General features: G+C 35.4%; 63 protein-coding genes, 1 pseudogene and 1 riboswitch (2 of these 65 cut by a window edge). Of the genes and pseudogenes, 46 read left to right on the top strand and 18 right to left on the bottom strand.

The genetic code is table 11. The features are described from left to right. The 4 genes from motB to ACXYMZ_RS11050 form a co-directional block, all read left to right on the top strand. Positions 1 to 160 carry the 3' end of a flagellar motor protein MotB gene (motB, locus tag ACXYMZ_RS11065; RefSeq protein ID WP_458948466.1) on the top strand. Its footprint begins 620 nt before the window's first position, so only the last 160 of its 780 coding nucleotides appear in the window; the start codon falls outside the window, past its left edge; the stop codon is at positions 158 to 160. 160 nt (positions 161 to 320) lie between these two features. Then, positions 321 to 1,331: an ABC transporter substrate-binding protein gene (locus tag ACXYMZ_RS11060; protein WP_458948465.1), complete on the top strand. Its 1,011-nt coding sequence runs from the start codon at positions 321 to 323 to the stop codon at positions 1,329 to 1,331. Between the two features lie 42 nt (positions 1,332 to 1,373). After that, a complete protein-coding gene (locus tag ACXYMZ_RS11055; RefSeq protein ID WP_458948464.1) occupies positions 1,374 to 2,243 on the top strand; it encodes an ABC transporter permease in 870 nt (289 codons plus the stop codon). Beyond that, a complete protein-coding gene (locus ACXYMZ_RS11050) occupies positions 2,240 to 3,271 on the top strand; it encodes a quaternary amine ABC transporter ATP-binding protein (protein WP_458948463.1) in 1,032 nt (343 codons plus the stop codon). The genes ACXYMZ_RS11055 and ACXYMZ_RS11050 overlap by 4 nt, the downstream gene beginning before the upstream one ends. A gap of 109 nt (positions 3,272 to 3,380) precedes the next feature. Here the strand turns inward: ACXYMZ_RS11050 and ACXYMZ_RS11045 are convergent, their stop codons facing one another. The 3 genes from ACXYMZ_RS11045 to ACXYMZ_RS11035 form a co-directional block, all read right to left on the bottom strand. Next, positions 3,381 to 3,746, bottom strand: a complete 366-nt coding sequence (locus ACXYMZ_RS11045) for a hypothetical protein (RefSeq protein ID WP_458948462.1) — start codon at positions 3,744 to 3,746, stop codon at positions 3,381 to 3,383. An 83-nt stretch (positions 3,747 to 3,829) separates the two neighbouring features. Next, a complete protein-coding gene (locus ACXYMZ_RS11040; protein WP_458948461.1) occupies positions 3,830 to 4,198 on the bottom strand; it encodes a hypothetical protein in 369 nt (122 codons plus the stop codon). Positions 4,199 to 4,280: 82 nt separating this feature from the next. Next, positions 4,281 to 4,949 (bottom strand): hypothetical protein, encoded by a 669-nt coding sequence (locus ACXYMZ_RS11035; protein WP_458948460.1) that lies wholly within the window; start codon positions 4,947 to 4,949, stop codon positions 4,281 to 4,283. A 218-nt stretch (positions 4,950 to 5,167) separates the two neighbouring features. On the opposite strand from ACXYMZ_RS11035, the gene ACXYMZ_RS11030 reads away from it, so the two are divergent. The 5 genes from ACXYMZ_RS11030 to ACXYMZ_RS11010 all read left to right on the top strand — a co-directional run bounded on the left by ACXYMZ_RS11030 (position 5,168) and on the right by ACXYMZ_RS11010 (position 12,890). Next, the gene (locus ACXYMZ_RS11030) at positions 5,168 to 7,606 is read left to right on the top strand and encodes an EAL domain-containing protein (RefSeq protein ID WP_458948459.1); all 2,439 of its coding nucleotides are present in this window, start codon (positions 5,168 to 5,170) and stop codon (positions 7,604 to 7,606) included. Between the two features lie 47 nt (positions 7,607 to 7,653). Next, positions 7,654 to 9,681 carry an ATP-binding protein gene (locus ACXYMZ_RS11025; protein ID WP_458948458.1) on the top strand — a complete coding sequence of 676 codons (2,028 nt, stop codon included), beginning with the start codon at positions 7,654 to 7,656 and terminating at the stop codon, positions 9,679 to 9,681. A gap of 214 nt (positions 9,682 to 9,895) precedes the next feature. Beyond that, a complete protein-coding gene (locus ACXYMZ_RS11020; protein ID WP_458948457.1) occupies positions 9,896 to 10,282 on the top strand; it encodes a response regulator in 387 nt (128 codons plus the stop codon). Further along, positions 10,263 to 11,597 (top strand): EAL domain-containing protein, encoded by a 1,335-nt coding sequence (locus ACXYMZ_RS11015; RefSeq protein WP_458948456.1) that lies wholly within the window; start codon positions 10,263 to 10,265, stop codon positions 11,595 to 11,597. Before ACXYMZ_RS11020 ends, ACXYMZ_RS11015 begins: the two co-directional genes overlap by 20 nt. 153 nt (positions 11,598 to 11,750) lie before the next feature. After that, positions 11,751 to 12,890, top strand: coding sequence for a glycerate kinase (locus ACXYMZ_RS11010; protein ID WP_458948455.1), 1,140 nt, complete (start codon positions 11,751 to 11,753; stop codon positions 12,888 to 12,890). A 41-nt stretch (positions 12,891 to 12,931) separates the two neighbouring features. On the opposite strand, the gene ACXYMZ_RS11005 is transcribed toward ACXYMZ_RS11010, so the two are convergent. Continuing rightward, positions 12,932 to 13,354 carry an RDD family protein gene (locus ACXYMZ_RS11005; protein ID WP_458948494.1) on the bottom strand — a complete coding sequence of 141 codons (423 nt, stop codon included), beginning with the start codon at positions 13,352 to 13,354 and terminating at the stop codon, positions 12,932 to 12,934. A 129-nt stretch (positions 13,355 to 13,483) separates the two neighbouring features. Then, on the bottom strand, positions 13,484 to 14,569 hold the full coding sequence (gene ytvI, locus ACXYMZ_RS11000) for a sporulation integral membrane protein YtvI (protein ID WP_458948454.1): 1,086 nt from the start codon (positions 14,567 to 14,569) through the stop codon (positions 13,484 to 13,486). 297 nt (positions 14,570 to 14,866) lie between these two features. Between ytvI and ACXYMZ_RS10995 the strand changes: the two genes are divergently transcribed. Further along, positions 14,867 to 16,864: a bifunctional diguanylate cyclase/phosphodiesterase gene (locus ACXYMZ_RS10995; protein ID WP_458948453.1), complete on the top strand. Its 1,998-nt coding sequence runs from the start codon at positions 14,867 to 14,869 to the stop codon at positions 16,862 to 16,864. A 246-nt stretch (positions 16,865 to 17,110) separates the two neighbouring features. On the opposite strand, the gene ACXYMZ_RS10990 is transcribed toward ACXYMZ_RS10995, so the two are convergent. Continuing rightward, positions 17,111 to 17,578: a competence protein ComK gene (locus tag ACXYMZ_RS10990; RefSeq protein WP_458948452.1), complete on the bottom strand. Its 468-nt coding sequence runs from the start codon at positions 17,576 to 17,578 to the stop codon at positions 17,111 to 17,113. A 330-nt stretch (positions 17,579 to 17,908) separates the two neighbouring features. Here ACXYMZ_RS10990 and ACXYMZ_RS10985 point away from each other — a divergent pair, with 330 nt between their 5' ends. Together ACXYMZ_RS10985 and ACXYMZ_RS10980 are read left to right on the top strand one after the other, a co-directional pair. After that, the gene (locus ACXYMZ_RS10985; protein ID WP_458948451.1) at positions 17,909 to 18,463 is read left to right on the top strand and encodes a sigma-70 family RNA polymerase sigma factor; all 555 of its coding nucleotides are present in this window, start codon (positions 17,909 to 17,911) and stop codon (positions 18,461 to 18,463) included. A 404-nt stretch (positions 18,464 to 18,867) separates the two neighbouring features. After that, a complete protein-coding gene (locus ACXYMZ_RS10980) occupies positions 18,868 to 18,999 on the top strand; it encodes a putative holin-like toxin (RefSeq protein WP_458948450.1) in 132 nt (43 codons plus the stop codon). A 210-nt stretch (positions 19,000 to 19,209) separates the two neighbouring features. Here ACXYMZ_RS10980 and ACXYMZ_RS10975 read toward each other — a convergent pair whose 3' ends face one another. Beyond that, the gene (locus tag ACXYMZ_RS10975; RefSeq protein ID WP_458948449.1) at positions 19,210 to 20,061 is read right to left on the bottom strand and encodes a DegV family protein; all 852 of its coding nucleotides are present in this window, start codon (positions 20,059 to 20,061) and stop codon (positions 19,210 to 19,212) included. A gap of 144 nt (positions 20,062 to 20,205) precedes the next feature. Here ACXYMZ_RS10975 and ACXYMZ_RS10970 point away from each other — a divergent pair, with 144 nt between their 5' ends. The 4 genes from ACXYMZ_RS10970 (at position 20,206) to ACXYMZ_RS10955 (ending at position 22,386) form a co-directional block, all read left to right on the top strand. Continuing rightward, positions 20,206 to 21,018, top strand: coding sequence for a DUF1835 domain-containing protein (locus ACXYMZ_RS10970; RefSeq protein WP_458948447.1), 813 nt, complete (start codon positions 20,206 to 20,208; stop codon positions 21,016 to 21,018). Positions 21,019 to 21,347: 329 nt separating this feature from the next. Further along, positions 21,348 to 21,500, top strand: a complete 153-nt coding sequence (locus ACXYMZ_RS10965) for a small acid-soluble spore protein P (protein ID WP_458948446.1) — start codon at positions 21,348 to 21,350, stop codon at positions 21,498 to 21,500. A 97-nt stretch (positions 21,501 to 21,597) separates the two neighbouring features. Then, positions 21,598 to 22,254, top strand: a complete 657-nt coding sequence (locus ACXYMZ_RS10960) for a reverse transcriptase-like protein (RefSeq protein ID WP_458948445.1) — start codon at positions 21,598 to 21,600, stop codon at positions 22,252 to 22,254. After that, positions 22,255 to 22,386, top strand: a complete 132-nt coding sequence (locus ACXYMZ_RS10955; RefSeq protein WP_458948444.1) for a hypothetical protein — start codon at positions 22,255 to 22,257, stop codon at positions 22,384 to 22,386. 77 nt (positions 22,387 to 22,463) lie between these two features. Here the strand turns inward: ACXYMZ_RS10955 and ACXYMZ_RS10950 are convergent, their stop codons facing one another. Next, positions 22,464 to 22,709, bottom strand: coding sequence for a hexameric tyrosine-coordinated heme protein (locus tag ACXYMZ_RS10950; protein WP_458948443.1), 246 nt, complete (start codon positions 22,707 to 22,709; stop codon positions 22,464 to 22,466). 122 nt (positions 22,710 to 22,831) lie between these two features. After that, entirely contained in the window at positions 22,832 to 24,280 is a 1,449-nt protein-coding gene (locus ACXYMZ_RS10945; RefSeq protein WP_458948442.1) for a carbon starvation CstA family protein, read from the bottom strand. Between the two features lie 530 nt (positions 24,281 to 24,810). Here ACXYMZ_RS10945 and ACXYMZ_RS10940 point away from each other — a divergent pair. Beyond that, positions 24,811 to 25,476 carry a hypothetical protein gene (locus ACXYMZ_RS10940; RefSeq protein ID WP_458948441.1) on the top strand — a complete coding sequence of 222 codons (666 nt, stop codon included), beginning with the start codon at positions 24,811 to 24,813 and terminating at the stop codon, positions 25,474 to 25,476. Positions 25,477 to 25,496: 20 nt separating this feature from the next. Here the strand turns inward: ACXYMZ_RS10940 and ACXYMZ_RS10935 are convergent, their stop codons facing one another. Next, positions 25,497 to 25,709 carry a hypothetical protein gene (locus tag ACXYMZ_RS10935; RefSeq protein ID WP_458948440.1) on the bottom strand — a complete coding sequence of 71 codons (213 nt, stop codon included), beginning with the start codon at positions 25,707 to 25,709 and terminating at the stop codon, positions 25,497 to 25,499. Between the two features lie 140 nt (positions 25,710 to 25,849). After that, positions 25,850 to 25,990, bottom strand: a complete 141-nt coding sequence (gene sspL, locus ACXYMZ_RS10930) for a small, acid-soluble spore protein L (RefSeq protein ID WP_458948439.1) — start codon at positions 25,988 to 25,990, stop codon at positions 25,850 to 25,852. A gap of 141 nt (positions 25,991 to 26,131) precedes the next feature. Next, positions 26,132 to 26,315, top strand: a riboswitch (cobalamin riboswitch). A 530-nt stretch (positions 26,316 to 26,845) separates the two neighbouring features. On the opposite strand from sspL, the gene ACXYMZ_RS10925 reads away from it, so the two are divergent. From ACXYMZ_RS10925 to ACXYMZ_RS10825, 21 genes and pseudogenes are all read left to right on the top strand, one after another. Then, a complete protein-coding gene (locus ACXYMZ_RS10925) occupies positions 26,846 to 27,976 on the top strand; it encodes a 1-propanol dehydrogenase PduQ (protein WP_458948438.1) in 1,131 nt (376 codons plus the stop codon). A 283-nt stretch (positions 27,977 to 28,259) separates the two neighbouring features. Beyond that, positions 28,260 to 28,832: an ANTAR domain-containing response regulator gene (locus tag ACXYMZ_RS10920; protein ID WP_458948437.1), complete on the top strand. Its 573-nt coding sequence runs from the start codon at positions 28,260 to 28,262 to the stop codon at positions 28,830 to 28,832. Beyond that, complete coding sequence (locus ACXYMZ_RS10915; RefSeq protein WP_458948436.1) at positions 28,819 to 30,186, top strand: histidine kinase N-terminal domain-containing protein; 1,368 nt, start codon at positions 28,819 to 28,821, stop codon at positions 30,184 to 30,186. Before ACXYMZ_RS10920 ends, ACXYMZ_RS10915 begins: the two co-directional genes overlap by 14 nt. A 150-nt stretch (positions 30,187 to 30,336) precedes the next feature. Next, positions 30,337 to 31,764, top strand: a complete 1,428-nt coding sequence (gene eutA, locus ACXYMZ_RS10910) for an ethanolamine ammonia-lyase reactivating factor EutA (RefSeq protein ID WP_458948435.1) — start codon at positions 30,337 to 30,339, stop codon at positions 31,762 to 31,764. A 120-nt stretch (positions 31,765 to 31,884) separates the two neighbouring features. Continuing rightward, positions 31,885 to 33,252, top strand: coding sequence for an ethanolamine ammonia-lyase subunit EutB (locus ACXYMZ_RS10905; RefSeq protein WP_458948434.1), 1,368 nt, complete (start codon positions 31,885 to 31,887; stop codon positions 33,250 to 33,252). Positions 33,253 to 33,264: 12 nt separating this feature from the next. Then, positions 33,265 to 34,158, top strand: a complete 894-nt coding sequence (eutC, locus tag ACXYMZ_RS10900; RefSeq protein ID WP_458948433.1) for an ethanolamine ammonia-lyase subunit EutC — start codon at positions 33,265 to 33,267, stop codon at positions 34,156 to 34,158. A 27-nt stretch (positions 34,159 to 34,185) separates the two neighbouring features. After that, entirely contained in the window at positions 34,186 to 34,839 is a 654-nt protein-coding gene (eutL, locus tag ACXYMZ_RS10895; protein WP_458948432.1) for an ethanolamine utilization microcompartment protein EutL, read from the top strand. A gap of 9 nt (positions 34,840 to 34,848) precedes the next feature. Then, entirely contained in the window at positions 34,849 to 35,412 is a 564-nt protein-coding gene (locus ACXYMZ_RS10890; RefSeq protein WP_458948431.1) for a BMC domain-containing protein, read from the top strand. 42 nt (positions 35,413 to 35,454) lie between these two features. Beyond that, complete coding sequence (locus ACXYMZ_RS10885; RefSeq protein ID WP_458948430.1) at positions 35,455 to 35,748, top strand: BMC domain-containing protein; 294 nt, start codon at positions 35,455 to 35,457, stop codon at positions 35,746 to 35,748. Between the two features lie 93 nt (positions 35,749 to 35,841). Then, positions 35,842 to 36,693 carry a cobalamin adenosyltransferase gene (locus tag ACXYMZ_RS10880; protein ID WP_458948429.1) on the top strand — a complete coding sequence of 284 codons (852 nt, stop codon included), beginning with the start codon at positions 35,842 to 35,844 and terminating at the stop codon, positions 36,691 to 36,693. Next, a pseudogene (gene eutD / locus ACXYMZ_RS10875) lies at positions 36,638 to 37,267 on the top strand (ethanolamine utilization phosphate acetyltransferase EutD); the annotation flags it as partial. The gene ACXYMZ_RS10880 and the pseudogene eutD, both read left to right, overlap by 56 nt. A 245-nt stretch (positions 37,268 to 37,512) precedes the next feature. Next, on the top strand, positions 37,513 to 37,779 hold the full coding sequence (locus ACXYMZ_RS10870; protein ID WP_458948428.1) for a EutN/CcmL family microcompartment protein: 267 nt from the start codon (positions 37,513 to 37,515) through the stop codon (positions 37,777 to 37,779). Positions 37,780 to 37,813: 34 nt separating this feature from the next. Next, entirely contained in the window at positions 37,814 to 38,950 is a 1,137-nt protein-coding gene (eutH, locus tag ACXYMZ_RS10865) for an ethanolamine utilization protein EutH (protein ID WP_458948427.1), read from the top strand. Between the two features lie 79 nt (positions 38,951 to 39,029). Further along, on the top strand, positions 39,030 to 39,377 hold the full coding sequence (eutS, locus tag ACXYMZ_RS10860) for an ethanolamine utilization microcompartment protein EutS (RefSeq protein ID WP_458948426.1): 348 nt from the start codon (positions 39,030 to 39,032) through the stop codon (positions 39,375 to 39,377). Positions 39,378 to 39,394: 17 nt separating this feature from the next. Beyond that, positions 39,395 to 39,901, top strand: a complete 507-nt coding sequence (locus ACXYMZ_RS10855) for a EutP/PduV family microcompartment system protein (RefSeq protein WP_458948425.1) — start codon at positions 39,395 to 39,397, stop codon at positions 39,899 to 39,901. A gap of 40 nt (positions 39,902 to 39,941) precedes the next feature. Then, entirely contained in the window at positions 39,942 to 40,148 is a 207-nt protein-coding gene (locus ACXYMZ_RS10850) for a hypothetical protein (RefSeq protein WP_458948424.1), read from the top strand. 36 nt (positions 40,149 to 40,184) lie between these two features. Then, positions 40,185 to 41,699 carry an acetaldehyde dehydrogenase (acetylating) gene (locus tag ACXYMZ_RS10845; protein ID WP_458948423.1) on the top strand — a complete coding sequence of 505 codons (1,515 nt, stop codon included), beginning with the start codon at positions 40,185 to 40,187 and terminating at the stop codon, positions 41,697 to 41,699. Between the two features lie 16 nt (positions 41,700 to 41,715). Beyond that, complete coding sequence (locus ACXYMZ_RS10840; protein ID WP_458948422.1) at positions 41,716 to 41,991, top strand: BMC domain-containing protein; 276 nt, start codon at positions 41,716 to 41,718, stop codon at positions 41,989 to 41,991. Between the two features lie 73 nt (positions 41,992 to 42,064). Beyond that, positions 42,065 to 43,003, top strand: coding sequence for a malate dehydrogenase (mdh, locus tag ACXYMZ_RS10835; protein ID WP_458948421.1), 939 nt, complete (start codon positions 42,065 to 42,067; stop codon positions 43,001 to 43,003). Positions 43,004 to 43,134: 131 nt separating this feature from the next. Further along, a complete protein-coding gene (locus tag ACXYMZ_RS10830) occupies positions 43,135 to 43,908 on the top strand; it encodes a hypothetical protein (protein WP_458948420.1) in 774 nt (257 codons plus the stop codon). A gap of 60 nt (positions 43,909 to 43,968) precedes the next feature. Beyond that, the gene (locus tag ACXYMZ_RS10825) at positions 43,969 to 44,583 is read left to right on the top strand and encodes a hypothetical protein (RefSeq protein ID WP_458948419.1); all 615 of its coding nucleotides are present in this window, start codon (positions 43,969 to 43,971) and stop codon (positions 44,581 to 44,583) included. A gap of 74 nt (positions 44,584 to 44,657) precedes the next feature. Here ACXYMZ_RS10825 and ACXYMZ_RS10820 read toward each other — a convergent pair whose 3' ends face one another. Genes ACXYMZ_RS10820 through ACXYMZ_RS10805 form a run of 4 tightly spaced genes read right to left on the bottom strand, consistent with a single transcriptional unit; the run spans position 44,658 to position 47,279 of the window. After that, the gene (locus tag ACXYMZ_RS10820) at positions 44,658 to 45,200 is read right to left on the bottom strand and encodes an NADPH-dependent FMN reductase (RefSeq protein ID WP_458948418.1); all 543 of its coding nucleotides are present in this window, start codon (positions 45,198 to 45,200) and stop codon (positions 44,658 to 44,660) included. Positions 45,201 to 45,230: 30 nt separating this feature from the next. Continuing rightward, entirely contained in the window at positions 45,231 to 45,497 is a 267-nt protein-coding gene (locus ACXYMZ_RS10815) for a barstar family protein (protein WP_458948417.1), read from the bottom strand. Position 45,498: 1 nt separating this feature from the next. Then, the gene (locus ACXYMZ_RS10810) at positions 45,499 to 45,957 is read right to left on the bottom strand and encodes a ribonuclease domain-containing protein (RefSeq protein ID WP_458948416.1); all 459 of its coding nucleotides are present in this window, start codon (positions 45,955 to 45,957) and stop codon (positions 45,499 to 45,501) included. Positions 45,958 to 45,986: 29 nt separating this feature from the next. Next, complete coding sequence (locus tag ACXYMZ_RS10805; protein WP_458948415.1) at positions 45,987 to 47,279, bottom strand: NCS2 family permease; 1,293 nt, start codon at positions 47,277 to 47,279, stop codon at positions 45,987 to 45,989. Between the two features lie 547 nt (positions 47,280 to 47,826). Between ACXYMZ_RS10805 and ACXYMZ_RS10800 the strand changes: the two genes are divergently transcribed. After that, a complete protein-coding gene (locus ACXYMZ_RS10800; RefSeq protein WP_458948414.1) occupies positions 47,827 to 48,501 on the top strand; it encodes a response regulator transcription factor in 675 nt (224 codons plus the stop codon). A gap of 71 nt (positions 48,502 to 48,572) precedes the next feature. Here the strand turns inward: ACXYMZ_RS10800 and ACXYMZ_RS10795 are convergent, their stop codons facing one another. Beyond that, a complete protein-coding gene (locus tag ACXYMZ_RS10795) occupies positions 48,573 to 49,010 on the bottom strand; it encodes a cupredoxin domain-containing protein (protein WP_458948413.1) in 438 nt (145 codons plus the stop codon). A 225-nt stretch (positions 49,011 to 49,235) separates the two neighbouring features. Between ACXYMZ_RS10795 and ACXYMZ_RS10790 the strand changes: the two genes are divergently transcribed. The 3 genes from ACXYMZ_RS10790 to ACXYMZ_RS10780 are packed head-to-tail and all read left to right on the top strand — an operon-like array spanning position 49,236 to position 51,449. Continuing rightward, a complete protein-coding gene (locus tag ACXYMZ_RS10790; RefSeq protein WP_458948412.1) occupies positions 49,236 to 49,790 on the top strand; it encodes an RNA polymerase sigma factor in 555 nt (184 codons plus the stop codon). After that, positions 49,783 to 51,195, top strand: a complete 1,413-nt coding sequence (locus tag ACXYMZ_RS10785; protein WP_458948411.1) for a hypothetical protein — start codon at positions 49,783 to 49,785, stop codon at positions 51,193 to 51,195. Before ACXYMZ_RS10790 ends, ACXYMZ_RS10785 begins: the two co-directional genes overlap by 8 nt. A 56-nt stretch (positions 51,196 to 51,251) precedes the next feature. Further along, a complete protein-coding gene (locus tag ACXYMZ_RS10780; protein ID WP_458948410.1) occupies positions 51,252 to 51,449 on the top strand; it encodes a hypothetical protein in 198 nt (65 codons plus the stop codon). Between the two features lie 85 nt (positions 51,450 to 51,534). Here the strand turns inward: ACXYMZ_RS10780 and ACXYMZ_RS10775 are convergent, their stop codons facing one another. Next, positions 51,535 to 52,638: a M24 family metallopeptidase gene (locus tag ACXYMZ_RS10775; protein ID WP_458948409.1), complete on the bottom strand. Its 1,104-nt coding sequence runs from the start codon at positions 52,636 to 52,638 to the stop codon at positions 51,535 to 51,537. A gap of 175 nt (positions 52,639 to 52,813) precedes the next feature. Between ACXYMZ_RS10775 and ACXYMZ_RS10770 the strand changes: the two genes are divergently transcribed. The 3 genes from ACXYMZ_RS10770 to ACXYMZ_RS10760 all read left to right on the top strand — a co-directional run bounded on the left by ACXYMZ_RS10770 (position 52,814) and on the right by ACXYMZ_RS10760 (position 55,111). Further along, positions 52,814 to 53,104, top strand: coding sequence for a hypothetical protein (locus ACXYMZ_RS10770; RefSeq protein ID WP_458948408.1), 291 nt, complete (start codon positions 52,814 to 52,816; stop codon positions 53,102 to 53,104). Between the two features lie 89 nt (positions 53,105 to 53,193). Then, positions 53,194 to 54,066, top strand: a complete 873-nt coding sequence (locus ACXYMZ_RS10765; protein ID WP_458948407.1) for an SDR family oxidoreductase — start codon at positions 53,194 to 53,196, stop codon at positions 54,064 to 54,066. Positions 54,067 to 54,163: 97 nt separating this feature from the next. Further along, positions 54,164 to 55,111: a cation diffusion facilitator family transporter gene (locus tag ACXYMZ_RS10760; RefSeq protein WP_458948406.1), complete on the top strand. Its 948-nt coding sequence runs from the start codon at positions 54,164 to 54,166 to the stop codon at positions 55,109 to 55,111. Between the two features lie 42 nt (positions 55,112 to 55,153). Here ACXYMZ_RS10760 and ACXYMZ_RS10755 read toward each other — a convergent pair whose 3' ends face one another. Then, positions 55,154 to 56,533, bottom strand: coding sequence for a Glu/Leu/Phe/Val family dehydrogenase (locus ACXYMZ_RS10755; RefSeq protein ID WP_458948405.1), 1,380 nt, complete (start codon positions 56,531 to 56,533; stop codon positions 55,154 to 55,156). Between the two features lie 496 nt (positions 56,534 to 57,029). On the opposite strand from ACXYMZ_RS10755, the gene ACXYMZ_RS10750 reads away from it, so the two are divergent. Next, positions 57,030 to 57,671, top strand: partial view of an NEAT domain-containing protein gene (locus ACXYMZ_RS10750; RefSeq protein WP_458948404.1) — the 5' portion only. Its footprint extends 255 nt past the window's final position; only the first 642 of its 897 coding nucleotides appear in the window; its start codon is at positions 57,030 to 57,032; its stop codon lies beyond the right edge, outside the window.

Genomic DNA, 57,671 nt, shown 5'->3' with positions numbered 1-57,671 from the left:
AGTGCTTCAAAATGATGAATTAGACCCTACAATGTTCAGCGCAAGAGGATATGGGGAGTATCGTCCAAGAGTTCCGAATACAAGTGCTGAAAATAGAGCAAAAAATAGAAGGGTAGAGGTATTAATTTTACCGAACTACGAAATAAATGTGAATGAATAGTAAGTAATGTATGTTACTCATAAATTATTCAAGGCGTGGCGCAAGTAGTCTTCGCCTTTTTTTCTTGCAAAAATATATTTAGTGTAAAGATATTGATTAACCTGATTAAAGCGATATAATTGCTATGGTATAACTTTCTAGGGGGAAGGAGAATGAAATGGTGAAGAAATGGCGTTATACATGGACTTTCATGTTATTGTTACTGATTGGACTTGGTGTATATAGTAATGTGGCTAGTGATGAAGTAACGAATAGAGAAAAACGAGCGCTTTCCATTGCTGACGCTGGTTGGGATAGTATGCAAGTACATAATTTTATTGCAGCATTCATTATCGAACATGGCTATGATTATCCCGTTAATATGATTAATGGATCTTCTGCTGCAACGTTTACCGGTCTTGCAATGGGTGAGATCGATATTTATATGGAGCTTTGGTATAACAATTTAGAAGAACCATATGAAGAGGCACTAGCTGCAGAGGAAGTAGTAGAATTGGCACTTAACTTTACAACTGCAGACCAAGGTTTTTTTGTTCCAACTTATGTGATTGAAGGGGATCCAGAAAATGACATTGAGCCAATGGCACCTGATTTGAAAACTGTAGAGGATTTGAAGCGTTACCCGGAACTTTTCAAAGATCCTCAAGATCCAACAAAAGGGGTTATTATCGGAGGACATAGTGGGTCTGTAGCTCAAGAAATCATGCGTGAGAAGGTTAATACATATGGACTTAATGAGTATTATAATTATTTTTCACCGGGTTCTGCAGGAGCAACAGCAGCATCAATCGTAAGTGCATTTATGAATCATGAGCCTTGGCTTGGTTATCACTGGTCACCAACGTGGATATTAACAAAGTATGATATGACTCGTTTGGAAGAACCAGCTTATGACGAAGAAGTATGGAATGAAAATTACGGAACAGCATTTCCGGAGAATCAAATTTATATTGTTGTACATCATGAGTTACTAGAAGATGCACCAGATGTCACCGAATTCTTAAGAAACTATCAAACTTCTAATGAACTCACTGGAGAAGCGTTATTGTTTATGGAAGAGAATAATGCAAATACACAAGAAGCTGCTATATGGTTTTTACAAAATAATGAAGAATTATGGACAGAATGGCTTCCAGCCGATGTTGCAGAAAAAGTAAAAGCAGCATTATAGGGAAGAAAAAAGGGGTGAAGGGTTGCACTTGCAACTTATCATATGTTTGATTTTCCAGATACACTACATTTTAAATTAGGAAATTATATTGATAGTATTGTTGGTTGGTTAACCATTCATTGGGCAGGGTTTTTTGATGCAATAAAGTCAGCGCTTCTATGGGTGTTTGTAAATTTAAATGTGTTTCTTGCATGGCTACCATGGTGGTATTTTATATTAGTTGTATTTTTACTTGCATGGCAGTATAAATCATTTGGAACCGGAATTCTCTATAGTGTGTTCCTCTTCTTGATAGGAATGTTTGGATTATGGGATGCGACAATGTTTACACTAACAATTGTAATAGCAAGTGTTGTACTTACTGTAATTATCGGGATTCCTCTAGGGATCTTGATGGCCTCAAGCAATCGCTTTGAAACAATAATTAAACCTTTGCTTGATGCAATGCAAACAATGCCTACTTTTGTTTATTTGATTCCAGGAATCTTTTTCTTTGGATTAGGACTTGTGCCTGGAGTGCTTGCAACAATTATTTATGCACTACCACCGATTATTAGATTAACGAACCTAGCTATTCGTGGCGTTCCAAAAGAGGTTGTGGAAGCAGGTCTTACATTTGGACCGTCAAGAACTCAGTTATTAATGAAAGTCCAAATTCCACAAGCATTGCCGACAATCATGACTGGGGTAAACCAAACGACAATGATGGCATTAGCTATGGTTGTTGTCGCGTCAATGGTTGGAGTGGAAGGACTGGGATTAGAAGTACTAAATGCTTTAAACCAAATTGATGTCGCTAAAGGTTTTGAAGCAGGGATAAGTATTGTTTTTATTGCGATCATTATAGACCGCCTGACACTTGCTGTTTCTGATCGAACCCAGAGAAGAACGAGAAGGGGGCTAGCAAAATGACAACTAAAGTAAAAATTCAACATGTCACGAAAATTTTTGGCCCTCGCCCGAAAGAAACGCTTCAATTCCTTGAAGGAGACATATCAAGGGAAGCTTTTGCAGAGAAAACGGGACATTCTATTGGAATTCGTGATGTCTCCTTAGATGTTAAAGAGGGAGAAATCTTTGTAATTATGGGGCTGTCTGGAAGTGGTAAATCCACATTATTACGCTGTTTAAATCTATTAAATGAACCTACTGCTGGAAAAATTATAATAGATGGTGAAGAAATTACAGCTTATAATGATCAACAACTAAAGCACTTTAGACAAAATAAAATTGCGATGGTTTTCCAGAACTTTGGGCTTTTTAGTCATCGGACGGTTGCTGAGAATGTGGGCTATGGCTTGGAGATACGTAAAGTTCCAATCAAAGAGAGAGACAGACTGATTCAAGAAAGTATTGAAACAGTTGGTTTGAAGGGCACAGAAGATAAATATCCAGCGGAGCTTAGTGGCGGTATGCAACAAAGAGTTGGCTTGGCGCGAGCACTTGCAAACGATCCAGATATTCTATTAATGGACGAGCCATTCAGCGCATTAGACCCACTTATTCGTCGCCAAATGCAAGAAGAGCTTCTTGATTTACAAAAGAAATTAAAGAAAACAATTATTTTTATTACACATGATGTGAATGAGGCGTTTAAAATTGGTAACCGTGTTGCTGTCATGAAAAACGGCCAAATAGAACAAATTAATACTCCGCTTCATATCTTAAGAGAACCTGCGAACACATACATTGAGGAGTTCGTAAAGGATATTGACAGAGCGAAAGTACTTCAAGTGAAAGACATTATGGGTGAGCTAAAAATATTTTCAGAAGCAGAATTAAAACAATATCTTGCAAGAGAAAATAAAATAGACGCATCTTTATATCTTCAAGATGTACTTGAAGTAGCCTTAGCAAGTTCAACATCTTTAGTTGTTGTTGAAGATGATGAGTTTGTAGGATTACTCTCAAAAGAGGAAATATTGAAGAGTTTAATTTAATTTGTTCATAAATAGAACACACAATAAATAGGGGCTTGGATGATCAAGCTCCTTTTCTTATGAATTTCATAAACTTGTAGTCAAGAGTAATCTTCTAGTTCATTTTTATTTATCTGCTTTTTTCCCTTTTATACTTTATATAAGAAAAAAGTAGTCCGAATAAGTACAATCCCCATAGAACGAGACTATTAAAGCCTATTCCTACTTGAGAAACACCTCCGAGTATCTCTAGAATAAAAAGTAATGAGAAAATATAAATACCGAATAAAAAAGTAAATACGAACTCTTGCTTACTTGAAAGAAATACTGGTGCTTTTCTTTCATGGGTAATAACTGCTACCACTAGAAAGAGAACAACTCCGGTGGCTGCAATTGGTAAGCTTATCCCTATATCTGGAAAGAAATCGATCACAATCCCTAACGTAAAGAAAATCACTGCTAAAATTTGAGCTATAGTATTTATTTTCTTTTTCACTTTTTATCATCCTCTGGTTAAATCTTCTTGCATGAGTTCAATGTTTCTCAACATAAGGTTCATCATATTTAAATAACTTAGCTTTAGTATAAAATCCATTCATCTAATGCTTCTTCAATAATGTTCTCTGCTGTGGTAAACGGAAGTGTGTGATATTCCCAATCGAGGAAACCATTTTTAAAGCCTTTAGTTAGAAATATCATCTCAAATTCATTCCTAACATAAATCTGTGTCAAATATATATTGTTCCCTGCATATTTTGTGTAAATGTTGAGGTCACTTAATTCTATTAAACTTTGATCATTTCTACCTCTTTCAGCATTTACTTTACTAATATAGGAGTCTGCATCATTCCAATTATTTTCTTTTGACTTTAAATATATTGCATCAAAGTTCACCAAAATTAAAACCACTACTATTATTAGAGTACTAGAAAAAATGAATTTCTTCATAACATCTCTCCTTAATACACGAATTGATCTCCCTAGCACCATCAAACCAAGGGACGTAAAATTATCACCCTAAAATAAAAAGTTATTCAAATGCTGCTAACTTTTCACCGATACCTTCTTCATGCATTTTGTCTAGCCAATTCATATTAATAGGTCCGTCTAAAACTTCATAGTAGTTTCCATCATTCAAGAAATTAATTCGATGTTCATAGATAGAGGCAATTATTACATTGTCATTATCATAAACAGTAAAATTGAAGCCATTTTCTTTTGAAACATCAGGGTTCCAATCTCGGTCGGGCATTTTCTTTACCGTATATTGCTCAAGTAATGCTTCTAGACTTTCCCCAAATGCATAATGGGCCTCTTTATCTAATCTGAGGTCGTGTCCGAGAATAATGTATTCCCAATTATTCTTATTGAACTGGATGACTTCATTTAATCCTTTTTCCCGGTAATCGTTATAAGTTGTAATTGTAAGAACTGACGCTGTCAGAATAACAAGACTCGAAACAAATATTATAAAATTTTTCTTTTTCTTTAGCCCTATGCGCATGCTAAATTTAGTTGTCCATTCAGCTACGAAGGCTGTGGTTGGAATGACTACAATCACGAAAATAAAGACAAAGAAAATATTTGCAAAATTCGTTCCCCAGAATAAAAAGCGATCAGCTATAAAAAGAAAAATATAAAAATGAATGAAAAAGAGAATTGTAAAGAAAATCCAAAATAGTGCCTTACTTTTATTCACAACCTCACGCCCTTCATAAAATGGATAAATCTTCTATTAATATAGCATCAGTGGTAAATTGAGTAAAGAATACTCTGAATTAAAATTAAATACTAAACTGTGACTTAAATTGAAAAACTATGTATAATGTAGGTAAATTCAGAAAACAGATATTTAAAACTAGGTAATATGATATGCTTTAAAAGAGCGATGATTGAGAATTGAGGGGGTACTTGAAGATGACAATGAAAGAAAAAATAAATATTCTTATAGTAGATGACTTACCCGAAAATTTATTAGTCACAGAAGCTATTATTGAGAAGCCGGAATACCGACTTGTGAAAGCTAACTCAGGGGAAGAAGCGATTGAACATTTATTGAAAGAAGAGTTCGCGCTTATCTTATTAGATGTGCAAATGCCTGGGATGGATGGCTTTATGACAGCAAAAATAATTAAAGCTAGAGAAAAAACAAAACATATCCCAATTCTTTTTATTACAGCAAATAATATGGAATCGGAACATATATTTATGGGTTACTCTGTTGGTGCGATTGATTATATTTTAAAACCAGTAGATCCTTTAATTTTAAAAGCTAAAGTTGAGGGTTTTGTTGAAATATATAAAATGAAGCAGCGACTTATCATGAAGAAGAATAAATTAGAGAAAGCAAATCACGAATTAACTGAACTAACAAGGAAACTCACCATTTCAGAAACACTTGCTAATGTCATTAGTGAAACATCTAAAGATACTATGCTTGTTATAGATAATGAAGGAACCATTATTAAAACCAACCCCACAAGTATCACACAACTACAGAGTGCTGAAGAAGAACTTCTAGGATCAAATATTCGTCGATTGTTTTTGGAAGAAAAGTCAAAAGCGTTCATTGAAAATATTCTTAAGAAAGTGGAAAACAATGGATATCTAGCAGGGATGGAAAGTCGGAAAGAATTGATCATTACTAAATCTGACGGCTCGACTTTTATTTCAGATGTAAATATTGGAATCCAATTTATCCAAGGGAATATGATTATTGCCGTTACAATTAGAGATATAACACAAGAAAAAAACAGTGAAGCTCAAATTAAACATATGGCATATCATAACATTTTGACAGATTTACCAAACCGACGAGCGATAACAGAAAGATTACCTCATTATATTACAGAAGCAAAAAATACAAACCAAACATTTGGACTCTTATATTTGGACATCGACAGATTTAAATATATAAACGATTCATTGGGACAATCCACTGGAGACCGTATTCTTCAAGAGATTGCTAGTAAGCTATCGAGATATTTAAGACCAGATGATTTTCTTTCGCATCTTGGAAGCGATGAATTCGCAGTTGTTTTACCAGAAACGACAAGAGAAGCTGCGTTAGAGGTAGCGGAAACTATTATTCTTGCGTTTCAAGAACCACTTATTGTAAATAATTATGAATTACTTATTACTACAAGTATGGGACTAAGTATGTATCCGTATGATAGTGAAACAATTGATGAATTGATTCGTCACGCATACATTGCGCTCCATAAGGCAAAGGAAGCTGGGAAAAATAACTTCCATATTTATCATACTGGGATGAATATGCAAACGTACCGATCTTTTATGATGCAAAATGACTTTCATAAGGCAATTGAGAGAAATGAATTCGAGCTACACTACCAACCGCGAATTAATGTTGCAACAGGGAAAATAAGAAGTGCAGAAGCTTTATTACGCTGGAACCATCCAAACTGGGGGAATGTTTCTCCTATGGAATTTATCCCTTTAGCAGAGGATACTGGTCAAATAAATAAGATTGGTGAGTGGGTATTTCAAAGAGCTTGTGAACAAATCAAAGACTGGGATGAAAAAGGTCTCCCGCCAATTCGAATAGCCATTAATTTCTCAGCAAATGAATTCTTACAAAGAGATTTAGTTGATAGGCTGAAAGAAGTAATCACTGAAACTGGAATAGCTGCGGAAAGGCTAGAAATAGAAATTACAGAATCGATGCTTATGCAAAATGAAGAAAAAACAATAGAAAACCTAGAAAAAATTAGTGACTTAGGAATTATTATTAGCATGGATGACTTTGGTACAGGCTATTCTTCTTTACAATATTTGAACAGACTCCCGATAAATATAATTAAAATTGATAAGGTATTTATGAAGGATGTAGCGTCTGAAACGAGTGTCAATCACTCCATCACAAAAATGATTATCAACTTGGCAAAAGCTCTGGATATTTCCTTAGTGGCTGAAGGAGTCGAGACCGCAGAACAATATGAATTTCTAGGAAAATACGACTGTGAGGAAGTCCAAGGTTATTTATTTAGTCCGCCTGTTGAAGTTTTTGCTTTTGAAGAAATGGTTATAGAAGCAAGTTATAAAGCTTTTAAAACGGAAGATAACACGGTTGATTATGAAGAAAATGATAAAGGCCTTGATGAATTTATCTTTTCTGCACTTGAAGAAATAAAGAACTTACGTGGATTATCTCAAAGAGAGACTGAAGTTTTTCAAGAGATTATCGCAGGGCTTACTAATAGAGAGATTTCAGAGAAATTATATATAAGTGAACACACTGTTAAAAACCATATTTCACATATTTTTCAAAAGCTAAGTGTTACAGACCGATCACAAGCAATGGCAATGGTTTACCGCTATGTCGTCAAAAATTAGAGATTAACAGAATTAATAATAGACCTAGAAAGAAAGGAGAATGAGGAATGAAAATAAGGACAAAGTTACTTGCCGTTTTTAGTCCACTAGTTATTCTCCTTATCGCTGTTTTAATACTAGGCAGAAGCCAATCCATAAGTTTTCAGAACCTCGGTGAAACGCTAGAATCGAATTACAATTTAACCGTAATAGCAGATAGGATACAAGATGATATAAAAGATGAGGCGATTAGCTTACGAAATCTCCTCATCTACCAAGATGAAACATTAATTCAAAATGAAATTAACAAAATTGAATTATTAAATGATCAAGTGGCAGCTGACATTGAAGTGTTAAGCTCCTACGCTATAAAAAATGATAATGTTCAAATTATGAATGATTTAAGTGATCGTGTAAGCACATTGGATCAATATGAAAAACAAATTATTGATTTAGTACATACTGGAGATATAGAAAGAGCTACATTGATTATGAATCAACAGGGCAGTGAGATTCATGAAGAAATTCAAATGATTATTGGCGATTTGACAGATTTACTTGAAAGTAGAATGTATACTTCTATAGAGAATGAATCAGATTCATTTAATCGACAGGTTATATACGCTTCTATCTCTTTAGCGATAATCACTTGTGCATTTATGCTATTGTTACTCCGATTCATATGGTCATTTTCATCAAGACTTTTTCATGTAAGCCATGTCATGAGTAATATTGCCAGTGAAAATTTTGCTTTGTCTACGAAGGTTCAAGTGATAGGTGATGATGAAATAGATGATGTTGCTAAGTCGTTTAATCGGATGACAGATACACTTGAAGAAAATACGAATCGTCTGGAATTGCAAAACGAAAAATTAACAGAAGCAACTATCGCTCTTGAAGAAAAAGCCAAGGAGTTGGAGTTGGCTTCAAAATATAAGTCGGAGTTTTTAGCGAATATGTCACATGAGTTGCGGACACCATTAAATAGTATGTTAGTTTTGTCTAAGTTGTTAGCTGAAAACAAAGAAGGAACCTTGAATAGTAAGCAAATTGAATATGCCCAGACAATTCATTCATCTACAGGTGATTTACATGATATTATCAATGATATATTAGATCTATCTAAAATTGAATACGGGAATATGACAGTGGATGCAACAGAGTCGTCGGTAGAAGCGATTACTAAAGAAATGGAACTCCATTTTAAGCCAGTAGCTGAAGAGAAGGGCATTGTTTATGAAGTGATTTTACATGAAGACGTGCCAGCAATTATTTATACAGATGATAAGAAATTAAAGCAAGTACTAAGAAATTTAATTGCTAATGCAATTAAGTTCACCAATGAAGGTAAAGTTAAATTGGAAGTCTCTTTGGAAGAAAGTTCAAGTGAGTCTCCACTCTTTAAATTTTCTGTAAGTGATACAGGTATAGGGATCGCTGAGGAAAACAAAAGGCTCATCTTTCAAGCGTTTCAACAGGAGGATGGTTCAACAAGTCGCAAATACGGTGGAACAGGGCTTGGATTATCTATTAGTAAAGAAATCGTTACTTTACTTGGTGGAGAAATTATCCTTGAAAGTGAACAAGGAGTAGGCAGTGATTTTAAGGTATTTATTCGGAACTATGACAATGAAAAAAATAGCAGTATTGACCAAGCAATTAACCAAGCAAAACAGGTTTATGACGATATGAAAGTTAGATTAGGTGAGGAATACAGCAGCTTAGTTGGAAAGCATGTTTTACTTATAGATAATGATATTCAAAATATTTATAGGTTGTTAAGTATCTTTGAAGAACAAGGAGTAATGATTCAATTTGCTGCAGATGAGCAGGAAGCTTTAGATTTACTAAAAGTAAACGCGGAGATAGATTTGATATTAGTGTATGTAAAACTATTTGAAACGAATAATATGGAATTAATGAATAATATAAGAAAAATCGAAGCATACACGAACATTCCAATTGTTGTTATTGGAACAGTTGAAGAGGGTGCAAGGAGCGAAGAAATATTACGAGCAGGTGCATCTGATTTTATTAGAAGGCCAATAGAAGCAACACAGTTATTGGGAGTAATCAAGCGGTTAATAAATAATTAAATAGAAGCCTTTATTAAAAACCACAATAAAATTTAGTTTATTGTGGTTTTTTAGTTCTTTAGGATTATAAAATCTTAGTATTTGTAAAATAAGAAGGGTTTCCTATGTATAAATGCCTATAGTGATCTCAAATGAGAAGCGTGGGTGATACTAATTAAAACCGAAATGCGGGATAATTGACCTAGTTAGTAATTGGTGGAAGGAAGGGATTTAAATGATTTTAATTGCAGACGATTCGAAGTTTATGAGAACTTATTTAAAGCAAATTTTACATAAGCATGGTTTTACAAATTTTGTTGAAGCTTCTAACGGTAAAGAGGCTATTCAACTATTTAATTTACTAAAACCACGAATTACTTTATTAGACATTATAATGCCCGAAATCGATGGTTTAGAAGCTCTTCAAGAAATTAAGAAAATCAATTCAGAGGCAAAAGTGATTATGTGCTCTTCACTTGCCACAAATGAAAATAAAAAACAAGCAATAGATTTAGGGGCAAGTGACTTTGTAATAAAACCATTTTTCGAAGATTTGAATCAAATTATTTCAAGAACATTAGCTGAACCAGGAGGAGATACAATTGAGTACACTATTTTCTAGATTGCTAGGTCTATCAAAAGTTAGTTTTACTTCCGATATTGCTATAGAAGAAAAAGAAATGAATTCGAATACTAGATTACCACAGAGTTTAGTATCACCACATGAACTTGCATTAGCATTAGAGAATAAAACGTTAGAAGTATTTTATCAACCACAAGTGAATACAAATGGAACTATTCGTGCAGCAGAAGCAATCCTTCGTTGGGAACATCACGAGCAAGGTTATATAGGCAGATCACAAATTATTACAGTTGCTGAACAAACTGGACTTATCGACCAAATTTCAGAGTATTTGATAAATGAAGTCTGCTTGCAACTACGAGAATGGAAGAATAAAGAATTATCAGCACTTCCAATAACAATAAAGATGTCTCCTCTACAATTAATGCAAGAAGGATTAGTGGAATATATTAAAAGTCAACTAGATACGTATAAAATCCGCGCTTCTTTAGTAGAAATTGAAGTGACTGCGGCATCAATACATGAGGAATATTCTACGGTGCTTGCAACATTAAAAGATTTAAAAGAATTAGGTGTCCGCATTACATTGGATGTCTTTGGAACAGGCTATACATCGTTAAAATATATAAAACATTTTCATAATGACACATTAAAGATTGATCAAGCATTTATTAAAGATTTGGATGTTACAAATAAAAAAGATAAAACAATCATATCATCGATACTTCATTTAGCTAAAGAATTAGACATGGAAATTATTGCTGAAGGAGTAGAAAATCATGAACAATATCAATATTTGAAGAAAAACGAATGTAATTATATGCAAGGAATGTTATTCTCTAAACCTGTCTCACCTGATGTTTTTAAAAGGATGATTAAAAAAGGTTTTATTATGCCTAAACAGTTAGATACAAAGCCAAAAACAGAACGTAGAAAATTCTACCGACATGACTTTTTATACGCTGTCCTTGGCAAGATGACTGTGTCAGAAGTTAATAATAAAAAAGTGAACCTCGGAACAACTGAAATATTGATTAAAGATATTAGTCTAGGTGGAATGAAAATAAAGTCTAATTTAAACTTGCCTACGAATAAAAACGTTAAGTACAAATTTATCTTCAACCTTATGGATGAATCGTTTCAATTGGTTGGTCAATTGCGATGGAAAAATGAAGCAAGAGGAAATACATCTTTCTATGGCTTCGAATTTGAATTAACTCAAAATGATGAGGATCGACTAGCGGCAATTATGAACACACTTTCCAGTAGAAAAAACCAAAATAAAGAAATTCCTGGAGTGAATTACGTCTTTGAAGATACATTTTTATACCTCACCAAGGATTTATCCAAGTAAGACAGAATAGTATAGTAAATAGTTCTAGGTAACTACTATTGTTACTTAGAACTATTTTTTTCATTTATATGAGTTTGTTATAATGTTTATTATGAAGGATAATTAGGAAAACGCTTAAGCATAAGACTAGGTTTATTCAGTGGAGGTCTATAAATGAAAGTTTTAATCGCTATTGATTCATTCAAAGGAAGTATTTCTTCAATAAAAGGGAGCGAAGCAATTAGCCAGGGTATCCTAAGTGTATTTCCAGATGCTAATATTACCTCTCTGCCCCTAGCTGATGGTGGAGAGGGGACAGTTGATGCTCTCATAGAGGCTTCAGGGGGAACAAGGATTACTAAAGAAGTACAAGGACCTTTGCATAAAAAAGTAAATGCTACTTATGGGATTTCAAGTGATGGAAAAACAGCATTTATAGAAGTCGCAGCTGCATGTGGGCTGCCATTACTTTCAAAAAATGGATTAGACCCACTTAAAGCGACAACTTATGGGGTAGGTGAATTAATCCTAGATGCTTTGAAGAACGGTTGTCGTCATTTTATTATTGGTCTTGGTGGCAGTGCGACAAATGATGCAGGGGTTGGTATGCTCCAAGCGCTGGGTTTTCAATTTTTAGATGACCAAGGAAAAGAAGTTAAATTCGGCGGGGAGAGTTTAAGCCAGATTCATGCTATAAATGTCGAACAGGCAAATCCGCTTTTAAAAGAATGTCAGATTCAAGTAGCTTGTGATGTAAATAATTTCCTGCATGGTGAAAACGGTGCGGCTTACATCTTTGGGCCACAAAAAGGTGCAACATCTGAAGATATTATTTTACTTGATAATGGCTTGAGGAATTTTTCTGAAAGAGTAGAGAGTCAGTTAGGAATTGGTATTCATAGAATTGAAGGAGCAGGAGCGGCAGGTGGTCTAGGTGCTGCATTTGCTGGATTTTTGAATGCGAATCTTAAGTCTGGAATTGAGTTGATATTAGATTTTCTAGAAATGGAAAAACATATGAGAGATGCTGATTTTGTTATTACTGGTGAGGGTATGCTAGATGTGCAGACTGCTATGGGAAAAGCACCTATTGGCGTTGCTAAAATGGCCAAGCGCATTGGTATTCCTGTAATAGGATTAGCGGGAGCGATTGGAACTGAGAATTATAACCTTCAGGAAAAGGGGCTAACCTCAAGTTTTTCAATCTTGAATACTCCAATGACACTTGAAAATGCAATGGATACAACTAGAACCTTTGAAAACCTCAAATTTACTACAACACAAATATTCCAGTTGATTAAGGCTATTAAATAAAAAAGATTCTGTGCACAAGATATAGCACAAAATCTTATTCATTATGTATTTTCTGGTTTTTCATAAGTTACGTAAGTTCCAGCAATAAAATCATGAATCGCACGCTTATCACTTCGCATACCGACCATAAATGCACTGATAATGACACCAATACCTAGTGTGAATGCATAGACAAGTCCACCTACAAGGTGACGGAGCAGCATATTAACAAATGTAACATTCCCACCGTCCATTCTTACAATCCGAATGCCGAGCATATTTTTACCAATTGTGTAACCCTGCCATATGATTGGTAAAATCATGTAATATAGTAGATGTAATAGATCAAGCATAGAAACTTCTTCGACTATGAATCTATTATAAATTAAAAGTCCAATAAACCCAAAACCAATTACTGTAATCAAACCATCAAGTAAATTCGCAAAGAATCTTACCCAAAATCCTCCTGGATCATGTACCAAAATTATCTCTCCTTCTCCCATTTTTTACTCTAATTGGGATTGTAACACAAACTATTCAGAATAGCTCATGTATGGATGGGCTACTAAACTAAAAAAGTCTTACAAATGATTTTCCATCTGTAAGACTTCTGTTTATTTTAATTCTTTCGCAGTCATTTCAAAGAGTCCTGCTTCTTTTGCTGTGATGAAGGCGATGTAAACGAATGGACCAATAATTAACCCGATGACGCCACCAATGACATAACCGAAGTACATGGATAGAACTGTAGGTAAGGCAGCAAGTCCGATTGAATCTCCTAATACTTTTGGTTCTACAATTCGGCGGATTACTAACAGGACAATCGCAAGTACAATGAGTTGAATACCTGTGAAAGTACTGCCAAGAATAAGCGCAATTAGTCCCCAAGGTACCAAGACTAGCGCTGGTCCCACGTAAAGTGGAATAATATCTACGACCCAAATGACTACGGACATAATGAGTGCAACATTCGGTGAGATAAACAACAGAGCGATATAACTAAGGACGAAAATTCCGATACTGAGAATTAATTGTGCTTTCCAGTAGCCTAAGAAAACTTCACCCATACGTTTCGTAACGACTTGTAATTTTGCCGAGAAATCTGATTTGAACCAGTCAAAGAAAATCTTCTTCACTCTTGGTAATTCTAGACTAAAGAGGAAGAGAGAGATAAGAAAGAATAACAATACAAAAATTAAATTCGGAATCGCAGCAACGAGGTTTTGAACAAATGATCCAATCCCAGTAATGATTGATGTTGTGATTCCAATTGCGGTTTGCATAAAGTCACTCGATAATGTTTCTAACTCTTGTACAAGTATGTAAGCAAGCGGAAATTCTTGGATAAATTGATTGATACTTTGAATACTACTTTCGATAAATATTTCTATTTGCATGGCGTATCTTGGGATTTGGAATGCCCAGTCATAAACGATATCAAAAATTACAACGATAGCAATATAAATGAGTAGTCCACAACCAACAAGAAAAGAAAGGAAAGTAATCAGTACAGGTAGAATTCTCTTTTTCCATTTGAATTTTCGTTGCAGAAAACGAACGAAAGGCTCAAAAGTTAAAGCAATAATGAATGCTAAAATAATCGGAAAAATTTGAGAAAAGTAGATATATGTAATAACTATTGCTGCAACAGCAATCAAAGTTATAATAATTCGTTTAAAAATTACATTAGAAGTGCCCATTTATTATTTTTCACCCTCAAATCTAGTTTATTGACTAGTAAGATAGTACCTATACATACAGTATAGCAGGTTAGCTATAAAAACATCTACATGAAATCATATTAAATTAATATTAAGACTAGCGATTTAAATTTCGCGAAAAAATATTATATTTGGACGGTATAAAATTACTTTATTAATCACTAAAATTCATACTATTACTACATTTTATAACACCTTCATTAAACGATAGATTTAGCCGATATAGAGAGGGTATAGGTAAATTTTTAAAAGTAGAGAATGGGGTGACATTTTAACATGGATGGTACATATAATTATTATATTGTTGCTCTTTCTATTTTAATAGCTATTTTTGCATCTTATTCGGCAATTAATATCGCATCAAAACTTACCATTGCACATAATAAAAATAAAATATTTTGGTTATTGGCTGGAGCTATAGTTCTAGGTAGTGGCGTATGGTCCATGCATTTTATTGGTATGCTTGCATTTCATACAGGTATGGAAATGCACTATGATCCCAAGCTAACAGTATTTTCAATGTTAGCAAGTGTTGGAGCAGCTTTTATTGCGTTCTTAGTAACCATGCCAACAGAGGTAAAAGGGAATCGAATTATCTTTGGTGCATTTATTCTAGGTAGTGGAATTATAACGATGCACTATGTAGGAATGAAAGCAATGGTTGTCGAAGGAAGTCTTTCATATAATCCTTCCTGGTTTATTATTTCAGTTCTCATTGCATATACTGCTTCTTATGTAGCATTGTTTCTATTTATTCGTTTTCGTAAGGATCAAACAACGAGTGGATTAAAAATTCTATCGGCTATAGCAATGGGGATTGCAATATGTGGGATGCATTATACAGGAATGAAAGCAACAATTTTTCCAGAAGCACACTCACCAGATGGGGACTTTACAAATAATCAGTTCTTATTATATGCTGCAACAATTACAGTAGGAATTATTCTTTTTGTTACTTGGTTAATTTTCTTCGTCGAGCGACAAGTTTTACAAAATATGGCTTATGAAGATACCCTTACTGGGCTTCCGAACCGTAATGCTATGAATAGATTTTTAGATAACTACCGAAAGAAAAACGAAATTACAATTTTATTAATGGATTTGGATCAATTCAAATTTGTAAACGACTCCCTCGGGCATGATAGTGGTGATCTTTTAATAAAACAAGTAGGTGAGCGGCTTACTTCTTTTAATGCAAAAGATCAACAAGTTTATCGAATTGGCGGCGATGAATTTTTATTGACTATTAAAAGTAATGACGTGAAACGTGCAGTCAAAACAGCTGAAGAGATTTTACAGACGATAGTGAAAGTATATCAAATAGGTGAGAGTGAAGTCCATACAACTACAAGTATTGGGATTAGTATTGGCTACGTCACAAATGATGGGCAAGATCTCATGAAAACAGCGGATACAGCTTTATACACTGCAAAAAAACAAGGAAAAAATCGATATTGTCTCTATGATGAAAAGATGGGTGAAATAGAAGAACGTAGAATGCTTCTAGAAAAGGATCTTTCTTTTGCAGTAGAGAACGAAGAATTGTTTATCGAATATCAACCGAAGTGGAATATAGAATTGAATAAACTTCACGGGTTTGAAGCATTGCTGCGCTGGAAACATCCGGAATTAGGGTTAATTTCTCCTGGAGAGTTTATTCCGATAGCTGAGGAGTCAGGTTCAATTATCCCGATTACAAGGTGGGTTCTAGAAAAATCTGCAACACAGTGCGCGATTTGGGAAGAACAAGGAATCAACCAACCAATCTCTGCGAATTTATCAGCTCGTCTTTTTCATACCGATAATTTAGTCGAACAAATGGAAGAGATTATAGAAAAAGTGAATGTTAGTCCGCATCTATTAGAATTAGAGATTACAGAGTCATTAGTTTTAACGAATATAGATACTGTATTTGAACAACTACAACGTTTACGAGCAATCGGTGTTCGGATATCACTTGATGATTTTGGTTCAGGTTATTCCTCAATCGGTTTACTCGATCAAATTCCATTAGATACAATCAAACTCGACCGCTTATTTATGAATGATTTGGAGACAACTAGTAAACAAGCAATCATAAAAGCAATTATTATCATGGCGGAGCAGTTAGGGTTAGATGTAATCGCAGAAGGAATCGAAAATAAAATGCAAGTCAATTTTCTGAAAGATCTCGGCTGCCATGTCATCCAAGGGTTTTATTTTGGAAAACCAATGGGTGTGGTGCAAGCTGAAGAATGGATGAAACAAGCGAGTGAATCTAATAAAATAGGTTGAGTTCTATTTGCACAATAAAAGCATGCTCCATACTGTAGTTCGTTTACAGTGAGGGAGCATGCTTTTATTTATTCTGCTGGCTCTAGATCTTCTAGTGAAATCGTACGGCTTGACCTATTCTTACATGATTTACTGTAGCAATTGCTTAAAGATATTGTTGATTCTATTGGTAAAGTAAGATTGATAGTCGCTTTCTTTTAATACTATTTAAGTTTTATTTTTAACAGTTATAAAAGCGCATCTATTTCAGGAAATATCTTTACCTTTAACGATAGCCTTTAAGTTTCTTGTTTTCTTTAGTTGATTATTAACTATATTAGAACTTTGATTGATATTAATAAATTCTCCATTGATAAAAATAATGAAACAATCATTTTTTCCATAACCCTTTTTAATAGCATGGACATGGTGTTCTACAATCCAACAACATTCAAAGTGTTTCACTGCGTGAGTCGGAAACATAAAGATTGAATTCAAACAGATGGGGATTGGAACTTTTCGCATATATCCTGTATCTTGTTGAACAGTAAATTTACGAGACTCATAGGAACTATAGTTTCTAATCAAATTATCTTTGATTAATTTTAAAGCAGGATCTACTACGAATAACTTCTTATTAGGTTCCCAAACTGTTGTCTGATAATCAGTATTTTTTCCAGGGAATAAACCAATTGTACTTGTGTTGATATTGTAGTACGGCAAAATGTTTTTCATAAAAATTCTCCTTTTATAAGTAGTTGTAAGATTACTGCATAAATTACTGCATTTCCTAAAAATAAATATAAATGTAAGAATTTTGAGTCTTTATACATATTATAATATACCTAGTAAAAATGCACCTTAAATAGCGTTCTTCTTAAATAATCGCTATTTCTGACAGCATTCGACTTAAATTTAGCTGGATTTATCTACAAAACGACACCAATGTCTAAAGAAAATGGGTGTAGTGCAAATTAGCAGTTTTGCAAAAAAATCGGTGATTTTCTATATTAAAGTCAGAGGGGAATAATTATTTTGTTATAAATTTTCAGGAGGAATAGGAAGATGAAAGTGAATACAAAAACTACTTTTGAAGAGATTGTAAAACAAAATGAAAAACGGATTTATTACCAGCTAAGGCGACTGGGAATCAGAGATTACGAGGGAGAATTTTATGCGGAAGGACTGTATGCCATGTGGATGGCATATGAGAAGTATGATGTGAATAAAGGCCCAATGGCAACTTATTTTAGCTTCAGCATACGTAATCGGATGATAGATTTGATACGTAAAAAAGTTAATGAAAGAGAGAAAGAAGAGATAGTTATTAAAGAAGTAAGTCAAATAAACGAAAGAATTTTCACTAGTGCTATAGAGGAAAATTCCATAACGTCTTTAAACAACCAAGTTCCTAATGATTCATTTTGGCGACAGGTCTTCTCCACGTTAACGATGAAACAAAAAAAGTGGGTATATTATGCAGTTATTTGCGATCTCTCGCAGAAAGAAATCGCTGAGAAAGAGGGGGTTACTGTTGAAGCAGTCAAGGGTTGGTCTAAAGAAGCGAAAAGGAAGCTTAGGAAATTGTGGCTGGATTTGGAGCAGATGAGTCTACTTTAACTTTTGAGGATGCCAACTTCATGTTAGTCTCGTGTTCAGACTTTGTAAATTATTTAATTTCAAAGTTCGCAAACGCAGGATAAAATTAGAAAAAAGTACATTTATAAATTTCAATAGTTCCTAATCTAGTCAAGTTATGATGTCAGACACACCACAATATACTAATCTATTTTATGAAATGCGAATGTAAAGCAATACATTAAGCGTTGCTGATTAACTATAAACATAGAGATCCTATAGTAGTTAGTCTGCTGGCTCTCTTTTGTGTTTCTCGCATCATTTAATTTTTTTGGTTTCTTATAATATCTGCAAATTGGATACTTAATAATAAACTGAGAAAGCTTACTAAAAAAGGAACTTATGTTCTCTTTATGTTATAATATTTTTAGTGTAATAAGGCTTTTATGGGTGGTGGCTCGCTTTCTTTCTTTTTCATAGGAAAGGAGGCGACGTCTATGACAGTATTTCAATCAATTTATTTAATGCTTGTTTTCGGAGCGTTGATTATTGCGATAATGTCAAACAAAAAGAAATAACCACCCTTAAAGCTTAAACGAGCAATGGGTAGGTTATTTCTTCTACTTGTGCGAGTCGCCCCCCCTTAAAGGGCTATTACACGCTAGAGCTCTTCATGTATCCGCATGAGGAGCTCTTTTCTTATTCTATTACCTTCTAATTTAAGTATACCCTATTTTAAAAAGAAAATAAACCTTATATTACTATCGAATCGTGTCACTTAACTCTGTTCACTCTTCAATCCCAGCAACACCAAATCCACCTGGTCCTGCATGTGTAGATATAACAGCTCCAGCTTCCATCCACTTTATATTTTGAAAACCATGTTCTTTAGCAATTTCGGTCATATGCTTTTTAATTTTTTCATCAAGACCAACGGAGTAGATTAAATAAAGTTGATCTTTATTAATATTATATTGTTGTAAATAATCACGTAACAGCTTTTCAGCAACTACACTCATTTTTCCACGATATTTTTTATTCGACAAGAGCACACCTTCAATTAGTTCGATGCGAGGTAATAATTTTAAAAGAGATCCCCCTATAAAAGCCAAATTACTTACACGTCCACCAGCTTTTAGAAATTCTAAATTTCCAGGAACAAAAGCAAGTCGTGATTTAGGAACAATAGCTTTTATTTTTTCTGTTAATGATTCAGCTGATATCGTTGGATCGGCTTCTAATAAAGTGGCAGCATACACCACAACTGCAGTTAAACCACCGGTAACATTGAGTGCATCAATCAGAATTAGATTATCAAATTCTTTAGACGCTTGTACTGCGTTTTGAAAGGAAGAAGAAGCTTTTGACGTGTAACCGATATGAATAATCGTACAATCTGGAAAGCTCTCATTTACTTCCTTGAAGAAATGTTGATATTCATGTGTGTTTGTAGCAGTTGTAGTAGGTATCTTCTTGGTGCGATCATGATAATCAAAAATCTCTGGAACGGGTAAGAACCCATCTAAGTGATCCTTGCCATCCATAATAATATGCATAGGAACAGTTTGTATATTGTACTTTAAAGCTAAATCTTCTGGTAAGTCCGCGCCGCTTTCTGTCGTTAAAATAATTTTCTTCATTTAATATCTCCCTTTAAAATAATCGGCCTCCGCCTTGTATCTTTATCCTAATATACAGTAAAGTATATTAAGTGGGAAGAGTATAAAAAAAAGATGCAACATGGGGACGGTTCTCATGTTGCATAACATAAAGGTGGTAAACTTTTGAATCATATTATTTTTGGTGCGGCTGCAGCTGGCAGTTTGAAACATGCTTTGCGTAAGAAAGACCATCAAGTTATTGAATTTCCTATTGATTTTTCTGTGGGGCCAATTGCTAACATTCATGAGGAAATTGGGGTAAATCAATATTTCTCTTGGTTAAAGTCTTCTTTTCTTGTAGGACGTGAAATGTTAGATAATAACAGAACTATTTATCTAAATTCGTTGCAACAGTTATTGAAACTAGAAGATGGTGAGCAAGTTACAATATGGACTTCTGAAAATGCAGCTGAGCAAATAGGGTTAAGAATTAGCTGTTATTTATTAAAAGATAAAAATATCGAGTTGAGTTTTGTGAATACATTTCATGCGATGACTGATTATACAAAACATATGGAAGTCAAAGTGGATATTCGACATACAGGTGAATGTAGCACGGAGCAGCTCTTGCAGTTTTATGAACACTCAAACTTACCGATACTAGAGAAAAAGAGAATTGAGTATGAACAAGAAGGAGAAATGTTGCTAAATACTAGTAGCATTGTGCGCACCTGGAGAAATGAAGAAATCGTGCATGAAGAAGAGACAAGAGATGATTCATTTATATTGGAAAGTGTTAAAAAGCTACATCATGCAAGAGGAAATCAAGAGTTTATAAATGCAACACGCGTAATTGGTGAAGTAATTGGTAATTCAGAGCTGCCAATATCCGATTCTTGGATTGAGTATAGAATCCGCGCACTCATTCATTCAAAAAAATTAGCTTTTGAAGGTGACCATCAATCGATGAGACGTTATAAAATAAAACTTTTTTGAAACATGGGGACGGTTCTCACGTTGCACTCGGGGTGCAACACGAGAACCGTCCCCATGTTGCATTCATCTTTTGATTTGTTCGTCATATTTTAATTCTAGTTCTCTTATATACGTAGGGGAAAGACCGTGTTTTTTTGCTTGAAATAATGTTTCTTTTAGATATTTTTCTGAGAAACTAGCCATACCGTTTTCCCTCCTTTTAAAATAGGTCTACCTTTTTCCGAAAAATTAAAACGTGATTTGTTTAACAATATTATTACAAAATAAAATCTTTAGGATATTTGTCATGCTATAACGCCAAAATACTAATATAAGAAAGGAGGTACATCATGACCCCAAGACCTAAAGGACCGAAGCAACAAAAGAAACCAGACCTTCCACAAAGTCCAGTTCAGCCTTATGGGGAGCCATTGCAAGGCTCGAAAAAGGTGAAAAATGCGAATCACTCGAGACAAAATCATAATCCAAATCATGGAATGTAGAAATGTTTATCGTTTCCCACCTGTCTAAAAAGAAGGGTGGGAAATATTTCATGCAGGCTAAGTTTATTGTATGATAAGCAGCAAAGGAGGTTTTCATATGCAAGTGAGAATTGAATTAACATACATAACGAAGAATGGAATAACAACTAGTTTCAGTTCCAACGAGATGCAAGCAGGAGAAGCGCTTATTATTGCTGAGGATATTGAGAGAACTGGTCGAATGAAACAATTGGATTTTATTGATGATCAGGGAGTAACTTGGACAACTAAAGAATTAAAAAAATATATGCAGGAAATTAAAACAGAGCCTCATAACATTGAAGTATACTTTGATGGTGGATTTAACCCGGAAAGAAATTTAGCCGGGTTAGGATTTGTAATTTATTATGAACAGAATCAGAAAAAGTATCGAATTCGTGAAAATGCATTGGTAGAAGGAATTTTAAATAATAACGAAGCAGAATATGCTGCACTACATTTAGCACTGAAAGCCTTAGAATTATTAGATGTAAAGAATATACCAGTAATTTTTGTAGGTGACTCGAAAGTTGTTATTAATCAACTGAGCGAGGAGTGGGCTGCTTATGAAAAATTCCTAATAAAGTGGATGGACCGGATAGAAGCGAAAATAGACAAGCTAGGTATCAAACCTACGTATAAAGAAGTTTCACGTAAATTAAATCGTGAAGCAGACCATCTAGCGACACAGGCTCTTCAAGGAATTGAAATTTCTAGTCAGAGTGAGCTAGAGTAGGTGCAATCTAATGTTGCTAAAACGATACCTAAAAGAAAATTCAAAATGAAGTCTATACAGGACTGTATGAGTGAAGAACCTGCAAGCTTAACATCAGACGATCCAGACGGAAATATAATTTTAATTGATTAACATAGATAGTGTCTGAGTTAAAATTAAAATGCCATGAGAAGCGAGTGCTTCTCATGGTGTTTTCTATAATTTAAAAGCTAGGGAAGACGTTTTTTATTACTCTGCCAATAGTCATTTGCGGCAGCAACTGTTTGAAAATGAATTGCAATTACTTGCGATATAGAAATTAAACTATCAGGATCTCTCGAATACTTTGGTCGTAATTTCTTTCTAATGTCAGCAGAAGGTTGGGTGTATTCCACACCTTTCTGCGCAAGCTTAATCGCTAATTCATATCCTTCCTGTGGTGTCCTAGTCTTTAAACTCGGAAGCCAATTCTTCATCTAACCATCTCCTCAAAAACCCATTTCTATAGTGTATAGAAATAATAGAAAAGATGTGCAACAAGGGGACGGTTCTCTTGTTGCACTGACTGCAACAGGAGAACCGTCCCCATGTTTCATTGCTAGGCGGCTTTGTCGTATGGTACTTCGATGTCGACGGCGATGTTTTCTCTTCTGTTTTTGTTTCCTTTCCAGAAGAACATTGCGGTGATGACAACTGTGATTATGAATCCGCCTGTATGTGAGAATTGATAGGATTGACCGAATCCTAAGTTGCCATCGTAGAGAATGTAAGTGAATATCATATGTGTAATAAACACAGCTGGTACGAGTGCAACGAAGTAATTTTTCTTTTTAATAAAGAGATACATGGTACCAATCCAAAGAGCAAGTGCTGCTGTTCCTTGATTCGCAAACGAGAAGTATCGCCACAATATATTAAAGTCGATTGTCGTCAACCAATAAGAAATAACGAACATAGGAATGGCGAGCATTAATCGTTTTGAGACTTTACTTTGTTTAATATTTAAATAATCAGCAATAATATTACGTGCTGCGCGGAAAGCAGTATCACCAGATGTTATAGGTAAGACAACTACCCCAAGTACAGCAATCGTTCCACCTACAGCTCCTAATAAAGTAATCGAAACTTCATTTACGACTAGAGAAGCTGTTCCTTCATTAATTAATCCTTGTAATCCTTGACCATCGAACATGCTCATTGCTGCAGCTGCCCAAATCATTGCAATAATACCTTCTGCAACCATCATCCCGTAAAAGATGTAGCGTCCTTGGTTTTCGTTTTTTGTTGTTCTAGAAATTAATGGTGACTGTGTTGCATGGAATCCAGATAGTGCACCACAAGTAATTGTTAAGAATAATATGGGTAAAATTGGTAAGTCACCAGGATGCATGTTTGTTAAAGTTAATTCAGGGATTTGATATTCAGATAATAACAAACTTCCGCCGACTCCAACGGTACCAATTAATAATATAGCTCCAAAGAATGGATATACTCGTCCAATAATTTTATCAATAGGTAAAATTGTAGACAAGAAGTAATACCCAAATATGATAAAGACAATTACAATTACTGCTACTCTGCCATCAATTAAATTATGTAATAATGAAGCAGGTGTAGTTACAAATACAGTACCAACTAGTAATAATAATAGTAATGCAAAAATGTTAACTAAATGACGAGAAACCTTCCCTAAAAATTTCCCAGCAAGCTCAGGAATATGTGCACCACGATTTCTTATCGAGATCATTCCCGTTAAATAATCATGCACTGCCCCTGCAAAGATTGTTCCCAGAACGATCCATAAAAATGCGACAGGTCCATATAAAGCACCCATAATTGGCCCAAAGATTGGACCAGTCCCTGCGATATTCAGTAATTGAATAAGTGCATTTTTTTGTTTGTGCATCGGAACATAGTCAATGCCATCTTGATTTGCATAAGCTGGAGTTGGCCGCTTTTCATTGGGCCCAAACAACTTCTCAATGTATTTCCCATAAGTGAAATACGCTGTAATTAATAAACCTATCGCAACTAAAAACGTGATCAAAATAATTCCCTCCCATTGTTTAATTTTTCTTTCTTTACGTTTTTAATATAATATAGGTAATTTTGGAAAAACTCAAGCCTTTTTATAATTTACATAGTTTTTAAAAAGACACTTCTTTATTGCTGTGTTTATTTTATAGGTAATTAGGAAATATATAGACAAGCATCTATGAAGTAGCGATGTAAGTCTTCCTCGGAAGATATGCTCAACTGCATTCATTTTGCTAAAATTTGCATCTATAGAGGTGAAAGTGATGGGACGTTTATTCAAAACACTCATTAGGTTTGGGCCGTTTCTTTATCCAATAGTCAGAAAGTACATGAATAAAAGAAAACAAAAGAGCAATTTCAGCAGTAGAGCATAGCCCTCATCCTGAAATTGCATAATATTAATAAAAAAAGATGCAGCTCATTCAGAGTATGCATCTTTTTTACGTTCATCTGCTATGGTTCAAAACCATATTAAGTAGTACCCTTTCAAGTAAATAACATAAAATATGATAGGACATTAGAAAGAAGGTGCAATTAATTATGGGTTTATATATAAACCAAGAAAAGCATAAAGATATTTATAAAAATAATGTAGCGCCCATTGCGCCAAATCAAGATATTTTTATGCATAATCATATGGCTGAGATGATAAAGGAACAGAAAAAAATAAATCATCAATTGCTTGGGAATATTAGTTATCTAAAAAGAGGCTATAAACAACAGGAAATGAAAGGAGTGGAAATTTCTAATCAATTAAGGGAATTAAAAGAAGGCCAAATGGCTACAAATGAAGTACTTCCTCATCTTGCAAGCAAAAAAGACTTCTATGAGACAATAATCCTTCAAGGAGAAAAACATGAAACAAGAACGGAAGAACTCAAATTAAAGATGGAGCAGCAACTGGAATTACAAAAACAAATACAGGAAGAAATAGCTAGCCAGGAAGAAAAACATAAAGAAGTCATCGGGCGCTTAGACAATCACGAGGCATTAATTCAAAAAGTGGTAAGGCAAGTCGATTTCATTCGATCCCTATTTTATGAACGAACACACTATTTAGCTGAAAAAGTTGAAGAAGGATACCGCACAACCTCAGGCTACATGTACTCGATAATGACTAACCAAAATCAATTACCCCTAAGCCTCATGTTATACCAAAAGCATGAAAGCAAAAAGAAACAGGGGGACGGTTCTACTGTTTCATAAGCAATAGAACCGTACGCCACCTATTCATCAAAAGGAATAGCGAAGTTTCTTTTCTTTGGATATTTTGAAACGAGTAGATGGAACTTAGAACTATTGTCTTTCATATAAGAATGGTCTTTCAAATATTTATCTAAATCATCAGCTGTGTTTACCTTGTCGTTTTTTAATTCGCTTAAAAGCATATTTATTTGTTCTTCGTTTAGCTCGAAATCATCTACTGTAATTTTCTTCATTCAATCCAACTCCTCATCATTTCTTACCTAGTATGCATTATATCAAAAGAAGAAGTAGGATGAAATAAAAACAAAAACTCCATCTTCAGGATTGAATGGGAAGATGGAGTTTTTGATTTACATCATTTTCTTATAAAAAATTATATTTTAGTGTTTTTCTTCTTAGCCCGTTGCTCAAGCTGTGATTTTGGTTCTTGATCTGCAACATCTTCTGAATACCCTTGAGGATTTACACTAGATTTAACTCTTTTTGTTTTTGAAGTTCTTTGTTTATTAGACATAATTGCACCTCCAGTATGTAGTCTTTCAAGAAATAGTTTTACTATTCATCTGATAAAATAATTGAAGAATAGAAAACAATGGAAACGTTGCTGACAATTAGTATTGTAATTTCTATAAATTAAGTTATAATAAATGTACAAATAAATAATTAATATTTTGGTTCAATTATAGGAAGTAATTGATGAAAAAGGAATCAGGTGAAAATCCTGAACGGTCCGGCCACTGTAAATGGGGATACATTCCAAATGCCACTGGTTTTTCTGGGAAGGCGGAATTCAGCAACAACCCATAAGTCAGGAGACTTGCCAAAGTAGAATGTAATCAACCTTCTAGGAAAAGGGGATACATAGATAAATTCTGCAAGTGTGTATTATTGAATCTATGACTATGCTCTCATCCGAATCTGTGGGTGAGAGCTTTTAATTTTGTATGTATAGTTAAAATGAAGCATAAAATTAATGAAGTATTCACGAGACTACTTATACTTGTCTCAAAGCATACAACATCATTTATTTGGTTACAATGCTGTAACCTTTATAAGTTAACACTAGTTACAAGGGTGTAGCTAGTGCAATAAAACTTAGCTTAAATAAATATGAAATTGTTCCGAAGATGAAACAGCTTTCATATTTTATTAATGAAAAGCTATAAAATTGTTAAAGACAGGACGACATTGTTCTGTCTCTTTTTTATCTCTAGTAAAAGGGTAAATGATAGGCTTGCATTTAAATTTATGCAATAGTATAATAACGATACACAACGACGTGTATTTATAATTAAAGCGATGGAGCTTTGCAGAGGTTTATTTTTCTGCGAAGCTCTTTTTTTATTTTTAAGAGAGGATGTTCTATCGTATGAATAAAATTTCACTACGGACGGAAATATATTCTGGTAAAGATGCTTTAAATTATTTAACCAAGATAGAAAATAAACGTATTTTTATTGTCGCTGACCCATTTTTAATTGACTCGGACTTAATGAAGGGAGTGGAAGAAAAACTAAAAACAGGAAGAAACAAATCATTTCTATTTAGTGATGTTATTCCAGATCCACCAATTGAAAATGTTGTTTCGGGAGTTAGTGAGTTATATAAATATGAGCCAAATCTTATTCTTACGATCGGGGGAGGATCAGCTATTGATGCAGCTAAAGCGATTAAAGAATTTGCAGGAAGAATTTTTCAGATAGAAAACCTTCCATTAATAGCAATTCCGACGACAAGTGGAACTGGATCAGAGGTGACTTCCTTTTCAATTATTACAGATAATAGTAAAGGGATAAAATATCCCCTTGTAGACGATTCGTTAATTCCTGATATTGCCATTTTAGATCCGAACCTTGTAAGAACAATGCCAGCTACAATTACCGCAGATACAGGTATGGATGCACTGACACATTCATTGGAGGCGTATGTTGCAACGAATGCTAATGACTTTTCGGATGCACTTGTAGAAAAGGCAGTTCGATTATTATTTGCTTATCTACCTATAGCTTATAGTGATGGCGACAATATTCGGGCTAGAGAAAAAGTTCATCATGCTTCCACAATGGCTGGAATAGCTTTTAATACAGCAGGTCTAGGAATTAACCATAGCATTGCCCATGCTTGTGGTGCTAAGTTTCATATTCCGCACGGTAGATTAAATGCAATTTTATTGCCAAAAGTGATCGCGTTCAATGCTGGACTAGATGGTTTCCAAACAAAGAACCTGAATGAAGTAGCTAAGAAATATTCAGAACTCGCAAAGCTGTTAGATTTATCAGCATCTAATCCTGCTATTGCAACGAAAAGCCTTATCAAACAGATTGAAAAGTTACGTTCAAATCTAGACATGCCAAAAGACTTTAAAAGTTTTAGTATCGACAATTCGCATGAAACAATAGAAGAAATATCTGAAGTAGCACTAAAAGATAGTTGTACGGTAACAAATCCTGTCGAACCTAAATCGACAGATATAAAGTCAATTTTAAAACAACTCCTTTAAAGAAAAACTAATAATGAACAAACATACCATTATTTTTAGGTTGAATAATTAAAATTGAATTTTATACTTGCGAGAATGCGCTTTCACATATATAATAGTTTTTAATAACACAAAGGTGTGTTAATTCAGATTTATTACAATAATTCACTCTAAAGCAAGGGGGCTTTGGAAAAAGATGCATTTCTTTTTTCATGGCCTTTTTATGTTTTTTCTTGATTAAATCTTACATCTAGTTTTACTTAACGAATTTTTTGTAAAACGATGTTAGTAAAGGAGAGAGAGTATGGGGAATAGAATTGTGATAGTCGATGATGAACCTATTACAAAAATGGACTTACAAGAACTATTAGAGGAATCAGGCTACAATGTAGTTGGCCAGGCCTCAGATGGTTTCGCAGCAATTGATGTATGTAGGAAAGAAACTCCTGATTTAGTCATTATGGATATTAAAATGCCAGTACTAGACGGACTTAAGGCTAGTAAAAAGATTATGCATGATAACCTTGCAGGTGGAATTTTATTATTAACAGCCTTTTATGATGAAGAATACGTAACGAAAGCAAAGGAATTAGGGGCAGTAGGCTATTTAGTGAAACCACTTGATGAAAAATCGTTTATCCCGACTGTTGAAATGTGTATTTCAAGAGCAGGGGAAATTCGTGCCCTCGAAAAACAAGTCGACAAAGTCTCAAAGAAACTTGAGGACAGGAAGGTAATTGATATCGCAAAAGGTCTAATCATGCAAGAGAGAAAGATCAATGAGGATGATGCTTACCAACTTCTAAGAAAAATGAGCATGGATGGTCGTACATCAATGGGTGAGATTGCGAGGACGATTACACTTGTTTACGACTGAGAAATCAAAAATCGTCGAGCTTTGTAGCAAGCATACGGAATTAACCGAATATGAAGTAGGACTTATTGTTAAAAAAGCGCAAGCACTAGAAGAGCTGGCGGAGATATTCGATTGCGATATTTTTATTGACGTGCCACTCAAAAACAGTACGTCTTCTCTCGTTGTTTTTCATGTTTTCCCTGTGACAAAAGAATCCTTATATAAAAATTCTCCTGTTGGACAGCCTGCTTTGAAAATGAATGAACCAGGAGTTTGGCGTGTTTCTCGTTTTGGAGGTTCGTTGAAAGGCTATAAAGCATTTACTCAGGAAAATGTATTTATAAGGCAAAATATCCATGCAATTACAGATGGCGAGAAAGTCTTAGGAACCTACATAATGGAAACTGCTTTTCATGAGGAAACTGGGGAAACGGAAGACGCCGAAAATGATTATATGACGATGGCAGCAAGACTGAATAATTATATTGATGATGCCATATACTTCTTTGATGCAACAGGCAAATTAATTTTTCAAAATGATATGGCAGACAGCTTCTCGAATAATATTTCTAACGAGAATGTATACTATAACGATATTTTTGGAGATCAGGTTCACTATCAAAAGTTGGCACTCAAGGATAAAGAGGATTTCGTTTCTGAGATACAACTTGATAATAAATTTTATATGATGAAAAGTGTACCGCTTCGGGATGATAAGTTGAAATTCGCCATTATTTTAAGGGATATAACCCAGCTAAAAAATAAAGAAGCAGAAATTATTTCTAAAACCGAGGCAATTAGGGAAACACATCATCGAATTAAAAATAATCTGCAGACAATGGCTTCACTTTTCCGAATGGAGAAGAGAAGAACTACTAGTTTAGAAGCAAAACATATTTTAACTGATAATACGAACCGTGTTTTATCTATTGCTGCGACGCATGATATTTTAGCAAGGCAGCTTGGTGATAAAGTAGAACTCAGTGAAGTACTGAAGTTCATAATTAATAATATCCATCGAAGCTATTCTTTATTAGATAATGTCAAGCTGACAATCGATGTGGAAGAATCAATCATTGTTCTTAGTGAAGTAGCAACCTCCGTTTCACTGATTGTGAATGAGCTCGTTCAAAATAGTTACACCCATGCTTTTCCTCACCAAGCATCTGGTGAAATTAATGTGAAATTAGTTAAAGAAGGCTCTGATGTAGTTATTACAGTCAAGGATAACGGAATAGGTTTTTTGGTTGATAAAGTTGAAGGTAATAGTTTAGGATTATTTATTATTAAGAGCTATGTAAAAGATAAGTTAAAAGGAAAAATACAATTTAATAGGAAGAAACAAGGAATGGAAATTACTTTCCGATTTAAATAATGCTTTTACAGTGAAGTAAAAGCTTATCCGAAAGCAATGAAGCTTAAGGTAAAAATGAACAGTATGTTTGTGTGCATTTTTTTACCTTAAGCTTTTTTGCTTTCTTTTTTATTTCTACTATTACATTTAAACAGATTGGAGGGGATATTTTTGGCAGAAAAAATGTTAAGTGTTGGCATTGATATCGGCACATCAACAACACAGCTCATTTTCTCCGTTTTAACAATTGAGAATACAGCTTCAGCTTTCAATGTACCGAGAATTACAATAACAAGCAAAGAGGTTATATACAAAAGTGAGATTATTACAACACCACTAATCGAACAAAGCAAAGTGAATCAACAGCTGATCCAGGAATTTGTTGAAAGAGAATATAGAAAAGCCAATATTGCTAAAGACAAAATTCAAACTGGTGCTGTAATTATTACAGGAGAAACTGCCAGAAAGGAAAATGCTGAAGAAGTTTTACAAGGTTTAAGTGGTTTCGCAGGAGATTTTGTAGTTGCAACTGCAGGTCCTGACCTCGAAAGTATCATTGCAGCTAAAGGTGCAGGGGTACACTCTTTTTCAAAAGAACATTCTTTAAAGATTGTGAATTTAGATATTGGAGGAGGTACGACTAATCTAGCAGTAATCCAACGTGGTCATGTGATAGATACTGGCTGCTTAGATATCGGTGGTAGGTTAATTAAGGTAAATAAAGAAACCAAAAAAATAGAGTATATTTCTGAAAAGATAAAAGATCTAATCGCAGCTGAAGGTTATGGTATTTCAATTGGCCAAATAGCAACAAAAGAAAATCTTAAACCTATTGTTAACCGCATGGCAGAGCTTCTTGAAGAAAGTATTGGGGCGAAAATGGAAAGCGCTCAACTGAAAAAGATTACTACACATAAAAACATTACAGAAACAGATAAGCTCACTCATCTTTCATTTACTGGTGGAGTTGCTGAAGCTATCTATAAAACTGTAGATGAAGATGTTTTTAAATATGGTGATATCGGTTTAATGCTCGGTGAAGCGATACGAAATTCAACCTTGGCAGAGCGATTTATTCTTTATGAACCCGAAGAACTTATTAGGGCAACAGTAGTCGGTGCTGGATCTCATACGACGGAAATTAGTGGCAGTACCATTATGTATTCAGAAAACATTTTCCCTTTGAAAAATATACCTGTTATTAAAATCCACGATGAAGAAATCAATACAGAAGGTAAATTTGATCAAAATTTAAAAGAAAAGCTGAGTTGGTTCGAAGTGGAAGAAGACAAGCAAACGGTGGCAATTTCCTTTACAGGAAAGCGTTATAAAACATTTAAAGAAATTACGGATTTTGCCAGTGAAATAATAAATGGAATGGACGAATACATTGAACTTGGTTTACCTCTAATTATTATTATTGACCATGATATCGCCAAAGTAGTCGGCCAGACCCTATTTACAAAGCTTGGACTGAAGCAAGAACTCATCTGTATTGACAGTGTTATTGTTGACGACGGTGACTTTATCGATATTGGACATCCAGTGGCAAGCGGAAGTGTTCTTCCTGTAGTTATTAAGACATTAGTATTTCGCTAAAAAGCTTTTCAGATCTTTGAAGGGGGGAAGGCGTTTGAGGAATGCTTTAAAAGAGATGGGAAAAATTTAAACTCATTTGTTTGAGAAGAAGAACGCTTAAAGATTGAGAGGAGGATTATCGTGATATTAAGTACAACCTTATTTGGAAGAACATATCAATTTAAAACTGTAAATGAAGTAATGGCAAAAGCAAATGAAGAGAAATCAGGAGATATTATGGCTGGAATTGCTGCTGAGTCTGCCGAAGAGCGCGTTGCAGCAAAAGTAGTTTTATCGAAATTAACATTAGAAGACTTACGTAACCATCCTGCAATTCCGTACGATGAAGATGAGGTTACACGAGTGATTCAAGACAATGTGAACGAAAAGATTTATGGTGAAATTAAAACTTGGACGGTGGAAGAATTAAGGGAGAAAATCCTTGATTCAGATACAACAGGTAATGATATTAGAAGATTATCTCGAGGACTCACTGCAGAAATGGTGGCAGCAGTTACAAAGCTCATGTCCAATTTAGATTTAGTTTTAGGGGCACAAAAAATTATTGTTACTGCACATTGTAATACAACTATTGGTCTACCAGGAACGTTGTCGACGCGCCTTCAGCCAAACCATCCGACTGATAATGAAGAGGGAATCGTTGCTTCTATTCTTGAAGGCCTATCTTATGGGGCTGGGGATGCAGTAATTGGTTTGAACCCAGTAGACGACACTTTAGAGAGTGTAAGTCGAATGTTTCATAAGTTAGAAGAGGTAAAGAATAAATTCAAGATTCCTACTCAAACAAGTGTATTAGCACACGTGACAACCCAAATGGAAGCAATTAGGCAAGGTGCACCGGCTGACTTAATTTTTCAATCGATTGCAGGATCTGAAAAAGGAAATACAGACTTTGGGATAACTGCTGATTTAATTGCTGAAGCAAGGGACCTTGTTCTAAAAGAAGGAACATCTGCTGGACCGAATGTAATGTATTTTGAAACTGGTCAGGGTGCAGAATTATCCTCGAATGCCCATCATGGAGTAGATCAATTGACACTTGAAGCAAGATGTTATGGTTTTGCTAAAAAATATGAACCGTTTTTAGTAAATACAGTAGTTGGCTTTATTGGACCTGAATACCTTTATGACTCGAAGCAAGTTATCCGTGCAGGCCTTGAAGATCATTTTATGGGGAAATTAACAGGCATTTCAATGGGGGTTGATGTTTGCTATACAAACCATATGAAAGCGGATCAAGATGATATGGAAAATCTCGCTATTCTATTAACACAGGCAGGGGTTAATTTCCTAATCACAGTACCGCATGCAGATGATGTCATGCTTAACTATCAAAGCTTAGGTTATCACGAAGCACAAGCATTGCGTGAACTATCCAATTTAACAGCAATCAAAGAGTTTGATGAATGGTTATTGGAGATGGATATTTTAGATAAAAACCGTAAGCTCTCTAAAAAAGCAGGAGATGCTTCCGTATTTTTAGTGTAAGGAGGAGAAGGTATGGTAAACGAAAAAGAATTAAAATCGCTTATTGAAAATATTCTACATGACATCGTTAACGGAAATGACTCACAGGCAGCTAGCCTAACAAATAGCAATAATGTCAGTTCTAGTTCAACAGCTGTACTAGACAAACAGCTTCCGGATATTTCCGAAGTAGAAATTAGAAAAGAACTGCTTGTACCAGAACCGTTTGATAAGGATGGTTATATGGAAATGAAATTAAAAACTCCTGCAAGACTAGGTGTTTGGCGTGCAGGTGCTCGATATTTAACATCCACATCTCTGCGTTTTAAGGCAGATCATGCAGCTGCACAGGATGCTGTATTCTCCTATGTTGATGAAGATTTTGTTGCTAGAAATAATCTTTTTTCTACAGCAACTGTGTGTCAGGATAAGGATGAATATATTACACGGCCTGATTTAGGTAGACAATTTTCCGAAGAAGAGAAGGAAAAGATTAAAAAGTACGCTGGGTCACCAAAGGTACAGATTATGGTTGGAGACGGTTTAAGTTCTGCTGCGATTGAAGCAAATCTAGAAGATACACTTCCAGCAATTAAACAAGGATTACAAGTATACGGAATTGAAACAAGCAATGAAATTTTCGTTAAGCATTGTCGAGTACCTGCGATGGATGTGGTTGGTGAAGTAACTAATGCTGATGTTGTTTGTCTGCTGGTTGGAGAAAGACCAGGGCTTGTAACTGCTGAATCTATGAGTGCTTATATTGCGTATCGACCAACTGTTGATATGCCTGAAGCCAGACGTTCTGTTATCTCGAATATTCATGAAGGCGGAACCCCACCTGTAGAAGCTGGAGCACATATCGCTGAGATGATTAAGAGAATGCTAGATAAGAAAGCCTCGGGTCTAGATTTAAACAAAGCCTAATAGTTGAAGGTGAAAGGAGGAAGAATGTTGAGAGACGATCGAATTTATGGTCAAGTACTTGGTACAAAATTAATTTCGAATGTTAGTCCAGATATGGCAGAACAGCTTAAACTTGGACCGAATCAAAGAAGTTTAGGCATTTTAACAGGTGATGTTGATGATGTCGTTTATACAGCACTGGATGAAGCAACAAAGAAAGCTGATGTAGAAGTAATATATGCACAATCTATGTATGCAGGAGCGGATAATGCTACTACAAAGCTAACAGGTGAAGTAATTGGGATTTTAGCTGGTAATAATCCTGAAGAAGTAAAAAGTGGATTAGATGCTGCCATTAGCTATATAGAAAATGATGCTTACTTTGTTAGTGCAAATGAAGATGGTTCTATCAATTATTTTGCCCATTTAGTATCACGTACAGGAACGTTCCTATCAAAAGAAGCAAATATCCAAGAAGGAGAAGCAATCGCTTACCTCATTGCTCCACCTCTTGAAGCGATGTATGCGTTAGATGCAGCTTTAAAGGCAGCAAATGTAAGGCTTGCTACTTTCTATGGCCCACCCTCTGAGACAAACTATGGAGGTGCTCTTTTAACGGGAAGTCAATCAGCGTGCCAGGCTGCCTGTGACGCATTCGCCGATGCAGTCAATCAAGTTGCTGATAATCCAAAGGGATATTAGGTGTAGCTTATGAATGCATTAGGTTTGATAGAAAATAAGAGTTATCTAGCTTCTGTTGTAGCAGCAGATATAGCTCTAAAAACCGCTGATGTCGAATTAATTGATATGGAAATTATAAAAGGTGGGTATGTTACAGTCCAGCTCGTAGGTGATGTGGCTGCAGTAAAAGCAGCAGTTGAAGCAGGTACAGATGCAGTAGAAGAGTTTGGAGCTCTGGTTTCCAGTCATGTGATTCCAAGAACTGCTAAAGAAACACAAAAGCTCTTAAGGAGAAGAACAGAGAACACAGCAACTCAAAAGCTTTCAACTAACAAAAATTCGGACATTAAATTAGCTCAGATAACGAAGAAGTTAGTAGTAAATGATCCAACTGAAGAGAATCCTGCACCTAACATTCAGGAATACGTTATTAATCGTGAGGCTCTTCAGAAAATGACAGTTGCAGAATTGCGAAAGCTTGTAAGAAAAAGAAAAGTAATGACGGATGATATTAAGAGTATAAAATATGCCAAAAAACTAGATTTGATTGAAAGTTTATTAGCACATGAAAAGCTAGAAAGCAATAACAGTTAGACATTAGCAAATAGGATTTAAAAAATCGAGGAGGAATTAAAGATGCAAAATACAAATGCACTTGGAATGGTTGAGACAAAAGGATTGGTAGGAGCAATTGAAGCTGCCGATGCAATGGTAAAAGCAGCAAATGTAACTTTAATAGGTAAGGAACAGATTGGTGCAGGACTCGTAACAGTACTGGTTAGTGGAGATGTTGGTGCTGTAAAAGCGGCGACTGATGCAGGTGCAGCAGCTGCTGATCGTGTAGGAGAATTGATTTCTGTACATGTGATTCCACGTCCACATGGAGAAGTCGCAGCAATTTTACCTAAAAAAGAAGAAACCACTGAGTAGATCATTTTAAATGGGTGAATTGCTTTTCCTTTGTGAAGATGCTTTTTTTAAATTTGAGCACCTTCAACAAAGGAAGCTAAAGGAAGGGATGCTATGGCTGTACTGACTGAAAGTACATTAAGAAGCCTTTTCATATCGAAGAAAATTAAAGAATCCATTATTGAACTTCCAAAAGGGACAATTGTAACACCGGCAGCAAAAAGTTATCTTCAAGACCGAAAGATAACTATTGAATTTGTAAATGATGAAAAACAAGCAAAAGGTGATACAACTAAAAATAAGATATTTACTCCAGAGCCTAAAGAGGAAGCAACAGAAAGTATAACAAGCTACCAACTATTAAATGGTGGTTTTTTGGAAGGAAAACCAGAGCATATGACAACTCTCACTTCCAACTTACTTGTTCCGAAAAACCACCGTCGAATTGTTTTAAGAGGCCAGCTAGATTCTTTACAAGCGAAAATAATAGAATTTCAATTTCAGCTAGCAGAGAAAAATTCCTACAGGTTAGTAGAAGATTTGCAAGAGGTATTGACCTTTGTCATGAAGCTTCTTGAAGTTGAAGTAACTGAAAAATCTTTAGGAGAATTTCAACTTCTCAATTTGAATGAAAAAGAAATTCATAAAATGGGCATTTGTCCGGAAGATTATTTTTCTGTAAAACTTCCCTTGCCAGATTATAAAATGGGAATAGAAGTAGTTCTATTAAACGTACTACGGACGAAAATTCGTGAAATAGAGATTACAGCCTATGAAGCTTTTATAACGGAAGATGGTAGTCTCGAACGTACCGATATATTACTAGCATTGAATCGTTTGTCCTCTCTTTGCCATGTCATGATGTACAAAGTAAAAGCGGGTGATTACGCGAAGGAAAAGGAGGGAGGCAATGAATCAACTTCTGACAGAAACAATTATAAAAAAAGTGAAAAAAGTGATGCTTGAGGAATCATTAGTTGAAGTAGAAGCATCAGGGAGGCATGTTCATTTAAATCGTGAAGCAATTGATTATCTTTTTGGTAAGGGTTATCAACTCACACCAGCAAAAGAATTGTCACAGCCAGGACAATTTGCATGTCAAGAAAGAATCACTGTAAAAGGGCCGAGAGGTAAATTTGAAAATGTAGTTATTCTTGGGCCCGAACGGAAGGAATCGCAAGTAGAAGTATCGCTTACTGATGCCGTAACGCTGGGTGTGAAAGTACCTGTAAGAGAGAGTGGAGACATTGAAGATACACCACCAGTTACTCTCACCCACGGAAATAAGAGCTTAGACCTTGAGCAAGGACTGATTGTGGCGAAAAGACATATACATGTCTCACCAGATGATGCTGAAAAATTGCAGGTAAAAAATCGTGAAATTGTACAAGTAAAGATTGTGGGCGCACGACCTCTCATTTTTGATAATGTTGTCATACGTATCCATGAAAATTATCGAACCTTTATGCATATTGACTTTGATGAAGCGAATGCGTGCGGCTATCAAAAAGGATTTTTAGGAAAAATTATTAAGAAAACAACAGAATCACAACAGGTTACAACAAAAGAATCAAAAGTTAATTCAACGAATAATGAGAGTGAAAAGCCAACGGACGAAACAGCTACGCTAAATAAAAAATTAATTTCTGAAAATGATTTACAAAAAGTATATCTTAAGAAGATAACAAGGATACAGATTCCAGCATCAAGTATTATTACCCCGCTTGCTAAAGACTATATACGAATGCATAAATTACAAATTCACAGAAGCGAGGAGAATGAAGCATGATTATAGGAGATGTTATTGGATCTGTATGGGCAACAAGAAAAGATGAACAATTAAATGGATTGAAGCTACTTATCGTGAAGCCAAAATATGCGAAAGATTTAAGCTCTACTTTTGTCGCTGCTGATTTAACAAGTGCTGGAGTCGGTGACACCGTATTAGTGACAAAGGGTAGTAGTGCAAGATCAGCTTTTGGGAAAGAGCGAATTCCAATTGACTCTGTGATTGTAGGGGTTGTCGATTCCATCGATATTTCAGAGGGTTGAACCGTCTTTCCGCCATTTAAAAGGAGGATGAGTAATGGGGATAAATGAAATTGTAATATATTTAATGGTAATATTCATGGTTATTGGAGCAATTGATAAAGTATTTAAAAATAAATTAGGTCTTGGTGAAAAATTCGATGAAGGTTTAATGGCAATGGGAGCACTTGCCCTTGCGATGGTCGGAATCATTGTAATGGCTCCAGTGCTTGCAACTGTTCTAAGCCCAATTGTTGTTCCTGTGTTTACCACACTAGGTGCTGACCCTGCTATGTTCGCAGGTAGTCTCTTAGCAATAGATATGGGTGGTTTGCAGCTTGCTCAGGAAATGGCGATCACTGAGGATGCAGCTATGTTCTCAGGGATTATCTTGGGATCAATGATGGGGGCTACGGTCGTATTCTCTATTCCAGTATCACTAGGAATTATTAAGAAAGAAGACCAAAGCTATCTAGCTACAGGAATGTTAGCTGGTTTTATTGCAATTCCAATTGGGGGAATTGTTGGTGGGTTAGTTGCTGGCTATTCTTTCATGATGGTTATTACGAACCTAATTCCGATCTTTATTCTAGCAGGTCTCATTATTTTAGGACTCTGGAAAATCCCTACCAAGATGATTAAAGGCTTTACGATCTTTGGATATGGAGTTGTCGTTGTAGCAACTTTGGGTCTCGCCATCGGAATCATTGATGTTTTAACAGGAATTACTGTCATTCCTGGAATAGGTTCTCTTGAGGAAGGTATTCAAATAGTAGGTAGTATCGCTATTGTATTAGCTGGTGCCTTTGTCATGGTAGAAGTAATCACTCGTGTATTCAAGAAACCACTCATGCGAGTAGGGAAATTATTAGGGATGAATGACGTAGCTGCAGCTGGAATGGTAGCAACGCTAGCAAACAATATTGCCATGTTTAATCTTATGAAGGATATGGATAATCGCGGAAAAATTATTAATGTGGCATTCTCTGTCCCAGCCGCCTTTGTACTTGGAGACCACCTTGGGTTTGCTGCAGGTGTAGCTAGGGATATGATTTTCCCGATGATTGCTGGGAAACTTGCTGGTGGAGTTTTTGCCATATTCGTTGCAGTAATTATAGCCAATATGATGCTAGGTAAGAACGAAAAAGATAAACCAATTGAAAAGGTTGAAGTAGATATTTCCTCAACACAATAAAAGTTTTCAAAAGGAAGTCGAGTAGAAAATTTTACTTCAAAGTAATCCATTCTGTAGAAATGAAAGTAGGGAGTTGTATATGGGAGAAGAAAAAGAAAAGCAGCGGTTTATACAAGAGTTCGTTCCAGGAAAACAAGTCACCTTAAGTCATTTAATCGCAAACCCAGATGCTGATATGTTTGAAAAATTAGGTATTCAACAGTCTGGTGCCCTTGGGATTCTAACATTAACTCCTAGTGAAACCGTAATTATTGCAGGAGATAGAGCTACAAAAGCAGCTAATGTGTCAATCGGTTTTCTTGATCGATTTACAGGTAGTCTCGTGCTCGTAGGAAGTGTGTCTGAAGTCGAAACGGCTCTATATGAAATTAATCAATTTTTACGAGATGTTCTTTCTTTTACCCCATCGGAAATGACAAAGTCTTAGGAAACGGGGTGTAGAAAATGAAGAATCGAGTGATGTTAATTGGTGGAATTGATGCTGGTAAGACGACCTTAACAGATGCCTTATTAAAACGAGAAAAAAAACCTAAAAAGTTAAAAACCCAATCCTTAACCTATGATGATTGGATTGTTGATACGCCCGGTGAATATACGGAAAATCCATTGCATTATCGTAATCTCATGGCAACTTCAATGGAAATTACCCATGTATTATTTTTACAAGATGCAACAAATAAAAAAACAATTTTTGCACCTGGCTTTAGTTCCGGTATCAATAAACTAGTGATAGGTGTGATATCTAAGGTAGACCACCAAGATGCAGATGCAGAGATTGCTATTCAAATTTTAAAAAAGGCACTTGTTAAAGGCCCAATTGTTATTGCGTCTGCTTATACAGGCCAAGGGATAAAAGAAATTATAGAACTTGTAAAAATGAATTCGATGCAGGAAATGAAAGAGTATGTGGAAACTGCAGATTCGGAACATATTTTCTTTCATGAAATGTAAATCATAAAACCCCCACTTAAAGATGTTCGGAGGTGGATGAATGGATAAGGAAATGGTGGATAAAGTAACTAAATTAGTAATGGAAGTTCTCACAGAAATGCAAGAAAAAAATCCTGTGACAGAAAAAAATTCCGTTAAAATATGGCATCATGAAACCCCACTACCTAAACCAATCGTCATGAAGGGTACAAATGGGAGTAACATGCAAATAAATAACGAGATTATTTCATTTTCTCCATATAGATAGATCAACAAGAGCATATAGAGAAAGGAGCAGCTGAATTTGAATATAGATAAAGACCTACTTTCCCTTCAAGAAATGAGAGATGCCGTAGAAAGTGCAAAGCATGCACAACAAGAATTTATGAACTTTTCTCAGGAAAAAATTGATTCTATCGTCGAGGCAATTGCTAGAGCAGCTTATGAAAAATCATATGAGCTTGCCAAAATGGCAGTAGAAGAAACGGAAATGGGCGTTGTGGAGCATAAGGTGTTAAAAAACGAAGTTGGTTCTATGGACGTTTATCATTCGATTAAGGATGAGAAAACAGTTGGATTAATCTATGATGATCCTGCAAATAAATTAAGAGAAATTGCTTATCCATTTGGTACAATCGCAGCTATTATACCAACTACAAATCCAACATCAACAGCAATGTATAAAACACTGATTGCTCTGAAAGCAGGAAATGCTATTGTTGTTAGTCCACATCCAAGAGCAAAACGTTGCACGGTTGAAACATTAAAGATTTGTAATGAAGCAGCGATTAAAGCAGGAGCACCAAAAGGTTTAATTGGTTGGATTTCAGAACCAAGCATGGAAGCGACGAACCAATTGATGAGGCACCGCGATATTCATTTAATCTTATCTACTGGAGGCGGTGGACTTGTTCGTGCAGCCTATAGTTCAGGGAAACCTGCGTATGGAGTTGGACCAGGAAATGTTCCTGTATATATCGAGAAAACAGCCGACATTAAAAAAACTGCAAAGATGATTATTGATAGTAAATCCTTTGATAACGGTACCATTTGTGCAACGGAACAATCAATAGTTGTGGACAAGAGTATTAAAAATATGGTTATTCAAGAACTTAAAAAGAATGGATCCTATTTTTTAAATGAGGATGAAAAAAGTAAGGTAGCAGGTATTATATCTCCAGGGAATGGAAAATTAAATCCAGCTATTGTAGGAAAGCCAGCTGTGAGGATCGCTGAAATGGCGGGTGTGCGTGTTCCTGCAGGTACTAGAGTTTTAATTGCAGAAGAAGATCTAGTTGGGAAAGAAGTTCCTTTTTCTCTGGAAAAGTTAGCGCCAATCTTTGGGTTCTATACTGCAAATAGTTCGGATGAAGCGCAGGCGAGATGTTTAGAATTACTAAATCTTGGTGGCAGAGGTCATAGTTTCGCCATACATTCTAAAAATGATGACATTGTTATGGAGTTTAGTAGAAAGATGCCTGTCTCACGTGTTTTAGTCAACACACTCTCTTCTATAGGAGCAGTTGGGTCTACGACAGCTCTTTTGCCATCTATGACATTAGGCTGTGGGGCTTATGGTGGAAATATTAGTTCCGATAACATTACTGCAAAACATCTTATTAATACAAAAAGAGTTGCTTATGGAATAAAAGATGTAGAAATTCCACAACCTGGAACTAGTAAAGGAAACACCGGGTCATTAAACAACCGCGTAAAAGAAGCTTTTGTTAATTCGGCATCCGATAAGGGACAAAAAATTGATGAAGAAAAAATAGAACTTTTAGTAAAGCAAGTCCTAAGAGAATATCAAAATTTATAATGAAGGAGGAATTTAAATGGCGAATGTGAATGGTGCACTAGGTATGGTTGAAACAAAAGGTCTCGTCGGTGCAATCGAAGCAGCAGATGCAATGGTTAAAGCTGCAAATGTAAATTTAATTGGTAAGGAACAAATTGGTGCTGGGCTTGTTACAGTTATGGTTAGTGGTGACGTAGGCGCTGTGAAGGCAGCAACAGATGCTGGAAGTGAGGCTGCAAGTAGAGTTGGTGAACTTGTTTCCGTTCATGTCATTCCTCGGCCTCATAGTGAATTGGGAAGAATTTTACCTTAAATCTATAATAGGATAGTGGAGATGCTAAGTGAATCTACTATCCTATTTATTTTCAAAAAATGGAGGTAACTTAATGACAGCTTTCAAAAGAAAGAAGTTCGCAGTAATAGGCGCTGGCTTTACTGGCGCGACAACAGCATTTTTGCTTGCCCAAAAAGAATTGGGAGATGTCGTTTTGGTTGATATACCGGAGCAAACTAATCCAACAAAAGGAAAAGCTTTGGATATGCTAGAAGCTGGCCCAGTAGAGAAGTTCAATGTATCGATTAAAGGAACGTCCAATTATGAGGATATTAAAGATGCCGATATGGTTATTATCACAGCAGGAATTGCTAGAAAACCTGGAATGAGTCGTAGCGATTTAGTGAAAACAAATGCTAAGATTATGAAGGATGTCTCCAAAAAAATTGTTCAATATGCACCTAATAGTTATATTCTTGTTTTAAGTAACCCAGTTGACGCGATGACATATACCTGTTTTAAAGCAACAGGCTTTCCTAAAAATCGCGTAATAGGTCAATCAGGTGTTTTAGATACTGCGAGATTTCGAACATTTATTGCAGAGGAATTAAACATTGCGATGGAAGATGTAAATGGTTTTGTTCTGGGTGGTCACGGAGATACAATGGTGCCCTTGATTCGTTACTCGAGTGTAGGTGGCATACCAGTTCAAAATTTATTACCACAAAATAAAATTGATGCCATTGTTGACCGAACACGAAAAGGTGGAGGAGAAATTGTGAATCTTCTTGGTAATGGAAGTGCTTATTATGCTCCTGCTGCTTCTCTTGTGGAAATGGCAGAAGCAATTGTCAAAGATGAGCGAAGAATTCTACCGGCCATTGCTTATTTAGAAGGAGAATATGGATACCAAAATATTTATCTAGGGGTACCTACAATTTTAGGTGGTAAAGGTATCGAAAGTGTAATTGAATTACCGTTAACAGATGAAGAAAAGAGGCAATTAGATTTCTCAGCAGAGGATGTAAAGAAAGTTATTGATATTTTATAAAAGAACATAGACTATTTACTACCATTCCTTAATTTGTGGAATGGTTTTTACTTCCAAGTTTGTTTTTACATTTTTCGGGAATTGCTTAGATACGATAAAAAGGTGGTATTTTTTTACCTGGAGGTATTAAGATGGAAGACAGGAATGACCATAACCACACATTTCAAGTAAACGAAGCCAAGCAACAATTCCTCTATCCGTTTTTACTTAAACAAAGGAAAGTCGAATCTTTAGCAGATGAACTACTAGCAAACGAATTCACTTTTTTTGATATCACGGATGATTCATTGAATGACAAATTTTATGGTGGTACAAAGATCAATCATAAAAATTTAGAGACATATTTCATGCCGAATATAGAACCTATATTATTTCCTGCGTCATCAGATAAGAAAAAGAGTTTGCGAAGATTTTCAAAAGTAATGAAAAAGAAATGTAGCTTTCAATCGAAACATCTTGAAATAGATTTTACTATTGAATCCATTGATGTGATACTTTGCCCTTTTCATATTGGGCTGTTAAATATTCGGATAACCTTACCCACAGGTCTTACGAATAATGATATCGGGTACTTTGGTGACTTGTTTAGCTATCTTGTACCAAGCGGTGATAAGGAGAAGGAGATAAAACTCATCTATGAAGATCAGGATTTTGATCAAGTGAATGATTTTATTTCAGAGAAACTTCTCTATAGTTTTAACGATTATATTGATCAAGAAACACCTGATTTGAAGAGTTATGGTGGCAGTCTACCTTTTTATAAGGATGAGCGCATGTATGTAGTAAGTTATATACAAAGTGCTGAGGAAAAAGAAATATCAAAAATGGATTTATATCGGATAAATCAGTTAAATGGTTACCAAGCGGATGGTAGTTTATACATTGGCACAACAAATCCAGATTAAGTTGAACGATTTTATGAAAAACATATTTATGATCGCTGGGCACCAAACACATACTATATTGTGACTGACCATCACTTTAGTTGCCTTACAAAAGAACAAGGGCAAATGAGTGAGGAAATTACACGACAAATGTACAGTGAGTACTTTTATACCTTACTACTTATTTTTTATTTTAAATTAGTTTTATTAAAATTAAGCTACAACTACTCGCAAACGGAATTTGAAAAGGATCATTTGGAGATTGAAATACTTACCATGATGATTAATGAGTTTTCATCAAAAATTTATTTACCTGAGTTCACTAGTAAACAAACAGGAACAGAGATGGCATCGTTGATTATATCAATCTTTGAAGTGGAAAAATTACATGATAAAGTAACCCAAACCTTATCTACTTTATTCCAAGATGAAGAAAAGTTAAAAGACAAACGATTAAATTTTCTCTTACAGGTAATTACCTTTTACACAGTAATTTCGGGTATCTATGGGATGAATTTAGTTATTGAAAATTTAAGTGGGGATATAAAGTGGAGTGAATTTGCCAACCTGTCCATTTTCGAATGGACTGCAGTGTTCATAACGGTAACAGGAATCATTTTGTCTGCTGTTATGTCTTATTATTTCATTAGAAGATGGCTCATTGAAAGAAAAGATTACTCAGACAGAATTTATTAGATATATTCAGGAAGTCAATAACTCCCGTGATTCGTTTAATCACGGGAGTTATTTTTGAACATTATTTTTATCAATTAGTCAGTTTTTATTCCTCGCTGCAACTGAACCATTTCTTCCGCGAGACGGTTCATCCGCTCAATTACTCTTTTATCTATAATATAATCGCTTTCCACTTCAAACGAATCATTATGAATAAACACATTCTCTGAAGGGACTAAGCCTTTAAAATAAGAGAGGATGGACCGTAAATGGTATTCCAATACGAGAAAGTGTCTGTTCGACCATCCAGTCGCAATCATTCCAGTCACTTTACCCTTGAAAGCATATTCTGGTAAGTGGTCGAAAAGATTTTTTAATGCGCCTGAAATTGATGCTTGATAAATTGGTGTACCAAATAGCAGAAAGTCAGCAGATAGTATCTTTTGCACAACATTCCAAGTATCTTCGTTATATGCAGCAAGTGGTTGTCCTGTAACGAATTCAATTTCATAATCTCTCATGTCGATTAATTCTACTTGAATAGAAGGATCATAGCGTTTTGCCGCTCTAAGCACATCATTTACAGCACTAGCTGTTTTATCTCCAGCCAATGCACCCGAGACTCCTACAAGTTTCATTTTAAATAGCTCCTTTTTTGAATCAGCTTGTTATTTACAAAAAGTTATAAATCTATTTTCCTGGGCAGCTTCCTCAAATAACTCAATGATTGCAACACCATAGCTTCCGAGATTCTCAATCATAACTTCACGATGAATCAGCTCAATCTTCAGAGATTGATGAAATGTACTTACTGCATCCCAAAGTGCGTCAAGATTATCTCCATAATACCCATCAAGTTGAAGTACTGATTTTAAATAGGGATGTACCGATTCTCTATTATTCATTTTCCTTCCATCGATTGTAACATGGTTCATATTATTCATCTCCGTATAATAAGGTAAATGTTTCATAATGATCTGCAGTATAATATATTAAGCCATCATTCGAAAAGACAATACGTTCAGCTCCTCGGTAACCACCTTGATAATTGATGTCCGCTTCATAATACTGTCTACCCGCTTTATCTGGGAGATTTCCTTCACGATTGCCAAATCTGTCACCACCAATACTCTTTTGGTCGGTCACTTCCCAAAGATTGCCTTCACTTGAAATCCAACCAAGTTCACTTGCTTCTGATTTTGTAATATAATTCTTTGGCAAATTTCCAAAAGTATAGAGATAAAGTGCGACTTCATCCATACTTGTGTAAGACCCATTTTCATCAATTGTTACTTCGGATTTTTCAATAGATTCATTACTGAAATCCAAGACGGAACAACCAGTTAAAATTAGACTAATTATTAGTACACTAACTATAGATAAAAACCGTTTCATGCCATTCATCCTTTTTTAGTTCTCGGTTCTTAAGTCATTGGAAAGAATACAAGCTGTATGAGAAATAGAACTGCAAATAAGTAAATTAACCAATGCACTTCTTTTCCTTTCCCTTTCGCCAACTTCATTAGTGGATACGTAATGAAACCAACAGCAATTCCTGTTGCGATACTTGCTGTAAAAGGCATTGCGAGCATTGTAATAAATGCTGGAAAAGCTTCATCAAATGTTTTCCAATCGACTTTGGCCACTCCTTGCATCATAAATGAACCAACGATGATAAGAATTGGAGATGTAATCGCAGGGACATTTGCCACGACACTGATTAACGGACTAAAGAAAATCGATAATGCAAATAGTCCAGCAACTATTAAAGAAGTTAGTCCTGTTCTTCCACCAGCTGCAACGCCCGAAGTGGACTCAATATATGCAGTTGCAGGGCTTGTTCCAAACATTGCTCCAGTAGTCGTTGCAGTTGCATCAGCAAGTAATGCCTGTTTCGAACGGGGGAGTTTTCCTTTTTTCATGAAGCCACCTTGTTCAGCTACTCCAATAAGTGTTCCCGTTGTGTCGAATAAAGTAACTAGTAAAAAAGCAATTACGATCGTATACAATCCATTTGAAAATACGCCAGCTAAATCTAAATCAAAAAATACAGGAGTAGGGGGAGCAGAGATAAAGCCATCAAACTGTAATTGACCAGTGAAGAACGCAATAATCCCAGTAATAATCATTCCAAAAAACAAAGCACCTTTGATATGTAACATGTAAAAGACAAGTGTTAAAAATAAACCGAAGATTGTTAGCATAACCATCGGGTCTGTTAGATCTCCAAGTCCGGTAATATTCGCTTCATTTGGCACGACTAACCCAGCATTTTTCAGCCCGACAAATGCAATGAATAACCCAATCCCTCCAGTAATTCCAAACTTCAAACTATAAGGGATCTCATTAATTAAAATCTCACGTAAATTCGTCAAACTTAATAGTAGAAAAAGTATCCCAGCAAGAAATACCGTTCCAAAGACAATTTGGTAGGATAATCCTTGTGTAGCAACAATCGATGCAAAATACGCATTTAATCCCATTCCAGGAGCAATTGCAATTGGATAGTTTGCAAATAATCCCATCATTAACGTTCCAACAACTGCGGTAATGATCGTTGCCATGAATACTTGATCAAATGGCACGCCAGCACCGTGAAGAATTGCTGGATTTACGATGATAATATAGGCCATCGTGAGGAAGGTAGTTAACCCCGCGGTTATTTCTGTTCTAACTGTCGTTTGATTTTCTTGTAGATGAAATAGTTTTTCAAACATAGAGCACCATTCTTTCATTTTTATTATTGCAGGTTAAACTGCCAATTTAGTAATACGTCATAAAAGCTTTCCATTTCAAGTAATATTGTTTTAAATACTTTTACTAGACCAATAAGAAAAGACTTTTTTAAAGGCTATGTTAAAGCTACTTGTTGATTTATCAACAAGTAAGAAATAAGAAGTGTAAATTGAGCTTCGGAAATATACGAAGACTCCAGCGGGATGAAAGGCAACGGTGAGACCCCGGAGCATCGCGAAGCGTGCGAGGAGGCTCACCAGCCGCCCGCGGAAAGCGTAGTATATTTCCGAAGCGGGGTTATCCTCAAAACAACATTAAGCTTTAACAGCGTCTTATCAAAAAACATTTTCTCAACCTTTCATATAATATCGATATTTGCCTTGATAATCAAATAAAAATCATGTTCTAATATGTCTTTAAGTTTATCCTAAATGAATGAATAAATATAAATTTTGACCTACATCAAGGAATTCAATATAGCGCAACTTCATAATTAAAATAGAAGTCATATTACTGAGAGGTGATGACGTGGACAAAATACTATTAATTAATGATGAAAAGATAGCATTAGATGAAGTAGAAGAGTGTTTAACTAAGGATTGCTTTCACTGTGAAAGAGTTAAAAATTTAGATCTAGCGCTTGAAACAATAGAAAGAAAGAAATTTTCACTTATTATAATTGACGTTCCATTAAATAAAAGTAATGGCTGGAGTTTTTGTGAAAAGTTAAGAAATTATACGGATGCTCCTCTAATTGTCGTCTCGACATGTGCAAATACAGATTGCATTGTGAGAGGTTTTGAGCTTGGTGCAGATGATTATATTGTGAGACCATTTGTAGAAGAGGTGCTTTTAGCAAGAATAAAAGCTGTGTTAAGAAGAACCAAGTCGAGTGGGGAGGTAGAGATAGACGGTTTATCGTGGAATAAAGATTATTTTAACTTGAATTACAAAAATATATCAATCAAACTTACTCCAATAGAATTTAACTTGCTGGGCCATTTTATCCAAAATATAAATCAAGTATTTTCGAGAGAACAACTTATTGATTTAATTTGGGGTTCAACTTCCGTTACGGATACAAGAACAGTAGATTCACATGTACAAAATATAAGACAAAAAGTAAAAAGAGCAGGTTTTCCTATCGATAATTATCTCAAGACAATATGGGGGATAGGCTATCAGTGGGTGAAAACGTTTTAATTAAAAAGCACCTAAAAAACTCCTGAAAGTTTAATTCGAGGAGTTTTTTAATGATATCTAGTTTATTTGATTTATAATACGATTAATATTGTGACCATATCTCCGTGACCTTCACCGCACATAATGTTACAGTAAATTAAATACTCACCAGGTTCATCAGGAACGAAAGTTGCTTCACCTTCTCCATTTATGTGCACATCAAATTCATCAATGGAAATTCCGTGGTGGCCTTCGTCGTTTACATAAGTCAAAGTAACTTCCTCACCAGATTGTACAACATACTCATCTTGATCAAAACCAAAATTATGTCCAACTACTGTAATTTCATTGCTTGCAGCTGCTGTATCTGTTTCGCTATTTTCCTTAGACTCCTCTGAAGTATCTTCTTCAACTACCTCTATATCCTTATCATCAACTTCCTCAGACGTTGACGTGTTGTCATCGCCCCCACAAGCTGCAAGTACTAAAATTAAACCTAGGAAAATTGTAAAAAGTAAATTCTTTTTCATTTTTATTTCCTCCTCGTATTCTTTGTTTCTATCTTTACAATAGTAATTATAGGGAAAAAGTATCCATTTTCTGTGGAGAAGTAATGGAGATTATATGAACGTTATTTTATCGTTTGATTTAGAGTGGTTAATTAATATCGCAAAAAATAATATTTTTTTAATCCCGAGGATCTTTTCATAAAATTTTTCGTCTATAAGGATGAGGGCAGGATAGGGGGTACATTCGTGGAAGATCGTGAACTTATACGTCAAATACTTAACGATGATTATCACGCCATAGAGGAATTACATCTTAGATATGTGGACCGTATTTTTAATTATATATATTCCCAGACGAACAATTATCATGACGCTGAGGAATTGTTGCAAGATGTATTTTATAAAACTGCAAAGAGGCTGCATCAATTTGAAGGAAATTCCTCGTTTAAGACGTGGATATTCAAAATTTCCAGGAATGTTGTAATTGATTATTATCGAAAAAATAAAAATAAACGCAAGAATACCACCATAGAAGAAAACAGTATAGAAACTCTTGGTAAAGAGGCTTCCGCGGAACAGACAGTACTCCAAAATTTGCATTTGAATGAAGTCATGCACGCGATCAACAAATTGCCAGAGCACTACCGAATGGTTCTTCATTTGCGGTTTATTGAGGATTTTACCTTACAAGAAACAGCAGATATTATGGGGAAAACAGTTTTATCAGTAAAAGCGATGCAGCGTCGAGCAAGAAGAGCATTGTCGGAACACATAAACATGGAGGCGGTAGTTGATGACTAAACGTGAACATGAGAAAGATATATTATCTGAAGTCCTTGATAAAAAACAACAAACACAAGCTTCACAAGAGGCAAAAGAAAAAAGTTTACGTGCTTTTCAGGACGGATTAAAAGATAGTGCTCGCACACCTATAAAAAGGAAGAAATTCGGACTGAGAAAACATGTGGTTGGTGTTTTTTCTTCTGTTGCTGCTGTAGGGATTATCACAGTGTTGGCTTTTGGAGTGTTCGACGTACCATCGCCAGAAGATACAGGGGGACAAGGTAACGAAGACATTCAAGAAGAAGTCGCACCAAAGGTTATGGATCAACAAGAAATCAGCAATATATTAAATGAAATCTTAAAGCGGCAGCCGTTAGATCTCGGAGAATCAGCGGATTTCCAACGGGTCGGTTTTTCTAATCTTGATTTAATGACCTATGTACCAGCAGACTGGATAGTTGAAGAAATGGAAGATGGAGATAAGCTTACTATGCAATTATCTGGTCCAACTGGCGAGGAAATGACTCTACAATTATTCAAACAAGATGCGCCAGACGTATTTTCTGAACATCTTGAAGAGGTCGAAGCAAGTTATGCCCATGCTGAAGAAATACCGATAGAACTTGGAACCTTTATTGAAACATTAAAGTCCAATCCTATGGTCTCTTCTAATTATGACGATATATTTCCATTTGAGTTAACAAATGCAGATATGGTCGCATTTATCGATAAGGAAAATGGTACATTTCATGATTTTATCACTTCCGAACTGTTTGGTTATCAAATGATATTTACTTCTAAATTATCATTGGAAGATACTGAAAGTTGGGATTTACCTATTCACTTATTCACAGAATTACATGCTGTTGGAGCATTGGATATACATGATTCAATAGGAAGAGATCATCTTGAATACAATCGACCAATTGAAAAAACTGTCTTATTACCAATTGGAGCAAGCTTTACACCAGATGTCGTGCAAATGGAGCTATATGAAAATGAAGAGTTACAGTTAACCAGTTATCTTCCTATCGATACGGAAGTCGGGCGAATAGAACATGATCAATTCACTGAATGGCGATTTACCAATTCTAGTATTTCCGATGACAGTTTTTATTCGATTGGTAAACTTAAAGAAGAATTTCCTCTTAAAGATGGTGAAGAAATTATGTTTGACGCATTTGATATTGACCTGGCTTTTGCTCCACCTGAAATCGCGGGAGCCGCTATACCTAACCATTATTCTTACGCATCGGCTAATTCCGGGGAGGATGGTGAAATCAATATCAGTGGATTCTTTGAATTCTTTGAATCGAACAACGAGTGGTATTACATGCATAAGCATGCAAATTATGACGATTATAATGGCGGATATTTAATTACTAGGTTAGATTACTTTATTAAATCGATTGAATGGCATTAGAAACCAGCACAAAATTTAAGTTAGTTCGTGTGATGGAAAAAAGGGGGATAAATAAATTGAAATGTCATCAATGTCAAAATGAAATGACAGTAGATTGTGATATTAATGTTGATGGTGGGTTATATGGAATTACAATAAGCAAAAAGAAGAAGGGGCTTTTCAAAAGAGTATCTGCAAAACCTAAAGCAGCAGTTTGCTCAAACTGTGGGTATGTGTCCTTCTATGTTAATGAATATAGAGAGTTTGATGAGTAGCCTAGTTTTTATTAGACTCTCAGTTGTTTTAGTAAAATATCTACTTAAGAAAAAAACGCTCAATCAAATGAGCGTTTTTTCTAAATTATAATATCATTAATTCCTTCGGGAAAGAGGTTAATACTTCAGCTTCCCCGTCTTCATTGATATAAACGTTGTCTTCTATTCTTACGCCACCTTGTCCTTGAATATAAATTCCAGGTTCAATGGTAAACAATAAGCCAGGCTCGGCAATTTCTTCATTGTTTTCATGGATGGACGGTTCTTCGTGAACTTCTAAACCTAGTCCATGTCCAACACGATTATTGAAATACTCTCCATAGCCATTGTCTTGAATAACCTTACGAGATGCAATATCAAATGTCTTCAAAGGTACTCCAGCCTTTACAGCTGCAATTCCTGAGTTTGTCGATTCTAAAACGATATTATAGATTTCTTTCTGTTTCTCTGAAGCTTCGCCAATTACGAATGTTCTTGTGATATCCGAACAATAGCCATCTTTGATTACACCAAAGTCAATTAATAAGAAGTCGCCATGGGATATTTTTCTATCTCCAGGTGAGCCATGTGGTAGTGCTGATTTTTCTCCAGAAAGAACAATGGTAGAGAAGGAGGGACCATCTGCACCAAACTCTCTCATAAGAAATTCTAATTCAGCTACAAGTTCAGACTCTGTCATTCCAACTTTAACTTTTTTGATACCTTCTTCAAGAACACGTTCAATAATACGAATGGATTCTTTCATTTTTACAATTTCTTCAGGAGACTTTTTCTTTCTTTCGGAATTGATGAAGGGTTGAATGTCTGTATATACCGCTTCGGTAAAGTATTTTTGCAACTCTTCATAGCGGAAGACGTTTACAGATTTCTTTTCAAATGCAAATAGCTTCACTTGATCGCTTGTATGATTATTAAACACCTCAAAAGGGTCTTGTTCGTCTGAAATGGGAATAATATTATCAATCACAGATTGTTCAGCTGCCATATCCTTGTCCAAAGCTGGAACAAATAAAATCCATACTTTTTTCTTTTGATCTCTAACAAGTGATAAAAATCTCTCGTGAGGCTCTGATAAAAAACCAGTATAATAAAACACATTTGTAGGCTCGGTAATCATCGTTAATTCAATGTTTTCTTTCTCTAAGTGAGCCTCAAGCTTTTGTAATCTCTCTTTATACACGTTGCTCATTCTCTTCCTCCTTAAAATCTGATTTATTTCTTTTATTATAACAGACTAAATAGCAATTTGTTTTATAACTAACTTTATGTTCTTGATTAAGAACGTAAAGTTAGTTATAATGAACAGTATAAATATTCTAATAAAGAAGCCAGGAGAAACTTTTATAATAAGGGGTGGAAGGGGCATGTGTATCATTCAGGTTTTTAATGGATATATGGAAGAACATCATCCACATTTACTAAGAAAAGATTGGAAGACAGAAGTAAGAACAATTACAGCAACTGAAACGAATCAAGGGGATATCAAATCGCTTATACCAGCTCAGAAAAAGGAAGATATTAAATGTTGGTACTTTTTTTATGACGAATCATTTAATGACATGGTATTTTTACTGCAGGATAAGCGTGGAGTAAACAATATTGCGATTAGTCTCATGCAAAATGGTATACCTGTAAACCCAATAACCTTTCATTAAAAGATCGCCTCCGAAATTTTCACGATTGATTAGTATAGATATCGGGAAGAGTAAGAAGGAATATCTAGACTTCAGGAGGCGATTAACAAATGAAAACGGAAGAAAACAATGGAAAGATTACACCGCCAGCACAGAAGCAAAATAAACAACCAGGTATTGAAACAAAAATGAAGCCAGAACCAGATTATGTTGATCCAAATTATGAAGGAAGCAATAAATTGAAAGACAAAGTTGCCATCGTAACTGGTGGCGACAGTGGAATTGGACGAGCTGTCAGTCTGTATTTTGCTAAAGAAGGTGCAGACGTTGCGATTATTTATTTAGATGAGCATGAAGATGCAAAAGATACGAAGAGGTTAATCGAGCAAGAAGGTCAGAAATGTTTGCTCATTAATGGTGATATCGGTAGTCAATCGTTTTGCGAATCTGCGGCTGCACAAGTATTAGATTACTACAAAAAAATCGATATTCTTGTGAATAATGCAGGAGAACAACATCCACAAGAAAGTTTTATGGATATAACCAAGGACCAATTAGAGAGAACATTTGCGACAAACGTTTTTAGTATGTTTTATTTAACAAAAGCCGTACTACCTAATTTAAAAGAAGGAAGTAGTATTATCAATACTTCTTCTGTGACAGCTTATAATGGAAATGTTGATTTAATCGATTACTCTGCGACAAAAGGTGCTATTACTTCATTTACGAGATCCTTATCAGGTGCTTTAGCAGATGATGGAATTCGTGTGAATGCTGTTGCTCCAGGACCAATCTGGACACCATTAATTCCAGCGTCGTTCAGTAAGGAAAAGGTTGGTTCATTTGGTGGCGACACCCCAATGAAACGTCCAGGCCAACCAAAAGAATTAGCACCAGCTTATGTGTATTTGGCGAGCGATGACTCCAGTTATGTATCGGGTCAAACCATTCATGTGAATGGCGGTACGATTGTAAGTGGATAAGAAACGTTTTAAGTTTATGAACGGGCAATCCCCATAATCCTTCGTGGATAAATTGCTTATTTTTGGGAATAAATAATCGTACTAGGGGGATTGCGGAATGGGCCTAATTGCAAAAATTAAAAAAGGAAATACATCTTCAGGGGTCGCCGCCCTTGGAAATACATTTTTAGCTGGGATAAAAGCTGTCGCAGCGACGATAAGTGGTAGTGGAACGATGTTTGCCTCTGCTATGCACTCTTTAGCTGATGCGATAAATCAAGGGTTTGTATTTTTTGGGAGTATACTTGCGGAATTACCGCCATCTAAACGCTTTCCGACAGGTTTTGGTCGCGTCATTAATATATTTTGTATGATTGCAGTCGTTGTTGTGACGATTATGGCTTATGAAACGGTGAAGGAAGGTTGGCATTTATTCCATCACCCGACTGAAGCTAGTAATTTTATTTTGAATTTAATTGTACTAATCATCGCTTTTTTCGTTGATGGGTTCATTCTTTATAAAGCAATGAAGGAAATTGCAGTTGAATCTGGTACTGTGCAAGAGAGCGGAATAATTTGCAAAGCTTTTCGTAATGTAAGAAAAGCATCTCCTGCAACAAGGCTAGTTTTCTATGAGGATCTCGTCGCGACATTTAGTGCTGTGCTTGCTATTGTAGGGATTTCTCTTGCACAATTTTTCAATATAGCTCAAGCAGATGGTATTGCATCCATGATCATTGGTCTATTAATGTTTTACGTTGCATATCGTGTTGGTTACGACAATATGGTTGGTTTGATAGGAGTAGCCGCACCAGCGGAAGTTGAAGATAAGTTAACGGCAATCCTTCTAAAAGATGAAGCTGTTGTAGATATCCAGCGGATTAGAATTATTCAAGAGGGTAGACTTTATCATGTAGAAGGTACAATCGAATTGCAAAAAGGCTTAACATTAAATGAAGCAGATGATATTAAATTTAGATTAAAAAATGAATTACTGCGTCAAGCAGAAGTTGCAGACGTAATACTTGGAATTATTGAAGATGATGATAAAAAGAATTGGAAATAAAAAATGTCAGTCCACTAGTGTTTGGTGGGCTGACATTTTATTTTAATAAAGCTTTCCTTGGCGATACATGATTGTGGAAAGTCTTGTAACTGATTGCATATAACAGACGTCACGTAATGTATATTTTCCATGAAAATATGGAGGGAATACTCTTTCACATGTTGTTGCCATTTTCTCATATAGTCTTTGAAATACTTCGTCTTCCGTATAGTACTGCGTATCACGACCCTGAACCCATTCAAGGTAAGAAACGATAACACCACCAGCATTGGAAAAGATATCAGGTAGGATAATCACTTGTTTATCACTTAAATAACGATCAGCTTCTGCCGTAACCGGGGCATTTGCTGCTTCGATAATAAGTTTTGCTTTAATGTCTTTCATGTTACTTTCGGTAATTTGATTTTCTAAGGCTGCAAGGAATAATGAATCAACGTCCAATGTTAAAATTGCATCTCTCGCTTCGATACTTGCCTCCACTGCAACTTCTTTTAATTCTTCTGGAGTCTGAGGTAAATCTCCCTCATGAGTATTTGCAAATTGAATAAGTGCTGGAATATCCAATCCATTCTCATGAATAAGTGTTACATTTCGGTCACTTACTGCAACAACTTTATTCGTTAAAGTATCACAATGATAGGCATCATTTGCGATAACAGATCCTACATTACCAAATCCTTGGATCGCTATTTTACTTGTTTTATCTTTAAAGTTTAATAATGTTTTTGCAAATTTACTTTCGCTATTCTCTAGTGCCTTTTCCTGGGAATGAAGGTAGTCGGATAGTAAATTTTTATAAACGAAATACACACCTTTTCCAGTTGCTTCTCTTCTGCCAAGCGAGCCTCCATTTAAAACACTCTTACCTGTAAAACTACCTAGATAATGTTGGCCGGGATGAATACTTTTATATTCCCCAACCATCCAATCCATTTCTCTTTCGCTTGTTCCCATATCTGGAGCAGGGATGTCACGATCTGGTCCAATAATCGAACTGAAATATTGTACATATTTCTTACTAATGACATGTAAGTCACGGTCCTCATATTCTCGGGGGTTAATGATGACGCCACCTTTTGCGCCTCCGAATGGTACTTCGTGTAAAGCGTTCTTCAGCGTCATTAATGTTGCAAGGTTAATGACTTCCTCTTCTGTAACAGATTCATGATAACGAATACCACCTTTATATGGGCCAACTGTATTATTATGTTGGACACGAAAAGCTGGTATTCTCACAACTTCATTATTTTCAAGTGTAACTCTTAGGAAAGATTTGCTGACATGGTTAGGTGTAGTAAGGATTGATTTTAACGCGCGAAAAGCTTTATCCCTTTTCGAATCCTTAATTTTCGGTAAAAAGCTTTCATCTTCAAAAAGAGCGTCTAAAGAATTACTAATAATCATTTCTGTATTAATAGCCATCATCTCAACTCCTGATCGATTTTTTATCTACTGTGATATTTCCCTACATTTTGTTAGGTAAACGACTTATATTTTTATATGTATAGGTAGTCTAAAAAGATGTTTAAATTATCAAATAAATATGATTACAAAAAGGATAATCTTATGTTCATATTATGTTCACAATTGAGTTATATTGTTGTGATTCTTATCACTATAATGGAAGGAGGTAAGGTTTACCATGAGAATATAGTTGCTAACAAGCTGTAACAACGTGGTTTAATCGTGGGGGTGGGATATTTAGTTCTTAATTTCCGTAAAAGAAAACTGTTTTCAGAAAAAGTTCACATTATATTCACATGACTTTACTTGCCCTATTTTGTAATGCTTGATACATTTAAAAGGCTGAGAATTATTTTCAATTAGAAGAGGAAATGAAGAGTAGATTGGTTGAATAGAAGATACTTCATTTTACCACATTACATGAGTTCCTGTTAATAAAAAGGAGGAAGAAAGCTTGAAAAGTAAATTTTCATTCTTCATAGGTGCAGCTCTGATACTTTCTGTGTTTTTCACAGCTTCCCCAGTATTTGCTAAGATTGCTGATGGTACATATGATATTTCCTATGAAATGAAAGAAGCAAGCAGTAATAATACATCAATCGCTGATGGGTATTTCACTAAGCCTGCGAAGTTGATTGTTGAGAATGGAGTTCAAACCATTCAAATTCATTTAACTGGTAGTAACTATATTAAGTCATTATCAGCACCATCTGGTCCAGTGACAATTATTAGTGAAAACGCGGCAAATAAAACACGTGATGTAAGATTTAAAGTCGACGGTGATCTATCAAAACCACTAAGTATGCAAATGCATATTGTTGTTCCTGCAGATGAATTACCACCAAATGGTTATGACCATGTATTTACAGCGCGTGCAGTTTTTAATGTGAGTGGATTACCACAAGCAGAAACGAAAGCCGAAGCAGAGGCAAAAGCGAAGTCAGCAGCAGAAGCTAAAGCTAAAGCTAAAGCTAAAGCGGAAGCGGAGGCAAAAGCAAAGGCAGAAGCTGAAGCAAAATCAAAAGCTAAAGCGGAAGCAGAGGCAAAAGCAAAGGCAGAAGCTAATGCGGAAGCAAAAGCAAAGGCCGAAGCAGAA

Source organism: Oceanobacillus sp. CAU 1775 (assembly GCF_054482815.1).
The sequence above is the reverse complement of the archived record's forward strand: the minus strand, read 5'-3'. Positions and strand labels throughout refer to the sequence as shown.

Coding starts and splice junctions, on each gene's coding strand:
- ACXYMZ_RS10830 (WP_458948420.1), top strand. CDS start 43,135: ATGGAAGACAGGAATGACCATAACCACACATTTCAAGTAAACGAAGCC.
- ACXYMZ_RS10870 (WP_458948428.1), top strand. CDS start 37,513: ATGATTATAGGAGATGTTATTGGATCTGTATGGGCAACAAGAAAAGAT.
- ACXYMZ_RS10990 (WP_458948452.1), bottom strand. CDS start 17,578: ATGAAAAACATTTTGCCGTACTACAATATCAACACAAGTACAATTGGT.
- ACXYMZ_RS10840 (WP_458948422.1), top strand. CDS start 41,716: ATGGCGAATGTGAATGGTGCACTAGGTATGGTTGAAACAAAAGGTCTC.
- ACXYMZ_RS10850 (WP_458948424.1), top strand. CDS start 39,942: ATGGATAAGGAAATGGTGGATAAAGTAACTAAATTAGTAATGGAAGTT.
- ACXYMZ_RS10795 (WP_458948413.1), bottom strand. CDS start 49,010: ATGAAAAAGAATTTACTTTTTACAATTTTCCTAGGTTTAATTTTAGTA.
- ACXYMZ_RS10765 (WP_458948407.1), top strand. CDS start 53,194: ATGAAAACGGAAGAAAACAATGGAAAGATTACACCGCCAGCACAGAAG.
- eutS (WP_458948426.1), top strand. CDS start 39,030: ATGGGAGAAGAAAAAGAAAAGCAGCGGTTTATACAAGAGTTCGTTCCA.
- ACXYMZ_RS10960 (WP_458948445.1), top strand. CDS start 21,598: ATGCAAGTGAGAATTGAATTAACATACATAACGAAGAATGGAATAACA.
- ACXYMZ_RS10940 (WP_458948441.1), top strand. CDS start 24,811: ATGGGTTTATATATAAACCAAGAAAAGCATAAAGATATTTATAAAAAT.
- ACXYMZ_RS10885 (WP_458948430.1), top strand. CDS start 35,455: ATGCAAAATACAAATGCACTTGGAATGGTTGAGACAAAAGGATTGGTA.
- ACXYMZ_RS10760 (WP_458948406.1), top strand. CDS start 54,164: ATGGGCCTAATTGCAAAAATTAAAAAAGGAAATACATCTTCAGGGGTC.
- ACXYMZ_RS10935 (WP_458948440.1), bottom strand. CDS start 25,709: ATGAAGAAAATTACAGTAGATGATTTCGAGCTAAACGAAGAACAAATA.
- sspL (WP_458948439.1), bottom strand. CDS start 25,990: ATGTCTAATAAACAAAGAACTTCAAAAACAAAAAGAGTTAAATCTAGT.
- ACXYMZ_RS11020 (WP_458948457.1), top strand. CDS start 9,896: ATGATTTTAATTGCAGACGATTCGAAGTTTATGAGAACTTATTTAAAG.
- ACXYMZ_RS10810 (WP_458948416.1), bottom strand. CDS start 45,957: ATGAAACGGTTTTTATCTATAGTTAGTGTACTAATAATTAGTCTAATT.
- ytvI (WP_458948454.1), bottom strand. CDS start 14,569: ATGGGCACTTCTAATGTAATTTTTAAACGAATTATTATAACTTTGATT.
- ACXYMZ_RS10815 (WP_458948417.1), bottom strand. CDS start 45,497: ATGAACCATGTTACAATCGATGGAAGGAAAATGAATAATAGAGAATCG.
- ACXYMZ_RS10755 (WP_458948405.1), bottom strand. CDS start 56,533: ATGGCTATTAATACAGAAATGATTATTAGTAATTCTTTAGACGCTCTT.
- ACXYMZ_RS10785 (WP_458948411.1), top strand. CDS start 49,783: ATGACTAAACGTGAACATGAGAAAGATATATTATCTGAAGTCCTTGAT.
- ACXYMZ_RS10925 (WP_458948438.1), top strand. CDS start 26,846: ATGAATAAAATTTCACTACGGACGGAAATATATTCTGGTAAAGATGCT.
- ACXYMZ_RS10805 (WP_458948415.1), bottom strand. CDS start 47,279: ATGTTTGAAAAACTATTTCATCTACAAGAAAATCAAACGACAGTTAGA.
- ACXYMZ_RS11050 (WP_458948463.1), top strand. CDS start 2,240: ATGACAACTAAAGTAAAAATTCAACATGTCACGAAAATTTTTGGCCCT.
- ACXYMZ_RS11040 (WP_458948461.1), bottom strand. CDS start 4,198: ATGAAGAAATTCATTTTTTCTAGTACTCTAATAATAGTAGTGGTTTTA.
- ACXYMZ_RS10880 (WP_458948429.1), top strand. CDS start 35,842: ATGGCTGTACTGACTGAAAGTACATTAAGAAGCCTTTTCATATCGAAG.
- mdh (WP_458948421.1), top strand. CDS start 42,065: ATGACAGCTTTCAAAAGAAAGAAGTTCGCAGTAATAGGCGCTGGCTTT.
- ACXYMZ_RS10890 (WP_458948431.1), top strand. CDS start 34,849: ATGAATGCATTAGGTTTGATAGAAAATAAGAGTTATCTAGCTTCTGTT.
- ACXYMZ_RS11025 (WP_458948458.1), top strand. CDS start 7,654: ATGAAAATAAGGACAAAGTTACTTGCCGTTTTTAGTCCACTAGTTATT.
- ACXYMZ_RS11010 (WP_458948455.1), top strand. CDS start 11,751: ATGAAAGTTTTAATCGCTATTGATTCATTCAAAGGAAGTATTTCTTCA.
- eutH (WP_458948427.1), top strand. CDS start 37,814: ATGGGGATAAATGAAATTGTAATATATTTAATGGTAATATTCATGGTT.
- ACXYMZ_RS11030 (WP_458948459.1), top strand. CDS start 5,168: ATGACAATGAAAGAAAAAATAAATATTCTTATAGTAGATGACTTACCC.
- ACXYMZ_RS11055 (WP_458948464.1), top strand. CDS start 1,374: ATGTTTGATTTTCCAGATACACTACATTTTAAATTAGGAAATTATATT.
- ACXYMZ_RS10950 (WP_458948443.1), bottom strand. CDS start 22,709: ATGAAGAATTGGCTTCCGAGTTTAAAGACTAGGACACCACAGGAAGGA.
- ACXYMZ_RS10855 (WP_458948425.1), top strand. CDS start 39,395: ATGAAGAATCGAGTGATGTTAATTGGTGGAATTGATGCTGGTAAGACG.
- ACXYMZ_RS10965 (WP_458948446.1), top strand. CDS start 21,348: ATGACCCCAAGACCTAAAGGACCGAAGCAACAAAAGAAACCAGACCTT.
- ACXYMZ_RS10820 (WP_458948418.1), bottom strand. CDS start 45,200: ATGAAACTTGTAGGAGTCTCGGGTGCATTGGCTGGAGATAAAACAGCT.
- eutC (WP_458948433.1), top strand. CDS start 33,265: ATGGTAAACGAAAAAGAATTAAAATCGCTTATTGAAAATATTCTACAT.
- ACXYMZ_RS10985 (WP_458948451.1), top strand. CDS start 17,909: ATGAAAGTGAATACAAAAACTACTTTTGAAGAGATTGTAAAACAAAAT.
- ACXYMZ_RS10775 (WP_458948409.1), bottom strand. CDS start 52,638: ATGAGCAACGTGTATAAAGAGAGATTACAAAAGCTTGAGGCTCACTTA.
- ACXYMZ_RS10995 (WP_458948453.1), top strand. CDS start 14,867: ATGGATGGTACATATAATTATTATATTGTTGCTCTTTCTATTTTAATA.
- ACXYMZ_RS10980 (WP_458948450.1), top strand. CDS start 18,868: ATGGGTGGTGGCTCGCTTTCTTTCTTTTTCATAGGAAAGGAGGCGACG.
- ACXYMZ_RS10920 (WP_458948437.1), top strand. CDS start 28,260: ATGGGGAATAGAATTGTGATAGTCGATGATGAACCTATTACAAAAATG.
- ACXYMZ_RS10770 (WP_458948408.1), top strand. CDS start 52,814: ATGTGTATCATTCAGGTTTTTAATGGATATATGGAAGAACATCATCCA.
- ACXYMZ_RS10975 (WP_458948449.1), bottom strand. CDS start 20,061: ATGAAGAAAATTATTTTAACGACAGAAAGCGGCGCGGACTTACCAGAA.